Below are 57,671 nucleotides of genomic sequence, written 5' to 3'. Positions count from 1 at the left end.
CAATGCGTAGCGAACCGCCTTCGGTTTCATACACAATCATCGCATGTCCCTTCCACGTCCCGTCCAAGCGCCAAATTTCGACGAGTTGTGGATGCCCCGTGTTTCGAATGGAGAATGCGAAGCCGAGGTAATGCAGACTGTCTTCCGAGATCTTCTGTTTTCCTATCGCCTCGAAGTGGTTCGTCCGCCAATTGTAACGCTGTTGCCAGTGGAGCCCGGCCCACACGACGGATGCGAATTTGTAACCGTGTGGATTGTCCATCCACATGGAGTCCGCGTGTACTTCATCAAGCAGATCGTGCAGTGCATCCGCGCCGAAGCGAAGCTTCTTGTTCACGTAGTACCACATCGCGGTGAGGCTCTGGCCCGTGCAGTGTCCCCCAGGAGCAATGTATGATCCCCAGTTGATGAATTCCCAGTCGTCGACGCCCGGAGAGAATCCCGAGGATATTTTCCCGGTGAGATCCCCGGTGGCAATGCCCGCCACAATCACGTCGGCCCAGTTGCGCAGCAACGGACCGGAGCCGGCCTTGCCCATGCCGGCCAGATCGCCCGAGAGGTGCCGCGTGTACACGTACACGGCACTGTCCGTGAGTCCGGCGATGGGGAGCCCCTCGAGAACGCGCGTGTCGCGGTCGTAGTAGAAGGCCATGGCGAAAAATCCCGGCGGGAGTGTGATGGGAATTTTGATGAGCATCGCGGAGTCCGCGTATCCTCCGCCGTTTGTGATGGTGATGAGCGGGGAGAGCAATCGCACCGTATCGCCGAACCCGCTGTCGAGGATGCGGGAGTAAGCGACGCTGAACGTCCTGTCCGCTGTGTACGAGTTCGGCGGCACGTCAATGGTGAGTCCGGTGACAGGCGTGTTCGGAGCCGTCACCACAACGCGACCGCCGGACACGGCAACGACGGACCGCGCGACCTCGATCTGCGGTCCTGTCACGAGAGCGCGTGTGGGCAGCTTCTGAACGGTGAACGTGTACGTTCGTCCGGATTCCGCAGCGATGTTTTCAAGCGTGTCGGCATAACAGGTCCGCACGTAGCCGATGAAGGTGTAGGTGTCCGCCGCGGAGGGCGCAGCAGCGGGAGGGATATAGGGCGACACTCCCGCGTACATGATCCGCGCGCGTCCGGGTTCGCCCGCGCGGAGGCAGGCCACCGCTGCGGCGCGCATCTCGTTCCCGACGGTGGCGACCACGATGTAGCTGCCCGCCGCCAGGCCGCTGCTTCCAAGCTGGTACGCGTGACTGCCGACGGCGAGTTCGTCGGTCCGCGTCGCGACCTCCGCACCGTGCATGGAGTAGACTGCGAGGTGCACGCGTGCGGCAGCCGGCATAGTGAGTGTAAACGAGGCGGCGGCGTGCGGGAGCGAAGGTGCAACGGCGCGCAGCGTGAGGGCTCCCGGCGCGGCCGTCGGCTCCGTCGCGTTTGGACGGTCGAGACTGAGCGTGGTGACACCGACAAGCAGCGTGTCCCATCGCTGCGTCAAGTTGCGGACGCGGATGCTGTCGAGCGTAACGGCGGCCCCGGTTCCGGCGGCTGTCGCGGTGAACGAGATGATACGCGGCTGCGCGCGAAGCGCGCCTGGCACGACGAGCAGGAGAAACGACGCAACAACGGTGAACAGTCTGATGGAATCAACAGGACTGACGGTACAGGAACCGCGGCGCTGTGCAGCCATGGCAATCCTCACGGGAGGTTGGGGGGGGGAGGGAGGACAGCGTCCTGGTCGGACGCGCGGGGGAAGAAATTTTCCGGAACCTACACATCACTGCTGTGAAAGCAAACTCACACTTCACCTGGAATCATTCCCCCCGGTCGTACACATTTTCACCCCATGCACCTGATTCGCCATATTCACCCCATTCACTTCATTTACACCATTCACTCCATTCACCCCATTCACACGAGGAACACCCATGCGCCGTCGAATATCCAGCCGTTCACCGTGGGAACCGCTTGTCGGATTTTCCCGCGCTGTCGCCATTGGAAATGTTGTGTACGTGGCAGGCACCGCGCCGTATAATGAACAGGGTCAGCTTGTGGGTGTGGGTGATGTATACACGCAGGCGGTGCAATGTTTGCGGACCATCGAACGCGCACTTGTTGCGGCGGGGTCAAGCATGAACGATGTCGTACGCACACGGATATACATCACCGACCGCGGTTTCGCGGCCGACGTCGGCCGTGCACACGCCGAGTATTTTCGCGACATCCGTCCCGCCGCCACCATGGTTGTGGTCGCGGGACTCGTCGATCCCGCCATGCTCGTCGAAATTGAAGCGGATGCCGTGCGCGGTGAATGAAAAAGCGCACACCGACGGACACGGCCGGTTTTTTCCCCACCACCCTGTACCTGATATTATACCCGCGTCCTCTATGAGGTCACCGTCTGACGTTCCGTCGCGCTTCGACTCCGCTCAGCGTGACACGATTTAGTTGTTCCGCATTTCCCGGTCACCGTTCCGTCGCGCTTCGACTCCGCTCAGCGTGACACGATTTAGTTGTTCCGCATTCCCCGGTCACCGTTCCGTCGCGCTTCGACTCCGCTCAGCGTGACACGATTTAGTTGTTCTTCATTCCCCGGTCAGCGTTCCGTCGCGCTTCGACTCCGCTCAGCGTGACACGATTTAGTTGTTCCGCATTCCCCGGTCACCGTTCCATCGCGCTTCGACTCCGCTCAGCGTGACACGATTTAGTTGTTCCGCACTTCAATTTTCCCTTTTCCCTTTTCCCTTTTCCCGTTCCCCGTTCCCCGTTCACCGTTCCTAACTCCACCAACAAATGCTCAACTTCACCTTCCACAACCCCACAAAAATCGTCTTCGGCCGCGACACTATCGATCGCGCGGGCACGGAAACCGCCGTATTCGGAAAACGTGTCTTGCTGCTGTCCGGCATGGGCAGCGCAAAACGCAGCGGTGTGTACGACCGTGTGCTCGTCTCGCTCCGCGCGGCCGGCCTCGACTGTCTCGAGATCGACGGTGTGCAGCCCAATCCCCTGCTCTCGAAAGTGCACAGCACCATCGACGCGGCCAAGGCGTACGGTGCCGACGTGATCGTGGCCGTGGGCGGCGGGTCCGTGCTCGACAGCGCCAAGGCCATCGCCGCGGGCGCAGTGGTGGAGCATGACGTGTGGGACTTCTTCATCCGCCGCGCAACAGTGGCACGCGCCCTGCCGATCGTCGCCGTGCTGACGCTGGCAGCGACCGGATCCGAAATGAACGGCGGTTCGGTGATCACACACGACGAGACGCGCGAGAAATTCAACATGGGTTCGCCGCACACGTATCCGAAGGTGTCGATACTCGATCCGTCGGTCACGTTTTCGGTGGATGCCGCCAACAGCGCCTACGGCGCGGTGGATGCGGCCGTACACATGCTCGAGCCCTACTTCAACGGCGCAAATCCCGATGCGCCCCTGCAGGACGGCCTGGTGGAATCGCTGCTGCGCACCATACGGGGCGTCATTCCCACGATCCTCGAAAAACCGGACGACTATCAGGCGCGCGCGGTGATGATGTGGTGCGCCACGTATGCGCTCAACGGCATGACATCCGCCGGCATGGGCGGCGCGGCCTTCCCCGTGCACATGATCGGGCACGCGCTGTCGGCGCTGTACGACACGCCGCACGCCGCGAGTCTGGCCATCGTGCTTCCGGGCTGGCTGCGTGTTGTGCGCGACGAGAAGGCAAAAAAAATCGCGCAGCTCGGCCGCGCGGTCTTCGGTGTCACGGAGACCGACGACACCGCGGCGGTTGATGCCACCATCACCTCCATCGTCGCCTGGCTGCGCTCGATCAACACTCCCGCTTCTCTCGCCGAGGGCGGCATCCTCGCGCAGGACATTCCGCGTATCGCCGCCAACGCCCGCCGCCTCGCCGCGCTGTGGTCGATGGAGAAGTACGACGAGGACTACATCGCGCGCATACTCTCGCAGTGCATCTGATCGGTTTTATGTGGAAAGTAGCAAGGTGGAAAAGTAGCAAGGTAATCAGTCTATTCCATTCCCAGTTCCTAGATCCTAGTTCCTAGTTCCTAGTTCCCCGTTCACAGTTCACCGTTCCCCGTTCACCGTTCACCGTTCCCAGCCATGTCCATCGAACTTCCGGACGATACACGAAAACACCTCCTCGCCTCGCTGAAGCGCTATGCGGAAGAGCGGCTCGATATACAACTCGACGATCTTCCGGCCGCGCTGCTGCTGGATTATATACTGAAGGAAATCGGTCCCTCGATATACAACCGCGCCATCGCCGACGCGCAGGCCTATCTCGTGGCGCGGGCGGGAGACATGGAGGGGGTGTTGTTCGAGATGGAAGTTCCGTACTGGACGGCCGCAGGATCTTCCGGAGTGCGGCGCGGCAAGGGATAGCCGCTGCAGCGTTTCCTATTGCAGCACAACGGCGCGGCGCGATGTGGCGCCCGCGGCACTGAGGCGCAGTATATACAATCCGGGAGGAATTGATCCGCGCTGTATGGTTATGTGATGCTGTCCGGCCGCGAGTGCACCATTGAAAAATTCCGCCACCTCTCCGCCGAGTATGCTGTGCAGTGTCAGACGGACGCGCGAGAGCTGTGCGACGGTGACGGGAACGGTGGAGCCGTCCAGTATGGGATTCGGATAATTCTGTCCGATATATAGACCCTGCGGGGCGGCACCGTCGGTCACGCCGCCTGTGGCCGGCGAGAAGAGACTCCGGTACAGGAATCGCGCCGTGGTGCTGATGATGGAATCGATATAGCCCCACGGGCCGTGCCCCTCGCCCTGCAGGGGATGATACTCGTGTGGCAGACCAAGGGCGACGGCCCTGGCTTGGAGTTGCACGGCATTTATAAATGGGACGGTCTGGTCTTCTGTGCCGTGAAAAATAAGCAGCGGTGGATCGTCCGCGGATTCGATCGCGTTAACGTCCTGCAACGCGCCCCAGTAATCGAGACAGGCGTGGATGGTGGACGAGTACCCGGGATTCCCGCTGTTGCCCTCGACGCTCTGTGTGCCCGAGGCGGGATACACTTCCGCGACGCGATTGACATAGGCCACGCACAGCGACGTGTACGCGCCCGCGGATCCTCCGCCCATTGCGATACGGGTTGTGTCGAGCCGGTACTGCGACGTGTTCCGGCGGAAATACCGCACGGCCGCGCGTGCATCGTGCATGGCGTTCATGACGGCCCGTGAGACGGTGACGGTGTCGAGCCGGTAATTGATACTCGCGGTGACATACCCGCGCTTCGCAAAATCCGTGCACAGTTGCACGAATTGCGGCGTGCCCTTGTCTCCGCCCACAAAGCCCCCGCCGTGGACGAAGATCACCAGCGGCCGCGCCTGCGCGGTGTCGCCCTGCGGCTGATACAGGTCCAGCATCAGCGCTTCCTGCTGTCCTTTCACGTTCACGGCGGATCCGTACTGCACGTTCGCCGTCTTTGATGTGGAGGAAAACACCTGATTCAGATACCGCTGCGCCTGCACCGGCATGGCACAGACGAGCAGAACCAATATCACACGTGACACCATGAGCACACCTCTGAGTGTAATAAACGGAATTACTCTATGACAACACATACACAGTCAGGGTTTCATCCCGCCAGATCAACCCTTACGGCTACCGGGCATGTGTTGAATACGTTGATAGATCCCGATATCGGCACTCTTTCACCGAAACCTGTCTCACGCAGTCTGCATGGGAGAGTCCCCCTCAGCGACAATTGGTAGTCGTACGACGAATTCCGTCCACTCCTTCGGGACGGAATCCACCTCGATCGTACCGCCGTGTGCCGCCAGTATGTCGTGGCTCATGGAGAGGCCCAGACCTGCTCCCTTCCCTGCAGGTTTCGTCGTGAAAAACGGCTGGAAGATGCGTGATCGTACCTCCTCGGGTATTCCCACCCCGTTGTCACGAATGGACATTACTGCGACACCATCCTTCATCCCCGTACGAATACGAAGAATCGGATCGACAGGTGCTGGAACAGTGAAGGAATAGGGATCTTCGGCTTCGATCTGCATCGCATAGAGAGCATTCTGAACGAGATTGATGACGAGTCTCGATAAATCTTGCGGAACGCAGAAGACTGGTGCGAGTGTCGGATCCAGATACGCGATGACCTGCGGCAATCGCGATACCTCTTTCGCACGCAGCGCCGATAGGCACAGGTGGACAGCATCCACTGTAATCGCGTTCAAATCACAGGCCTGTGACGAGGCGCCTTCAGAGCGCGAGTGTTTCATCATATTGTTGACAATCGCGTCGGCGCGGCGTCCATAGTCAACGATGCGTTCAAGATTTTCTTCGAGATCTACCAGTAGGTCTTCTCGTCTCTCTGTGTCATTGTGTCGAATTTCTGCCACGAGATCGAGTGAGACCGTAGAAAAGTTCATGATGAAATTCAGTGGATTTCGAATTTCGTGCGCGATGCCCGCAGTGAGCTGTCCGAGGGATGCAAGTTTTTCCTGATGAATAAGTCGTGCTTGCGTCGACTGGAGTGCATCCAAGGTCGCCGAAATTTCGCGGTTCTTCTGTTCGAGAAAGCGCGATTGTTCTTCGATCTGCGCCTGCGCCTGTCTCATTTGAAAATTACGCTCACGCGCAGCGACAAGTAGTTCCCGACTCTTCGACGAGAGCTTACGCACGTACTCCGACAACTGCAGAAACACACCTGGGAAAAAACCTGCGGAAATAAGTATCACTGCCGATTCTGCGTAATCGGGTGTGCCGAACAACATGGTTCCGACAGAAAAACCAGCCGCGAAAAGTATCCACAATCCAAACAGTTGCAGTCGTGTGATACTGCCGCTGAATCCGACAATTCCTGCCATGAACCACAAGGTGGCAAGTATTCCATATCGTGCAGGATCAGCAGATACAACCCCGAACCATGCTGCGTGCAAGCCGAAAACACGAACGGTCACGCGCGTCCATTGTTCAAGTGTCGCATCACCGCGAACCATCAGATATCCGAAATAAAAATAGAGAGGCGTCCACAGCAGCGGAACGAGCAGAAACTCCTTCCCGACGACACGGATTCCCGCACCCTGCATGTCCAGCAATAGAAGCGAGACCGTTATGAGAAGCGCTCCGTAGGCAAGAAAGGAACTACGGAATCGAAGCACACGGGATAGTCGGACGGGATTACCCACGGTTTCCTCTACATATGTGTGTGAGCTGCTTGATGAACTCGACATGACGACGCGCTGCGCACTTCGGATACACAGCGCAGATCACCACGGGTTGCATGATGTGCGTAGGATAAGAAGGTGCAGGGAGAAGAGGACCATCCCAAGATAACGCTTTACAACATCGCGGCCCTACATCCAGTCTACGGTTCTATTAGCACCAGTCGACGACTCACACTTCTCGAAACGCCCTGAAGGCGCAGTTGGTACGATCCCGCGGGAAGGGTTCTTGTATCCACCACCGCTTGATGCGGTCCTTGGGCGCACATCCCCTGCTCGAGCCGCGCGACACGTTGACCGGTGAGTGTGTACAGTTCCAGTGTGACACGTGCTTCCCGCGGCAGCGTGTACTGCACAGTTACCACATCACGCGCGGGATTGGGATACAGACTCACAAGTCCGAAATCCGCGGGGGCTGTGTGTGTACGCCGGACGGCGGATGGCACAAGCAGGCCGGCATCGATCCACGCGCTGTACCACAGGTTCGCGAGCGCCTGCGCCGCGCGCTGCATCTGGTCCAGTGTCACACTTCGTGTAAAGGACCAAAGTGCCGCGTAATACGTGTCGGGTACACCGCCAGATCCGTTCCAGCCGGAGACCTGTTTTGCGCGGGTATCGGCACGGAGCAGCGTGTCGACGAGACCGAGACTGTGCAGCACGATGTCGAACATGTACGCGGTGGGATCCGCGATGTAGCGCACCGAATCGGGAGACACGGCAAGGGCGGACAGGTAATGCTGCGCGTTCAGCATGGTGGACTCGTACCGCGAATGTATGCCACCGTTGCCGGTGTTCTGCCCGTCGTAATTTTTGGTGGTGTGCAGGGGTTGAAACGCGTCGGCCACATAATGGCCCAGATCGGCCGCGGCTTGCAGCGCGGCATTCCAGTCGTTCCGCCGCAGGCGCGCGACAAGCGAGTCGTAGGTCCACACCGTCGCCCAGGGCAGCACGCCGTTTTCCTTCACACGAGTCCATCCGTACAATGCGACGGCCGCGCCATGATCGTGCGGAAAGGCGCGCATATCGGGATAGTCGTCGATATCGATGTAATGCCGCGTCGCCTCGGTGGTGAGCGAGGTGTCCTGCGCGTCGCGGCGCCAGTCGGCGTCGGGTCCATGCTGTGAGAGGAAGGTGCTGTCCGCAATGAGCCGCGCCATGGCGGGCGGGAGAAAACGCACGGCCGCGCGATTGATGAAGCGGTGGCCGTCCGCGCCCCAGCCGAAGGTTTCGATCAGCGCGAGAAACAGCAGGAAAACCATGGTGCCGATGGCCGCGACACCAGGACGCGGCCGTGCACCCCGCCTACTTGGCGTTCTTGGCACGTTTCTCTGCTTTCTTTTCCTTCAAGGATTTTTTTGCGGGCTTCTTGGTTTCCTTTTTTGCGTCCGTGCCTTTGGCCATGGGGACCTCCGTCGATGAGTGAATGTGTGCGCAAATATACGGCGGCACGACACGTGCACAATACCACGGTTGCTACCGTCCCATGCGCGCCACCGACTCCGACTCGTCGCGAAGTAGAGTAACTCATCCGCGGACGTGATCGGATCAGATCCCTGAAACGATGTTTCGATCCACAGCCGGCGCGGCCGTCCATCAGCAGGATTCCTGTGGCGGATGGTCCGCGGGTTGCATACATTTCGACAATACCCGCCCGCCTCCCCACCCGAGGACATCCGCCATGCGTCCGATGCTCGTACTCGCGCTGCTGCCGCTGCTCTGCTCCACACTGCACGCGCAGCCCCGCATTCTGTGGCGCTTCGATACCAGGGACGCCTCCTTCGGCCAAAGCGCCATGGGCGACATCGACGGCGACGGCAGTCTCGAAGTGGTCTTCGGCTGCTATCGCAACGACAGTTGCATCTATGCGTTAAACGCGGAGGACGGCACGCTGCTCTGGAAATTCAACGCCAGCTCACCCGGCTTCGAGGGCTGCAACGATGTGGCGCCGCTCATCGCTGATGTCGACGGTGATGGCGCCCTCGAAGTGATCGTTGCGAGTTCCTGCAATCCCAAAACCTACTGCTTCGACGGCCGCACCGGCGCAATTCTATGGGAGGCACGCACACGCGGCAGCGATTCGCCGCCCAGCATGGGTGACGTGGATGGCGACGGGAAGCCGGAAATACTTCACGGCGAATTCGGCGGATGGGTGCGCTGTCTCAATGCGGAGGACGGTTCACTCGCCTGGGATCTTGCGGTGGACACACATTCATGGATACAGACGGCGCCGACCCTGCTCGATGCCGATGGCGACGGCACTCTCGACTTTGTGGTTGCAACGTGGAACCGCACCGCGGGTGATACCAACACCGTGCGCGCCTACCGCTGCAGAGACAGGAAGGAACTCTGGCGTGTCCCGCTTGCGGATGTCGTCTATCACGGCACCGCCGTGGCCGATCTCGACATGGATGGAAAAGCTGAGCTGGTGATCGGTGATTACAGCGGCACCGTCACCGTGCTCAATGCCGAGGACGGGAGTATTCTTTATACGCTGAATCGTCCCGGATACTATCACGGCGCACCCGTTACGATAGGCGATCTCGACGGCAACGGCACCTGTGAACTCGTCACGATACGCTGGTACGAGGTGACGGCTTTCAACGCCAGCGGCAGCGCGCTGTGGACACACGACATACGCAATTTCGCCGGATCCTTCCGCGGCGCGGCCCTGAGTGATGTTGACGGCGACCGCCTGCCCGATGTGGTGTTCGGCACGTCCGACGGACGCCTCGTGGCGTTACGAGGCACCACCGGTGCGCCGGTATATGATGTGGATCTCGCCGCCGATTACGGCGACACACGATTTACGCTCGATCATGCACCCGTGATCGCCGATGTGGACGGCGACGGCGCGATGGACGCGATAATCGTGGGCGGTCATGCCGACTATCCCGACTTCTCGAAAAACTTCGGCCGCGCCTACGCCGTGCGCCTCGGAGAGGGTTTCGGTCCACCGTGGTTGATGTTCCAGCACGACGTGTCCCGCAGTTCGAGTATGAACGCGGGCGGGATTACCAGCATACACGCCGGCGATCCCTCCGCCGCGCCGGCGCTTCACATATTCCCCAATCCCACACGCGGAAAACTGAACATCATCACGGAAGGCATACGAGAAGGGAGCACCGCGTCTGTAACGATTCGTGACGCCGCCGGACGCGTAATCATCCGGCAACTCCTCTCAGGTGATCACAACACCGTCGATCTGCACGGCCGCCCGCCCGGCGTCTATCTCGCCACCCTGCATGCCGGCCGCGGTATACATCACACCCGCTTCATCCTCACACCCGCTTCAAACATCGGAGAACGTTGAACCTTTGTCGTCACACGTCACACACCATTCTTTCTACTTTCTACTTTCTACTTTCTACTTTCTACTGTCCCTCTTCCCACATGCGCGCATACACCCTCACCCTCACCATCACCATCACCATCGCCATTGCCACCGCGGTACATGCGCAGCCGATGCAGAACCGTCTCATGCTGGCAATATCGGATGATGGACTCCGATTTACGAAACTGCATCAGACCGTGTTCAACGAGGGCGACGTCCCCGATGCTGTTGTGACACCGGATGGAACCGTGTTCCTGTTTTTCCAGGGCAACCTCCCTCCGAATCACGACCAGATCGTTGTGGGCATCTCGGCGGATGGAAAAAACAACTGGAGTTTTCAACCCGTGTCCATCATGGGAATCGGCGGCTGGAAGGTGCGGCCCTGTGATCCGGATGTGATATATCGCGACGGGCTGTTCCGCCTGTACATGACCGGTGATCCAGTGAACGATAAAATTCCCGAGACATATTCCGCGACATCGACCGACGGCATTCACTTCACGCTCGAGCAGGATCCGCGCTTTTCGGGAGGCACACGCGCGGCGCTCGATCCCTCGCTGCTGTGGATCGGCGACACGCTGCACTACTTCGCGGGCGGAGGCGCCATCGACCGCAACTGGCACGCCGTGTCGACGGACGGCCTCACCTTCACGGCGGTGCCGGAATTCACGGTGAACGGCATGATGATGTCGAACGGTATCGCCGTGCCCGGAGGATACAGGTTCTACGGATTTACGAACCGTCCGCCGCGGGACATTCGTTCGATATTCAGCACCGACGGCGCCGCGTGGCAGCAGGATGCGGGTCCACGGCTCGAAGTTGAACGCAATGACACGCTCGAATCGGATTACGTAAAGGATCCGGCCATCGTGCTGCGCAACGGCAGCTACCTGATGTACTACGTGACACGGAAGCCCGAATTCACATCGGTGCAGAACGAGATGGATGCGGCCGTGGACGGCCTCCGGCTCGGCGCGATCTATCCGCATCCCGTCGCGGGATCGGCAACAGTGACCGTCGAGGCGCGCACCGCGGGTCCGATGCGTGTGGAAATGTTTGATGCGCTCGGACGACGCGCCGCGCTCCTGTTTGACGCCACCATCGCGCCTGGGGAGTATTCCTTCGTGTGGGACGGAGGCGGAGTGTCCGCCGGCGTGTATCGCTGCGTTCTCACGCGCGGAGCGCATGTGGTGTCGCGCCCGGTTATTGTGCGCTAAACGTCGCGGATCCGTCACGGGAATTTCGGCGGGAATAATCCTTTTTCTGAACCCTGTGTCTCACTTGGATCATCATACCTGAGCCGTTCTGTCCCGGCATGTTTCTCACCGCATCATCCCGCCAGCCCCCCACATGATCTCACCTCCGCTGCAACCGGTCCGCCGGCACATCGCGGCCGCGTGCGCCGGCCTCGTTCTCCTCCTTGTCCTTTTTATTCCCGCACACGCCCAGGAACGCGCAACCGATATACGCGGCATTGTGATCGACGCCGAGAGCGGTGAACGCCTCCCCTTTGCAAACGTGCGTGTCGCGGGCCGCGACCAGGGCACGAGCAGCAACAGCGAGGGACATTTTTTCCTGCCCGGCGTGACGGGTGATTCGTGTACCCTGGTTGCAACGTACGTCGGATACGGACCGCGCGACGTACGCGTCGACATGACCGACGCCGTGCCGCGGCTCGAAATTCCGCTGCTGCCCGTGTCGATCGCCCTGCGCGGTGTCACCGTCACGGCATCGCCGCTGATGCTCGAGACCGCGACCACACTCAGTCACGTGACCCTGTCTCCGCGCGCCCTGGGCGTGCTTCCCGCCATCGGCCAGACCGATGTGTTCCGCGCGCTGCAGCTTCTGCCGGGCATCAACGCGGGGAGCAGCGGATCTTCGGAATTACATGTGCGCGGCGGCACGCCGGATCAGAACCTCATCCTCTTCGACGGCATGACCATGTATCATGTCGATCACTTCTTCGGTTTCTTCAGCGCATTTAATCCCGACGCGATCAAGGACATTCAGGCCTTCACCGGAGGATACACCGCCGAATACGGGGGACGCCTGTCGAGTGTCATCTCGATGACCGGCAAAACGGGTAGTTCCGCCGCCACAAATCTGGGTGTCGGACTCAACCTGCTCAGCGCCAACGCCGTGCTCGAGGGACCGCTGCCCTTTCTTGGAGACGCGACCTATCTAGTGGCTGGACGCCGCTCGTTCACCGACTTCATCCGTAGCGGGCTCTACGAGGATCTCTACAATTTTGTGACGGGCGACGAGACCGGCGGCCGCGTCGGCAGCGGCGTCCGTCCTTCGGGTGGCGGAGGTCCGGGCAGCGGTCGTCCCGCAATGACAGGCAGTTTCATCCCCTCGTTTTACTTCTACGACATCAACGCAAAACTCACCGTGCGCCCCACATCGCGTGATGCGGTGAGCCTGAGTTTTTACAGCGGGAAGGACGATCTCGACAAGTCGCAGGTGTTCACCGGCTCGGTGTTTAATGTGCGCGAACTCGAGGGCCAGGCGAGTCTGTCGATCACCGATTACACACGCTGGGCAAACACCGGACTCAGCGGGATGTGGAACCGGCAGTGGTCGGAACGTGTGTCGAGTCTCATGAGCATCGCGGCCTCGGAGTTCACGAGCAACTACAATCGCGGCACAAACACGAACCTGCTCTTTGCGCCGTCCGACAGCACCGGCATGCGGCGCGGCCTGCTGCTCGCAACACAGGAGGACAATTCCGTGCGCGACTTCACCATGCGCGGCGACGTGAAGTGGCAGACGGAGGGTGATCACCGCCTCGACGGTGGCTTCACCAGCAGCCGCTTCGCGGCGGACTATGTGGCGAGCGCCTCCGACAGCGCCGATCTGCTGCGCCGCGGGGGATCATCCTGGATGTTTGCGCTGTATGTGCAGGACACATGGAAACTGGGCGCGCTTGAAAGCACCATCGGCCTGCGCGGCACCTGGTACGAGGGCACGGACCGCGTGTACATCGAGCCGCGACTGTCGCTGCAGTATGCGCTCGGCAGGGGTTTCTCCCTGCGCGGCGCGTGGGGTCTGTATCACCAGTTCGTCAACCGTGTCACCAACGAAAACGTGCTCGAGGGCAGCCGCGAATTCTGGCTCACCGCCGATGCCGACATACCGCCCGGCGCCGCCGAACACCGCATCCTCGGTGTGGCGTACACGGCCGACGAATACACGTTCAGCGTCGAGGCCTATGAAAAACACCTCGAGAATCTGACCGAGTACTCGCGCCGCTTCCGCGCGCAGGCCGACTTCGCCAATTTCTTTTTCTTCGGCACGGGTACGGCGCGCGGACTCGAAGTGCTCGCGCAGAAAACACGCGGCGCGCTGTCCGGATGGATCGGCTACACACTTGCGCGTGTCGAACACACGTTCCCCTCGCTGAACGGCGGCACTCCGTTCCCCGCCTCGCACGACCATCTTCACAACGTGAAGTCGGTGCTCACATGGAATGTGTCGGGGTGGACCTTCTCCGCCAGTTGGGTCTACAGTTCCGGCAATGCCGTCACCGTGCCCGAGAGCCAGTACTTTCTCGAGATGCTGAACGGCCAGCAGCTCGGCTACATTCATGTGAGTGGGAAAAACGCGTCGCGGCTTCCGGCCTATCATCAGTTGGACCTGAGCGTGACACGCTCGTTCGAACTGGCGCTGCTGCGCGCGGATTTCGGCGTGAGTGTGTTCAACGTGTACAACAGGAAAAACATCTCGTACCGCGAATACAATCTCACGACCACCCCCATCACGATCACCGATGTGGCGCTGCTCGGCTTCACGCCCTCGGTCAATCTTGCACTGCATTTCTGAGGACCGCCATGAACACGTCCCATCCTGTTTTGTTCCGGTCCGCCTCATACACTGTGAAGAGCACGCTGCGCCGCCTCCCCGTACTCGGCATGGTGCTGCTGCTTGCGGCCTTGTCGGCCTGCGATGAAGAGTCGCCGGTCGCCGCCGAATCGCCGAGTCTTGTCGTGCAGGCCTATCTGTACGCCGGCGAGAACGTGCGCGACATCCGACTTTCCACCACGCTGCCGCTTGGCAGCAGCGACAGCATCGCGCCGCCCGTCGACGACGCGCGTGTGACGCTGATAAAAAACGGACAATCCTATCCGCTGATTTCCACGGGCAACGGCATGTACGCGTCCGCAGGTGCGGATCCCGTGGTGGCTGCGGGCGACCATTTTGATCTCGACATCGTCTGGGGCACGCGGCACATCACGTCGAGCACGGTTGTGCCCGACGCGCCCGCGGGTGTGACGCTGGCTCCCGACACGCTATGGATACCCGCGTCGGCATCGATGACATATCTGCGTTCCGATTCCGCGCGCACACGTGTCACATGGACGCAGGCGGAGGGCGCGCTGTGGTACGTGACCGCGGCCAATATCGAGACCGATCCCGAGGCGATCGTGCTGGGCAGCGATCCGCTGCGCCAAGCCCGCGGCCGTTTCATCACTCCTCCCATCGGGGGATCGGCGTACACGCTCAGCATTTTGAATCTCAGCCATTACGGGCGACACACCGTCACGGTGTACCGCATCAACACCGAATACGCGGCCCTGTATCTTTCGCGCGAGCAGAATTCGCGTGATTTGAACGAACCCGCCACCAACATTGTGAACGGCCTTGGTGTGTTCACCGCCTTCAACGGCGTGCAGCGCCAACTGGTCGTGGCGAAGCGATAGACAGCCCGAATTCCCCCGCAGGGGCTGCTCCTGCGGCAGTAGGACGGCTCGTCGTGTATCCGCGCGCGTGCGTGATGTCCCGTATTTTTGCACGACATTTTTTTCGGAACACTCTTGCAGAAAGCATAAAACGGATATACTTTATCCGGGACTGTCGCTCGACTCCACATTTATACAGGAAACACGTCCGCCTGACACATGCGGTCGACGGTATGCCTGCCGGCGCGGAACAGCTCACGTGGCCGCGCGCGTTTCCTTCAGCCACGAACAGGTGAATCATGCACCAGATACAACGACCCGACCTCTTCACACACATCCACAAGGGACTGCGCCTCATGCTCTACGAGCTGGCGGCCGACATGCAGCGGACGGACTTCTCGCGCAGCGACGAAGAGACCGCCATCATCGCGCGTGTGCTATTGTGCCTCGACCTGCTCGACGAACACGGCGTGCATGAAGACACGTCCATTTTCCCCGCGGTGCAGGTGATGGAGCCGGGCACGTTGCGCATGCTGAGCATCGATCATGAACAGCTCGCCAGTGTGTCGTACTCAGTGAAGGACGCGATCGAGACGCTGCGCAACGCCGGCGCGGCGGATAAACACATTGCCGGCGCGGAACTGCTGCGCAGTTTCAACACGCTGGTCGCATCACAACTGCATCACATGAACCGCGAGGAAGACACGGCGCTTCCCGCCACCTGGAAATATCTCAGCGACGAACAGATCCTCGCCATCCGCAGCGGCATACAGGCCAAACAGACGCCCGAGCGCTACAAGATCTGGCTGCGCCTCATGCTGCGCGCGATGAACAGCAAGGAGATAGAGTTGCTGCACCGCAGCGTGCAGAAAGCCGCGCCCCCCGCGGTGGTCGCCCTGATCGATGCCGAGATCGCGGAACTCGGCGCAAGACGGTAGCGGCGGCGCTTCAGGGTTTGCGGTATTCGACACGCATCACGATCTCGGCCCGCCTCTGGCGGACGTTGTCGCGATTGCCGTCGCGTGTGCCATGCCCCTCCGGCACCCAGCGGATGCGTCCAGCACTTTTGAAACGCTGATACACCGCGGACGAGGCGAGCGCCTTTTCCAATTCGCGTGTGGTGTACACCGCGCGCAGACGCGAGAGCAGCAGATTGCCCGCCGCTCCGTCGATACGCGCCTTGTCGGGAATCGTGAACGCGCCGGTGCGTACCATCGGTCCGAGATAGCGTCCACCGCGCGGGAGACGCGGATCCGAAAAACCCGACACCGTGGTGAGCACCACCGACACCTCGCTGAAAAAGGGTGCAAGCACCATCAGCCGCGATTCGATCGCGCGCGCGAGGCCGGCCACGGCACGGTCCACATCGAGCGCGAGCGCCTCGTAATCCTCGTCGCCGGGATTGATGATACCCGCGGCGCGCAGGCCGCCTGAGGCATAGGCCGCGCGCAATTCGGCGAGATTCGCCGAGGTGTTGGGCTTCCAATATCCTGTGACAAAAAACGGTATCGATACGGTCAACGGTGGAAACGAGGGCGGTCGCGGATGCCAGCCCGTGGGTTTGAGCATGACAAAGCGGAAGCCGCTGCCGTCGATACATTTCAGCGCGAAGCCGATGTCGGGATAGTGAATGCCCTCCCCTTCCTCGTTGCGGATGAAGTCGCCCTCGTAGCCGAAGAACTGCGCGCGCGCGGTGGTGAGTTTCCAGCGCTGACCGTCGGCAAGCAGGCGGTTGGGCCGCGGCACATGTTCGTCGCCACAGATGCCCATCTCCTCGACCTCGTAGGACGAGGGATTGAGTCCGAAATACCAGCTCGGATTTTCCGGCGGCAGATACACACGCAACGGAAGTGAATGCGTGAAGAGATACGGCACGCGGTCGCGGTCGAGAATGAAGCGCGCGTCGTCCCACGCCATTCCGAGCCGCACGCCGAATATGGCGATGTCCATACTCGTCATGCCCCGCGAGATACGCGGCAGCGCCTGCGACGTGATGTCGATCTGCGCCTGCAGGGTGGAGCAGGCGAACAGCAGCACGGCGGCCGCCGCGGCGGTCCTGTGACGAAATGTCATGAGCCGGACCGTATCGGCCTTACTCGCGGCCGAAATCGCAGCGCTCCTGCAAACCCGCAAGCTCGCCGTGTATGGCTTCGAGTGTGCCGCGCCGCGCGTAGTCGCGCGGAGGTGCGCAGGTCGGACAGCCGCGTCCGCCCGTTGCGCAGGCGTGACGGTAGGACTGGTTGTTGCGCTCACGCAACGACACGAGGTATTTCGTCGACACGCAGTATGTGGCCTGCAGAGCGTCGATCATCGAGCAGTTCTTGGCGTAGAGGTGACCGGGCAGGCAATGCTCGTGCGAGCAGGTCTGGCACCACGACGCGCCGTATTTCGATTGCTTCACATGCGCGTGCCCGCTGCCGCAACTCTGGCCTCCCGCACAATCCATGCGACCGTCACACGTGTTCCTGCCAGAAGTGCATGCCCCATTATGTGTACACGACGCGCTGCCGCACGATGCGCCATTCCACGGATAGTCTCCATGACTCACGGGCGCGCTGGTGCAGGTTCCGTCCCACCCCGCTGCGATGCTGCCCGCGCTTGTATGCCGATGCTGCGCCGCCGCCGTAAACGACAGCAACGCTGTTGCGAAAACAATCACCGGAAAAAGGAGTTTGTGCTTCACTGTTCCTCCGTCTATAGAAATTGAATTTGCGTCTTCCACCTTCCACCTTCCACTTTCCACCTTCCACCTTCCACCTTCCACTTTCTACCTTCCACCTTCCACTTTCTACCTTCCACCTTCCACCTTCTACTTTCCACATTCCACCTTCCACCTTCCACCTTCACCATCAGCCGTCACGCCGCCTTCCGCACATTACTCACCATCGCCAACTGTCGCGGCTGCGCCGGATCAGCGACATCGTACAGATACAAGCCGTTCGGCGCAACAATCACGAGGAGATCGCCCGACCAGATAACATCGTAGCCGTTTGCGACGGGAATACTCGACACGGGGACGGGCGACTTCTCGTTGCGGACGTCGAGTATCTTGACGTCGTTGGCGTCACACACGATCACCATGCTGTTGCGCACGGAGAGTCCCTGTGGTCCGTCGAGTCCATGGCTCGCGAGGAGCATCGGACTCTTCACGTCTGCAATGTCCACGATGTGCAGTTCGTTTTCGGATTCACCGCAGCGGGTGCCGTTGCGCAGCGTCACATAGGCGCGCTCACTTTCCACAACGACGGGATCGCAGGCCCGGGCGTGGCGGAATTCCGACACCTTGATCGGAAGCCGCACATCGCGGGCGTCGAAAATGAACATGCCCGTCTGGCTGCCGATGAAGAGGTAGTTCTCGTAGGGGAACAACGTCTCGATGCCGAAGCCGATGGAGACCTTGCCCACAAGTTTCGGCGCGCGCGGCTGTATGATGTCGAACACCACGAGATTCGCCACGTCGATGCAGTAGAGGTAGTGATCCACGATCGCAAATCGCGACATCGATCCCGACTGTCCCGACGCTCCGCCGCTGCCGCCCGTGTTGCGTCCGCCGTCGGTCATATCGTACTGCGGCGGCGCGGTGCCGCATCCATCCGAACCCGAGCAGCCGCTGCTGCCGCCGTAGGTGTTCTCGTTGACACCGTACACGATCGGCTGCGGCTTTGTGTGGCCGGTGAACACCTTCTGCAGCGAATCGATTACCACGGGTGCGGCGGGATCCGTGCAGTCGAACACGAGCAGGTCCTCGTAATTGTCCGCATACATCACCGTGCCCGTGCCGACGACGTCGAGGTTGCCTTCCAGCGGCACATACCCCACGCTGCGTATCGCGGCCGGGTCGCGCACATCGTAAATGTTGATGCCCTGATACATCTCGCCGACATACAGGTGGGTGGGAGTCAGATAGATCTTGCCGAAATCCACACGCACGGCGGGAGCCGACATCGGTGCACGCCAGCCCACGGCAAGGAGGGCGAACGTGAAGGCGAAGAGCACGAAACGGCGCGATATCATGGCAGGTTCCTTCAGGACATACACATCCCGCGTCCGTGTTCTGCGGGATGGAAGAGTGGAGTACGCGTACGGTCGTTTTGCAATTGTACGGTAAAAAGAAGCAAAAGGAAAGGCAAAGTCTTTTACTCATCATACCATGAAACGGCATTGCGGGCGGACGTCGCGCTGCGTAGTTTGCGCGCAGCGCCGCAGCCCGGCCAACTCCCCTGTAGTCGAAGGAGTCTCCCATGAAACATCGTATTCTGTTTGTGATGGTATTGTGCGTCGCAGCGTCGGGTCTGCTCCGCGCGCAGAGCGCCGACACACTACGGCCCGGCGGGCCGGGCACCCTGTATTCCACCAGCCTGCCGTCCGACATGTTTTCGGAATGGCTGCTGACCTTGCGCAACGGGACCATCGTGTCGGCGGACGCGTCCTCCATCCGCTGGCGCGACGGGGAGATTCTGATCTCGGGCACATTGCGCGACATGCGGCTCGCCGCGAAGGATGTGGCCCTGATCCGCGAGATTCCCCATGGCAGCGCATTCCGCACGGCTTTTGCGGGCACGTTGTTCATGGTGTCGATGGTGGCGTTCTCGCCGAAGGGCACACCCGGCTACTACGTGGGCACGGCGACGAACTACGATAACCAGGCGGTGTTTCCGTCGCTCTCCCCCATCTCGGTGCTGCTGGCAGCGGGTGCGGCGGCGGCGGCCGGACTGCTCGCCCAGCGAGAACAGCAACCCGGACCGGCCATCGCGCTCGACGGTACGGAAAACGAACGCCTGTGGCGCCGCCTTCTCGACGCCTCGCGGCCGCGCTGGCACATCCGCAGCGCCGCCGCCTTTGTCTTCGGCGGCGCCAAGGACGACTGGCACAACGAGCACGCCAAATACGGCATCGCGCTCGACGCGCCGAAGCAGAATTATTATTACTCGGATGAAACGCTCGACATGACGTCGATCAATCTCGGACGCTCGCTGCGTGTCGGTTATTCGGTGAGCAACGATGTGGAAGTGGGAATCGGCTACGCGGGGGACGGGGTGCAGCGGTTCACCGAATCGCTCGCGTACACGCGACCGGGCAATCCCCCGCAGCCGGTGGTGCAGACACTCACGAACCAGTGCACGCTCGAACTCGTCATGCTGGCGGGACAGTACACCGTGTACCGCCCGAGTGATCGCATCTCCGTGCATGTGGGCGCGGGGGTCGGACTCGCCTCACTGCGCGTCGACGTGAACGGGTATGATCTGCGGACCGGCAAGGAGGAACTGCTGCAGAAGTCGCAGGCCGGAGGCACGGTGTTCTGCGGCATCGAATACGCGCTCGACCGCGGCACGTCACTGGGTCTGCATGTCGACATGCTTACGGCCGGATCCGTCCGCATTCCCGAACAAAAGGTGATGGACTACGAGCGCAGCATATACGCGGTCGTCGCGCCGTTCGATCTCGGACTGACCTCGTACAGTGTCGGACTCTCGCTCGGCATCAATCTCTGAAACACATCTCCAAACCATAACAGGCGGGCGGATCGGAAATTCGCCGATTTACCTTGATTTGGGATATTTATTCTCTATATTTCTCCCGTCCAGCCTGAAGCACATTACCTCCCTCGCCGGCAACCGCACGTGAAAGCGCGGAAGCGGTGGGAGAACCCCGAATCGGAGCGGGTGCTCCCATTTTCGGGGACGTGTTTCGTTTTGGATTGTTCTTTCGTTCGAAAGAGCTCGTTCGTTCAGAATCCGTCAGGAGTAACATCATGAGATCACCGTCACGTTTTCCGAATATTGGAGCGGCACTGTTGTTCGCCGTCCTTTTCCTCGCGTCTGTCGCAGGCGCACTGGCTTTCCCGTCCGGCCGAGGTGCCGCCGCGGCGAGCCGCGTACCGGGTGATCCGCCCAAACTCCTGGCTCCGACACTCTCGCTCACGAAGTCGTCGAGTGTCGACACCGTACAGTCGGGCGTGATGTTCACGTACACGATCAGCTACACCGTGTCGTCCACGAATCAGGACGCGCTGAACGCCGTGATCGTGGATTCGCTGCCGACCGGACTCGACTGGACCAGCGCGGCCGTCATAGGCAACGCGCAGGTGGCGAGCAGCAATGTGAACACCTCGACCGGCGTTGTCACGCTCACCATGATCAGTCCGCTCCCCGCGGGCTCATCCGGTTCCGTGCAGATCAACGTGATGTTCCCCTCGGGCACGACACCCAACAATCTGACCGTGTGCAACAAGGCCCGCATGACCGCATCCAACGCCACCGCCACGGTGAGCAATCTGGTGTGTGTTGTTGCACGGGCGGTGCACCGCTTCACGTTTGTGAAGGAACACTTTATCGGCAACGCGTTGAACGGCAGCGTGATCTACCGCCTGCGTGTCATTAATCCCGCCGGCAACAACATCGGCGGACTGAACCTGAACGCCGCCTCCATCAAGGATACGCTGATTCCGGGGGCGGTGTTTGTCAGCGCCACGGGCGGCGGCTCGCATCTCGCCGGTGTTGTCACATGGAGCATCCCCACCATCGCTGTGAGTCCATGGTATCAGCCCGCCTACTACGACTTCTATCTCACGGTGCAGTACCCCTCGCCGCCCTTCACGCAGAATCAAACCGTCTGCAACCGCGCGACGCTGCACGGCACTCCTGTCGGCGCGTCCCCGATATCGCTGCCCGACACGGCGTGTGTGACACTTGTCACCGCGGCTCCGGGTGTGCAGTTCCTCAAGGGTCCGTGGTGGTCGCCCATGCCGAATCGTATCCCCGGCTGTAACGGATATTACTACCTGTATCCGTCGAATACGGGCAACGCGCCGGTTGACAGCATGAAGGTCACCGACATATTGCCGACCGAAGTGAAGGTTACCAGCTTCACGACCGGCTCGTATAACAACTTCAGCGGCGGATCCGTCACTGTGCGCTACCGGACCAACGTCAACGCGGCCTGGACCACGGTCGGCACATACACCACAAACACGTCGATCAACGTGTACAGTGCGCCGATCAGTCTGCCACCCGTGCAGTTCATCACGCAGTTGCAGTGGGATTACGGCACAGTGCCGGTGGGCTTCTCGACAAACGCGCCGCCCACCATCAACTTCACGCTGCAGCCCAACGACCTCGTGACCAGCGCGCCGGTGCTTGTGGGCGACACCATCACCAACTGCGCGACACTTACCTCGCAGTTCGGCGGCAATCCGCTCACACCCATCACGAGCTGCAAGACGTTCACCGTCGCATCGGCCGCTCCGTCGCTCAGCACATACAAGAGCGTCATCAGCACCGGGCCGTACTTCCCCGGCGACACCGTGCGGTACATCATGTACCTGTACAATCAGGGCACCGCGCCGCTCAACAATCCCGTGGTTGTGGACAATCTGCCGCCCGGCTTCAGCTACGCGGGAGGTGTGACATACTCGAGTCTCAACGGCGCACCGAATCCGTCCACACTCGGACCCTCGATCTCGACCACACCCTCAACAGTGACGTGGAATTTCAGTTCGCCGATGCCCGCCAATTCGTGCACGGGACCGACGTACATCTATCTCATCGAATTCAACGCCGTGATCGCGCAGGGCACAGCCCCGGGTAATTACTGCAACACGTTCACATTCGGCGGATCGAATCATCCGACGCTGAACTCGAATCAGGCGTGTATCGTGGTCAACAGCGTGCCCACGCTCGAATCCAAGAAACTCGTGAAGGGCGCGCTCGACACGGCCTACGCGGCCACGGGCAACACCGTGTCAGGCGGCGCCGTCGATTATCAGCTCACCATCACCAACACGGGCAATGTCACGATGAAGGACATCCTCGTTGTGGACATCCTGCCGTACATCGGCGACGTGGGTGTGGTGAACTGGAGCACCGCGCGCAACAGCCAGTGGGCACCGAATCTCATCGGTCCCGTTGCCGCGCCCCCGGGTGTCACCGTGTATTACTCGCTGCAGACGAATCCCTGCCGCACCGATCTGACGCTGGCGGGTCCGGGCGGCTGCGTCGCGCCCGTGTGGTACACCTATGCCGGGCTCATCGGCGGCGGTTACAACGTCACGCAGGTGCGCTCGCTGAAGTTCGACTTCGGCATATTGACACTCGCGCCGCTGCAGACCTTCACGCTTACCTGGCCTATGACCGCGCCCATCGGCGCGCCTATCGGCACAGTGGCCTGCAACTCGTTCGGCTACGTCGCAAAACGCGCCGACAACAATGCGGTGATTGGACCGGCCGAACCGCAGCAGGTCTGCATCGAGATCAAACAGCCCAATCCCGCGATATACGGCGACTACGTCTGGAACGATCTGAATCAGAACGGCATCCAGGAAGCGGGTGAACCAGGCCTCAACGGCGTGATGGTGGAACTGTGGAACGTCGGACCCGACGTCACCGCGGGCACCTTCGACGATTATCTGGCCGTCAACAATTCCAACGTCACGATTCCCTTCGTGATGACCGCCAACAACATGAGCAGCCAACCCGGCTACTATCAGTTCACGAATCTGCAGCCGGGCACGTATTATGCGCGCTTCTTCCCGCCTCCCGGCTTTGTTGTCAGTCTGTTGAATCAGGGCGGCAATCCGCAGCTCGACAGCGACGCGAATCCGGTGTTTGGTCCGACCTACGGCTGGACCGTGCCTGTGACCCTCGCCGCAAACGCGATCGACACAACCTGGGACATGGGAGTGTACTTCCGTGAACAGACGCCGCAGAACTGCAAGGAATACCGCGCGCAGGCCCTGCCCATACAGGGACAGAAGGACTGCTGCTGGAACGTGCGCTTCACCCGCACCACCGCGGTGAGTTCGATACGCTTCACCATTCAGCCGGCGAACACGATTACCTCCACCGTGCCACCGGCCGGTTGGATCGCGACCCCGCAGGGCGGCGTGTATCCGACACCGTCCGTTACACTCGTGCCGCCTTCCGCGGGCAACGGCATCGACACCGCGATGTTCTGCTTCAACATGGTGACGCCGCCGGTGCAGCTCCTCTTTGTCGAATGGCTCGACGCACAGGGCGCGGTGATCTGCCGCGACACCGCGCGCATCGATTGCACGCCGAACACCAACACCGGCAACACGGGCGGTGTGAAGTTCGAGGACAAGAACGGCAACGGTGTGCAGGACGCGAGCGAACCCGGCCTCGCCGACTGGCCCATCACACTCATCCCCGTCGGCGGCGGACGTCCGCTGATCACACGCACCGACGCGCGCGGCCGCTACCGTTTCGACGGCATCGCGCCGGGCACCTATCACATCGTGGAGGAGCAGCGTGTCGGTTGGGCGCAGACCTCTCCTGCGAGCGGTGCACACACCATCGTCGTGCCGCCGGTCGACACATCCGACCACGACTTCGGCAACACCACCATACCGTGTACCACACCGACAGATACAATCAATCTCTCGCTCGGCACCACCGACAATTTTGTCGGACCCGAAGCATCCGTGATCGGACCCGCTCTCACCGCGTGGAACAGCACCAACTACAATCTCCCGACCATCGGCTTCGACCGCTGGAATCAGGAGCCCATGGGGTGGTTCTTCGGGCAGACCTTCACCGGCTACGCGCAGCAGGGCTGCTTCGTGATGGGCGCGCGCCTGCGCATCCGTCTCAAGGCCATCGGCACCGGCGCCGCGAACGACGGCATCGGCATTGTGGCCGGGCCGAATCTCGCCTGGTATCTCCCGATCACGGGCGTGTCGTCCAACGGCTTCTGGGCGCCGAATCAAACCGAGACCATCGTGCTTGATCTCGGCAATCTGCCCATGGGTACCAACGGTGCAACAAGCGTGCTTGCGGCGATCGCGTCGGGCACCTTCAACATCTTCGTGCAGAACAACACCGCCGTCGACTTCGTGGAGTTGCAGATCTACATCTGCTGCCCCGACGAGCTCGGCACCGCCACGCTGCAGGGTGTCAAGTTCCACGACGTGAACTGCGACGGCAAGTGGGATCCGGCAACGGAACCGACACTGCCGAACTGGACGATCAACCTCAGCAACGGCCAGACCGCAACGACCAACAATGCGGGCCAGTGGACGCTCACCGTCCCCGCGCCCGGCAGTTACACCGTGTCGGAAGCCACCGTCTATCCGTGGTATCAGAGCTTCCCCACGTCTCCCGGCACATACACCGTGTCGGTGGTGCCCGGGCAGACCGTCTCGAATCTCAACTTCGGCAACTGCCTGAAAGACACCATCATCGTGGTGCCTGTCGAGCACTGCGATTCGCTCATCGGCGCCTCGCTCGACACGGCGTGCTGCCAGTACAATTTCACCATCGCCAACAACGTCGCCTCGCCGATCACCAGCATCAGTTGGTCGCTTGTCGGCGCGACACTCAACTCGATGACCACCACGCCCTGCACACCCGTCGCGGCCCCCGCGCCGGGCAGCACCTCGGGCGTGCTGCTCTTCTCGCCCGCGTGTGTCGGCAATCTCGGCTTCAACATTTCCGTGACGCCGCTGCTGCCGTCAGGACTCGTCGGCCTGCAGCTTGTTGTTCATCACGGAGATAAGGACTCGTGTGTCCTAATTACACGCTTCGAATGCGACCGTACGCCGCTGACGCGCTGCGACTCCGTCACGGTGAAGCCCTTCGTATTTGTCGGGCTCGACCTCTCGGGCCGCACGTTCACGGTGTACAACGTCAAGGTACCCGTCTCGCCGATCGTGTGGATCGACATCAAGCCGACACCACCGCCCGCGTTCCTGCAGGGCGGCGGCCTCGTGATCGACGGCATCGGCACACCGTGGTCCGTGCCCTACACACGCATCCCGCTCGCGGGCCTCATCAGCGCCAACACGACGGTGAAGTTTAATCTCGGCGTTGATTACACGCTTGGCTGGACCGGTGCAATCACACTGGTGATACACCATGCGGACGGCGACAGTTGTACGTATACGTACGGGCCATGGTCCGCCACACCTCCCACCGGCGGCGGCACCGTTGTCGCGTTGCCGATACAGAAGCGCGTATACGCGAACCGTCTGCGTCTGCAGAACACCGGCCAGAACACCGCGGTGAAATGGGTGTCGGTGCAGGTGGTGGACCGCGACGACCGCATCGTGGGTGCATCGGGCAAGTATTGGGACGGCACAACACTCGAAAGCGGCTACGCGCGTCTTTCCGAATACGAGCAGGGGCAGACCGAAGCCCTGTTCGAATTCGCCGAGCGTATCGCACCGGGAGCCGTTTCGCCCTTCTTCAACCTCGTAGTTGCGCGTGACTCCGCCAAGAGTGGCGCACCGACCATCCGTTGGACCACCTACGACGGTCAGGGCAACGCGCTGGCAACCGACACCGTGCGCATCACCACACAGGTGCTGTCGATACGCGGCGAGCAGGGGTCGCTGCCGGAAGGCTTCGATCTTCTGAGCAGCTTCCCGAATCCCGCCACCGGCATCACCACGGTGAACTACATGCTGGGCACCGCGGGCGATGTGATTCTCGAACTCTATAATCACCTCGGTGAGCAGCGGGCCATCCTCGATCAGGGGTTGCGCCAGCGCGGCCTGCAGTCGGTGCAGTTCAACACCAGCGGACTCCCCGCCGGCACGTACTATCTGCGTCTCAGCGCCGGCGACGCCGCCGTCGTCCGACCGATGGTTGTTGTCAAGTAAAGAATAGAGGAGCTAGGAGCTAGGATCTAGTAGATAGTAGTTGGTAGATCAGTAGATGGTAGGTGCGCGATCTGCTCTACGAGAGTGAGGAGACAGGAGACAGACCTTGGCTTGATGGCCTCCTGCATCCTGTCTCCTCACACGGACAGAGTAGACTGATCTACTATCTACTATCTACTATCTACCATCTACTAGATCCTAGCTCCTATCTCCTATCTCCTATCTCCCTACGAGATACCGCTTAATTTTCTGCGTGGTCGTCTTCTCGAATTCCGTATCCTGAATTGTGACGCGGCGGATCTGTTTATAGACCGGCAGCCGCTTGTTAAGGGCGCGGATTTCGTTGTTGATCGTTTCCTCGATGATGGCGCGCGTGACTTCGCCCCCTGTTTTATGCGCGAGTTCGATGAAGTGTTCCGCGTTGGGCACAATACGCACGGCGATGTGTTCGTCGCCTTTCGAGGTGTCGGCATACACAAACGATTCGAGCACGGAGGGCATGCGGTTCACCTGTTCCTCGAGTTCTTCGGGAAACACGTTCTTGCCGTTCTTGGCGATGATGACATTCTTCTTGCGACCGTTGATGTGCAGGAAGCCGTCGGCATCGATCGAACCGAAGTCACCCGTGCGGAACCAGCCCTCGCTGTCGATGGCGGCGCGTGTGGCCTCGTCGTTTTTGTAGTAGCCCATCATGACCGAGGGTCCGCGCACAAGGATTTCCCCGCGGCCGTCGTCGTCGGGCGCTTCAATGCGCACTTCCAGATTCGGAAGCGGCAGGCCCGCTGCATCGTCGCGGGTATTGCCGAGACGGTTTAGCGCCACGATGGGCGAGGTTTCTGTGAGACCGTATCCCTGCACGAAAGTGAAACCGAAGGAACGGAATCCGGCCGCCACGGCGGGATCGGGAGCGGCGCCGCCCACGATGAACATGCGTATGGCGCCGCCGAAACGCTCGTGGATCTCGTGGAAAATCTTTTTACGCAGCGGGCCCGCGCCGAGCGATTCGAGCATGCCCGCAACAGCGCTGAGTGGACGCACTAACAGCGCCGCGAGTTTTTTCTCGGCTATGCCCTGCACGATGCGCCGGTACATCTTTTCATACAGCAGGGGTACTCCCAGCAGCACCGTCGGGCGGACGGTCCGAATATCGTCGGCCACGGTCTTGAGCGAGCGCGCAAAGGTGGTGGAAGCGCCCGAGGAGATCGGACACAGGAAACCGCAGGTGCACTCGTACGTGTGGTGTATCGGCAGCACGGAGAGAAAGCGGTCGGAAGGCGGAATCTCGATCATGCTGCGCATTGCCACAAGATTCGCACAGATGTTGGCCTGCGAGAGCATCACACCCTTGGCGCTGCCCATCGATCCGGACGTATAGACGAGCACGGCAAGCGCGTCGGGACGAGCGGGAGGAAACACCGCGCCCGCATCCGTTGTATGCGCCGCGAGCAGCGCGGGCATCGATTCCACCGCGCCGCGTTTTGCGGGCAGATCCATGTCCACCAGCAGCGACAGTTCCGGCAGTGTGGTGCGGAAGCCCTCGAACATGTCGCGGTAGGCCTCCGAAAACACTGCTGCGCTCGAGCCGGACGCGTGCAGGATGGATACAACCTCGTTCTCCCGGAGATTGCGGTCGATCGGCACCACCACACAATTCATGGTGATAGCCGACAGATACGCGACACACCATTGCACACGGTTCTCCGACAGCACGGCGATGTGTTCACCCTCCCTCACATCGAGCGCGCGCAGCGCGGCGCTGAAGGCCAGGACTGCGCTGCGCAGCTCCGCATGCGTGAGCTTCGGCACAGGGGTCGGCGTCAGATCGGCAAGCGCGGGCAAATGCGGATACGCCGCCGCGTTGCGGTCCAACATCTCCGCAAAACTCGTGAACGTGGTCACCGCGTACAGCGCATCCGTTTTACGATATCTCGGCATGACGGACCTCGATTATAGTCTGTATCTGACAATGTTATCGTTATTCCATGCGATATCAAAGCGGACGCGCCTCCGGCGCGGCCTGCGCAAACACGCCACGATGCCCCCCCCCCCATAGGGACGCGCGGGACGCGCGTCCCTATGGGGCGGGCCCGCGTCCCGGCATCGTTGCCCTTCGTCGCACGGATTCCTATATTCACGACGATTCACCCATTCACTTTATACGACAACACCGGAGGTTTCGCATGGCGGGAATTTTTGCCCGGGTCACGGACATCTTCAAGGCCAACATCAACGATTTGCTCGACAAGGCCGAAGATCCGGAGAAGATGATCAAGCAGATGGTCATCGAGATGGAGGAAGCGGTAAACAAGGCGACCACCGCCGTCGGATCCGCTATCGCAAACGAGAAGCAGATCGAACGCCAGTATGCGGATAAAAAGAAGCAGGCCGACGAGTGGCAGGAACGCGCCTTGAAGGCCGTCAACGCGGGTCGCGACGATCTTGCGCGTCAGGCCCTCGAGAAAAAGAACATGTTCGCAAAGGCGGCGGGCGACCTCGAGCCCGTGCTTGCGGAATCGAAAAAAACCTCGCTCGCCCTGCGCGGCCAGCTCGAGCAGCTCAAGAGCAAACTCGACGAGGCGCGCGTCCGTCAGGGCACGCTCATCGCGCGGCATCAGGCGGCCAAGGCGAAGAAGACCATCGCGCAGAGTCTATCGGGCATCGGCGACGGCGCCTTCGCAAACTTCGAGAAATACGAGCAGAAAGTCCTGAAAGAGGAATCCGAGGCCGAGGCATTCTCGGAACTCGCGGGCGAGTCGACCTCGCTCGACGACGAATTCAAGAAACTTGAGGCGTCCAGCACGGTCGACGACGAGCTGGCTCAGCTCAAGGCCTCCATGCAACAGGATCCCCAATAACGATCATTCCTCAGGAGCGACTCTCATGTCCGATATTCTCACCATCACTCACCAGAAAGTTGGATCCCTGCTCAAGGCCATCTACGGTGCCTCATACGCGAATGAGGTCCTCGAAGTGGACGACGCGTACATCATCAAGCGCGGCTCAGCCGCTGTCACGGTCACCATCAAGCCGCTGTTCAAAACGGACTGCATCGTGCATGCGATAGCGTACGTCGTGAAGGGCGCGCGCATCGAACATGACCTGCTGTACTATCTCATGCGCATGAATTCCGTGAATCCCATCGGCGCCTTTGGCGTGAGCTTCGACGATACCATCACCTTCAGCCACGGCATCGCGGGCGCCAACCTCGACATGAACGAGCTGAAGCGCACGATTCAGGCGGTGGCTTTTGTTGCCGACGAAACCGACGACCTCATCCGCGCCGGGTACGGCGGCATGCGCGTGGTGGACGCCGACGCGCAGATGCTCGAAGACGCCATTGTGATCCCTGCAAAAAAGACGGGAAAGGCAAAGGCTAAGAAAACCGCGGCAAAGGCCAAGAGCGCGGGCAAAGCAGCCAAGAAAGCCGCGCCGAAAAAGGCCGCGCCGAAAAAGGCCGCGGCGAAAAAGGCCGCCCCGAAAAAAGCGGCTGCCAAGAAGGCCGCCCCGAAAAAGGCGGCTGCCAAGAAAGCCGCGCCGAAGAAGGCAGCCGCAAAGAAGGCGGCGCCGAAAAAGGCCGCGACAAAAAAGGCCGCCCCGAAAAAGGCGGCGCCGAAAAAACAGCCCGTCAAAAAAGCCGCGGCAAAAAAGGGCGCGGCGAAGAAGAAGTCCGGGAAATAATCAGCCGCATGTACATCGGGAAGGCGTCGGTTCCAACCGGCGCCTTCTCGCGTGTGCGGCCCGTCGGTCCGTAGGGAAAGGAGCAACACGGTATGGACGACACACATATCCGTCTCGGCACCTCGGGTTGGAGTTATAAGGACTGGATCGGATCGGTGTATCCCGATGGATGCACCGCGGCAAAATTCCTGCGTGTGTACGCGGAGCGTTTTCCGACAGTGGAGATCGATTCCACCTTCTACGGCATACCGCGCGAAAGCACCGTCGAGAAATGGCGCGCCGAGACGCCTGACGATTTTGTCTTCGCCGCAAAATTCCCGCAGTCAATTACGCACGAGACGCGGCTGCAGGATCATGTCGACGAGGCGCGCGCCTTTATCGAACGCCTGCGCTTGCTCGGGCCCAAACTCGGTCCCCTGCTGCTGCAATTCCCCTACGGCTTCCGCGTCGATGCGCACGACGAACTCGATGCCTTCCTCGCGCGGCTTCCAGACGATTGCCGCATTGCGGTCGAAGTCCGGCACAAGAGCTGGCTCGGCGACCGCTTCACCGAAATGTTGCGCGCGCGCGGCGTCGCACTCGCCCTGATCGATCATCCGTGGATGCCGGTGATGGACAAGGCCACGGCCGACTTCACCTACATCCGCTGGCTCGGCGACAGGAAAAAAATCGAGGACGATTTTTCGCACATCCGCTTCGAGAGGACCGAGGCGCTGCTGCGTTGGAAAAACATCGTCGACCGCCTCAGCACCGAGGGGCTGTTCATCTACGGGTACTTCAACAATCACTACGAGGGGCACTCGCCCGCCACGCTCGCGCGTTTCCGCGCCTTGCTCGGACTCGGATAACTCCGCGCTCAGTCGAGCGACATAATAGTGTCGTCGGCAAGGCCCTGCTGCGGCGGACCCTCGCGCAGCGGCGAGGCGAATTCGCCCTTGCGGGCGCGCAGATCGTAATACATCACCACCAGATAGTTCGAGGCGAACATCTGTGACACGATCGAGGCGAGCGTGATGAAGGCGATGTACGCGATGCCGATCGTGCGGATCACCGAGACGATGGCCTCGGGCGACGGTGTGTCGCTCATGTTTGATGAAACGAAGACGTCCGCAAAACTCGCGGAGAAGGCGAACATGCCGACAAGCCCGAGCGGCATCATGATGATCTGCACGGCGATGCCCGCAACGATCGCAAAACCGATGGTGATGCCGAATGTGCGCCACCACCACTCGCGCACCAGATACGCGCTGCGCTGAAACGAGCGCAGGACCGTGTCCTCCTCCACCGCGATGACGATCTGCGCGAACTGCCAGCGTATGCTGAGCCAGATAATCACGGGTATGGCGCCCACAATGCCGAAGACGCCCACAAGCACCAGGGTGTCGATGCCGAGGAACAGCAAAATGTATGGCCCGATCAGTATCCCCACGATCAGGCAGGCCAGAAGGAGCGACTGACCGAGGCCGCGCAGCAGCACCACGCCGGCCACGGCGCCGAGCGCTTCCGACCACTCGACATGTATGCCCTCGAGTGTCGAGGCCGAGACGCGCGCCATGGCGAGCGACGCAAGCAGCGAGCCGATCGAATACAGGATCACAGCCACGAAGAGCAGGATGAGTGTGCCGAACAGGGGCGTCAGCATGGACCAGAACATCGAAAGGACTTCGTCGTCGGACGGCGTCGCGGAAGGATCGAGATCTCTGATCAAATCCGACAGTGCCCCGGCAAAACTCGAGAGTGTAAACACGAGCAGTAGCGCGCCGGGCAGCAGCACCAGGAACCCTATCAGGGAGTTGCGCGTGAACGTTCTCCCGAGCAGGCGGAACACACGCTCGAACATTTCTCCGAACGTCCAGGGCTGAATGGGCTGCTCCATTGTATCCTCGTGATTAGTGGCCGGAAGCGGATCGGGCGAATATACGTCTTTTCCGGACACTCCGCTCCCCTATTACGGCGTCCGACGGTCCGATTTCCCTGCTTTGAGATGATGGCGGAATCCCTGATATTGGGTTGTATTGATATCACAGTTCCTGATCAACCCACACCACTACGTATGGCACCTCCCGTGAAGACCTTTCCGCCCGAGAGCATCGAGGCGAAAGCATATGCGGCCGCGGCACTCGTTCCGGCGGTCGAAATGAACGATACCAACCGTCTCGGCTATCACGTGTACCTCTACCTGACCAAACAGTACGAGTCGATCGCCGAGGCGATCCACGTCGCACAGGCCCGGTTGCTGGTCCCGGATGCGGAAGCGGAGAAGCGCATCGCGGAGGCCTTGCGCGCGGAAGGGCTGTAACGTTTTTGTCGGCAGGCGCTCACGAACCCACTCGCGCGCTCGAAGAGCAACTGCGCTCGGAACAGAGGCAGTGCCCGCAATGCGCCTACCTCGTGGTCAATCCCTTGACGGACCGGTGTCCGCGCTGCTTCTCCCTCGTCCCGCGCGTCGAGGTCGCCTGCGGTTCGTGCACGCATCAGGGCAGTTGTGATTTTCACCGCGCCTACCAATCGCATTCCATCACACAGAACTCTCAATCAGACAAGGATACACAGAAATGAGCCTCAAGGAATTGGTGGAGGGAGACGTTGTCGTGCTGACGCTGCGCGGCAACATGCTCGGTGACTCTGAAACGGAGGCCTTTCGCGACCGCATCAAGACGCTCGCCGCGGAAGGATTTTTGAAAGTGGTTCTCGACTTGTCGTCCGCCGCATGGGTAAACAGCGCGGGCCTCGGCGCCATGATCTCGGCGATGACGACGCTGAATCGCCAGGGTGGAGACCTCCGCATCGCGAACATCACCGACAAGATCCAGAGTCTCTTCCTCGTCACGCAGCTTGTCAAGGTGTTCAAGACCTACGAGTCCACCGAACGCGCCGTCTCGAGCTACCACATCGATCCCATCAGCGGCATTCAGATGCCGATCTGATCGCGGTTGTATCTCCGCTTTTCACGCGCCCCCAACAGGGCGCGTTTTTTTTGACACGATGGGCGGAGCTATTTCACACCGATGTGTCTTTTTTTGCTTCCGTGAACGATTGGCGATTACGCGCGCGCGGAGGTGTAAACACACACGGTCGTGTGACCCCGCGGTTGCCGCTGTCAGTTCGTCGAGGCGTCGGTTACGGAGGAACCCGCGTCGCCAAGAGTCATGGCCTGGCTGTTGCGCGCGCGCCACTCGTAGGCGGCCCTGTATCCCGGCTCGAAGCGCAGGGCGGTATCAAAGAACCCCGCCGCTTCGCGGTAGCGCGCCTGCTGATACAGCCAGATGCCGCGGTTCGTCAGCATCAGCGGATACATCTCCCACAGTGATGTCGAGAGCCGCTCCGTCCTTTCGAACGGACGCGCCTGCACGTCGGTGAGCGAGAAGCGCGGCGCTGATTGCACAGGTACACCGGCGGGATAGAGACGGAAGGCCAGGCCCTCGGGCACACGTGTGAAGCCCGGCGCAAAATGCTGTTCCATCTCGACGGTCATGTACACGGGTCTGTCGTTGATGTTCCGTGTGACAAAGCTGTTGATCATCGCGTTGAATCGATCTTCGATCCGCCCGGGATCGTAGGGCAGCTCGTGCTCGAACAAGGTGAGATCCTCGAGGAAGGCGTCGATCTCCTTCTGCGAGCGCGCGGCGAATTCCGGATGATTGCGGCGCAACTGCGCGAGGTACCAGGACCGGCGCAGCAGTTCCTTGTCGATGACGATCACATCGGGTCGTTGACCTTCGACGAACTGATAGTAATACGAAGCCGACACCCAGTAGTCCCATTGATACGACAGCACCAGCGCGCGCGGCTCGAACGACGCCAGCATATTCTTCGTGTAGTCCTCGACCAGGTAATTCCCGCGTTCGGATACGCGTGAATACTGCGCGCCAGCCGCGAGTCCCACCAGCAGCACTGCCGCGAGCAACGCGGTGCGTGTGTTGCCGGCCTTGAACCACCGCAAAGCGGCGTGCAGACCATATGCCGCCCAGATGCCGGTGACGATGTAGGCCAGGAGGAAATACGATTCGATGTCGTGGATGTCGTAGTTGATCGCGTAGCCCACGCACCCCGCGAAGAGCAGGGCGAGGAAGAGCCCCACACGCCTGTTCGCGCGGAAGGCCGCGATACATCCGACGACCGCAAGTGCGAGACCGGCGTAGGCGAACTCCGCGGGAAGTGTGTCGATGAACAGCGAGAACTGACGGCGCGCCGCCTCCATGCTGGTGAAAATCCACACGCGGTACTGCTTGCCCGACACGTGCCAGAGCAGGCGGTCAAGATCCGCGGGATTGCCCCAGTTCAGCGCGGGTTGTGCCGCCGCGCGTATCGGGAGGTAGAGATACGGGAGCAGTCCGGCCGCAAACATGGGCAGCAGGCGCGCGAGGCGTTTCCACGTGCGCGCACCGAATCCCTCGCTGCGGAAATGTATCACGAGAAACGCGGGCAGCAGCAGGATGGTGGTCATGTGATTTGTGAACGAGAGGCCAAGCGTAAATGCGGCCGCGAGGAAGCGGCGCTCGCGGCTGCGCTCGTCGAGGGTCTCGTCGAAATGCGCGGTTACAAACGTCAGCAGCGCGAGGGCAAGCAGCGGCAGATGCAGCGAGTACACCTCGATCGCGAGCGCCGTCTTCCAATACGTTTCCGACAGGCCGATGATCAACGCGCCAAAGACGGATAGGAGTAGTCGGAGGTCGTCGCCCAAAAGCGGGGCGCTCTGCTGCGCGCTCTTCCCCTTCACGGTGGACTTCGCTGCCGGCTTGCGCTTCACCGCCGCGCCGAGCAGATGCCAGATCACGTGCACAAAAATTCCCGCGCCGATCGCGGCCAGCAGTGCGGCGAGTGTGTTGAGCCGCAGTATCACCTCACCGGCGGGAATGTGCGACCACAATCCCGCAATGAGTGTGAACAGCGGATATCCCGTCGGATGCGCAACACCGAAGGTGTACGCGACTGCCGACAATTCGCCCGCGTCGATAAACGACACCGATGGCGCGAGGGAGACGAGATACAGGAGAAAGAGCACAAGGGCCGTCGCGAACGAGGCCGGGCGCGGATGGGATCGGGTTATGGTCATGGATACTGTCTGTCAGAAGCGGGTGGAGAGCAGCGGACCAAACATCGCCCATTGTTTCCACCGGTCGCTCGGATGGAATTGTGCGTATTGTGTCGCGCGCGAGAAGAGGATGTTGGCGCGCGCGGTGTCGCCCTGGCGCCAATGCCATGTGCCGCGTGCGGCATACGCGCGGAAATAGCGGTCCTCGATTGACGAATGGAAGTCGTTGGGCCGCGACGGTCGTGTGAAGGTGAAGACGCGCGGATCGGTGTCGATGGGCAGCCGCGTGGATGCAATGGCGCGGCCGGGCGCAAACAGCCGCACGACGAGTCCTTCGGGAACCGCGTCGAGCGGTGCGCCGAGTTTGCCCGCGAGTGCATGCGTGGCATATACCGGCCGCCGGACCGCGTTGCCCGCGGCGAGATGCCGGGCGAGGGCGGAACGCAACTCCTCGAGCCGCGCAGGATCGTGTGAGCCGTCCGTCTCGTACTTCGTATACTCGGCGCGCAGCGCGTCGGCGGCGGCCTCGCTGCCGGTGAACAGGGACGGATACCGCTCCTGCAACTGCTCCACATACCAGCCACGCTTGAGCAGGCGTGTGTCGATCAGTGTCACGTCCTGCCGCAATCCCTCCACCTGCTGCAGATACAGCGCGGGTGAGGAGCACTGCCCCCACTCGTCGGTGAGCAGCACTGCGCCGCGGTCCACCGACGCCAGGATGTCGCGCGTGTACGACTCCACCGCGCGATCGTCATGCGTGTCGTTGCGCAGCCAGCTCCAGCCGCCGTGGAACGCGAGTACGGCGACAGCCGGCACGGCAAGCGATACACGCAGCCAAACGCGGCGGATGCGCAGGATGGAAAACAATACCGCAGCCGCAAACACACCACCTATGGCGAACACCGGCACAAGCTGCGGCGTAAGTGTAAACACCGCGTTGTTCATCGCGAGCAGTGCGACACAGATTCCCATGCCGAGTAACCATGGCAATGCGCGGACGCGGGAGAAGGCTGCCGCTACGAACAACGCGCTCCACAGGGGGGGAGGCATCTCGATGGCGTTCGTGCTTTGCTCGTGGAACACGTCCCAACCCAGAAAGTAGTACGCCCTGAGCGGCCGGCTTGTCACCACGTCGACGAAACGCCCCCACGACGACGGGTCTCCCCAGTTCCAGGCCGGATCAGCGGAGGCACGCAACGGCAGCAGCAACACCGGAGCGAGACCGAGCGCAAAGGCGGGCAGGCAACGCAGCAAACCGCGCAGTGACTCCTTGCGCCGCTGCTTCTCGACGATGTACCAGATCGTGAACACGGGGAGCAGGGCAAGCGCGCCGAGTCCGTGTGTCAAGGCAACACCGAGCAGGAAGGCGAAATAGGCGGCGCGGCGTCCGCGCTGTGGCACGGCGGAGACATCACCGGTCTGACTCGTAACAAAGGCCCAGAGCAACGCCGGGAATAGCAGGAGTTGAAAACTGTCGGCACCCGCGGCCAGTGCGGTGCTCCACCACGCGGGAGTAAGTCCGGTTGCCGCAGCCCCGAACAGCGCCGCGAGCAGTATCGGAGTATCGGATCCGCTGATCTGATATTCGTCGGCCTCTCCCTCTTTTTTCCAATCCCAGAGTGACGATGCTTTTATAATGTCGGGAAGCATGTGCCGCACGGCGTGGAAAAGGAACACGACTCCCGCGGCGCCAAACAAAGCGGCGAGTGTATTCAGCCGCAGTATCACGGTGCCGAACGGCAGCACATGCGCCCAGAGAAACGCGAGAAGTGTGTAGAGCGGCGCGCCGGGCGGATGCGGGATGCCCCACGTCCACGCCGCGGCGGCGTATTCGCCCGAGTCGCCGTAGACGACTCCCGGCGCGAGTGTCGCGAGATAGAGAAGAAAAAAGGCGAGGCCGAGTACAAGCCCCAGCATGCGAGGGGACAGGCGCGTGGCGGTCATTTTTTCCGGTCGGGTTGTGTCGACATGTTTTCGGTGATCGACAGGAAGTAATCTTCAAGCGAACGGCGCGGCGCAAATGACGCCACGCGTATGCCTGCCTCGTGCAGGGCCGCGTTCGCGTCGGCAAGCGCGTCGTTCGGAATCGTGCAGACGATTTCGTCGCCGCGGATTTCCGCGCCGGAGACGGCCGGCATCGCGGCGAGCACGTCGAGGGCGCGCTCCGCGGGCTCGGCGCTGATGCGCACCGATATGCTCTCGCGGCTCAACAGCTCCGCCACCGCGCCCTGTACGACCAGGTCGCCTTGATGCAGGATGCACATGCGCGTCGCAACCTGTTCGATCTCGTTGAGCAGATGCGACGACAGGAAAATGGTCATACCCTGCTCGCGGTTCAGGCGCAGAATCAGTTCGCGTACTTCTTTCATTCCCTGCGGATCGAGTCCGTTCGTGGGCTCGTCGAGTATGAGCAGATCGGGATTCGGCAGCAGGGCCTGCGCGATGCCGAGCCGCTGTTTCATGCCGTGCGAGTAGGCCTTCACGCGGTCGCCGCCGCGGTCTGCGAGTCCGACGATCTCGAGCACTTCATCGATGCGGCGTGTATCCACATGCCCGTAGAGGGCCGAGACGATCTCGAGATTTTTCCGGCCGGTGAGGTACAGATAGAAGTCCGGCTTCTCGACGAGTCCGCCCACGTGCGCGAGCACCGACCGGTCTTCGGCCACATCCTTGCCGAACAGACGCACAGTCCCTGCGCTGGGACGTATCAGCGAGAGCACCATGCGTATCGTGGTGCTCTTGCCCGCGCCGTTGGGCCCGAGGAAGCCGTATATATCGCCGCGGTGCACGTCGAGGTCCAATCCGTTCACCGCCACGCGTGTGCCGAATCGTTTGGTCAGGCCGTTGGTCTTCAGCACGCTGATCTCTGGCGCTGCAACTGCTCCGGATGTGTCAGGCATGTGCGTACCTCTTGTCCATCACAACAATTCCGTTCTTGACAACCGTGGCCAGATGGTTCACGCCGTAGTGGTAGAGAATGGACTCCCACCGCGGCACATCGAATACCAGCAGATCGGCGCGTTTGCCTGTTTCGATGCTGCCTATTTCGGACGAGAGTCCGAGCGCGGCGGCCGCGTTCAACGTGACGGCGGTCACCGCCTCCTCCATGCTCATGCGCATTTGCATACATGCAAGACTCGCCATGAGCTGCAGGTTCTCGCTCATGCAGCTTCCCGGATTCATGTCGGTTGCAACCGCGACGGGCAGTCCGGCATCGATAAATTTCCGCGCGTCGGGCATGGGTTCGCCGAGGAACAGCGACACGCCGGGCAGCAGCGTCGCAACGGTGCCGGCTTCGCGCAGCCGCGCGAGTCCTTCGTCCGATATGTGGTCGAGATGATCTGCCGAGAGCGCGCTGTACGAAGCCGCGAGTTCGGCGCCGCCTCCCGCGGAGATCTGATCCGCGTGGACACGCACGCGCAGTCCGAGCGCGCGTGCGGCGTCGAGGATGGCGCGCGCTTCGTCGATCGTGAAGGCGCCACGCTCCACAAACACGTCGCAGGATGCCGCGAGACCGCGTTCAGCCACGGCGGGCAGCATGTTGTGGATCACCAGCGCAACGTACTCGTCGCGCCGCTCCTTGTAGTCGAACGGAATGGTGTGCGCGCCGAGAAAGGTCGGCACGATGTCGACCACGTGCAGGTCCTTGAGTTCGTTGACCACTTCGAGGATCTTGATCTCGCTCTCGACGTCGAGGCCGTAGCCGGATTTGATCTCGACGGTGGTGGTGCCGAAGGAGAGGCAACTGTCGAGGCGGTGCAGGGCCGATTCGATGAGGTCGATATGCCGCGCCTCGCGTGTGGCGCGCACGGTGGTATTGATGCCGCCGCCCGACGCTGCGATTTGCGCGTAGGTCTCGCCCGCCACGCGCCGCGCGAATTCCCTTTCGCGCGCGCCCGCAAACACGAGGTGTGTGTGCGCGTCCACAAAGCCGGGCAGCACCACGCGGCCCATCGCGTTGACGGCCTGCGCCGCGCGTTCGATCTCGATGTCGTCGGTGTGGCCCACGAAGGTGATCACGCCGTCGTTGATGCCCACCGCCCCGTCCTCGATCACACCGATGTCGCGCATGGCCCCGCCTGTCTTGACTCGCGCGCCGCCCGCGGCCACGGTCACGAGCTGGCTGGCGTTGTAGAGCAGCAGGTCGAAACTCATGAGGGACGGATCTGAATGTGTAATTCGCGCAGTTGCTGTTCCGAGACGTGCGACGGCGAATTGTCCATGAGCGACAACGCGCTGTTTGTTTTCGGGAAGGCGATCACATCACGTATCGACGGGATGCCGAGCAGGATGGTGATGATGCGGTCGAGGCCCAGGGCGATGCCGCCGTGCGGCGGCGCGCCGTATTTGAAGGCGTTGATCAGGAAGCCGAATTTCTCCTGTATCTCCTCTTCCGGCAGCCCCAGCGTGCGGAACACCTTCGACTGCAGTTCGCTGTTGTGGATGCGGATGCTGCCGCTGCCCACCTCGTTGCCGTTCCACACGAGGTCGTAACAGTCGGCCCGCACCGCGGCGGGATCGGTGTCGAGCAGATGTTCGTCCGACGGATGTGGTCCGGTGAAGGGATGATGTTCGGCCACCCAGCGCTGCGCCTCGTCGTCGTATTGGAACAGCGGGAAATCCACGATCCATGCAAGCGCATGGGTTGCCGGATCCACCAGACCGAGTTCGCGCCCAAGTTCGAGGCGCAGTGTACCCAGCGCCGTCAACGCCGTGCGTCGGCGTGCATCGGCGGCGAAGAGCAGCAGATCACCGTCCTCGGCGCCGAGTTCCGCGCGGATGGAGTCGAGTACGTCGGGTGTGAGGAATTTTGTGATCGGACCCTGCAGCGCGCCTTCTGCGGCCTTGAGCCAGGCGAGTCCGCCGAGCCCGAGCGCCTTTGCGCGTTCGGTCAGTTCGTCGCGTTTCTTGCGGCTGAAGTCGGACTTGCCCTTCACGTTGATGCCCGTCACCACACCGCCCGCGGCGATGGCCGCCGAGAACACGGCAAATTCCGATCCGGCCACGATGTCGTTGAGCGTGTGCAGTTCCATGCCGAAGCGCAGATCGGGCTTGTCCGATCCGTACTTCGTCAGGGCTTCGTAATAATCGATGCGCGGCAGCGGCAGCGCGAGCGTAACACCCGCGGCCTCGTTCAGTATGCGCGCAATGAGCCCTTCGATCACGAGGAAAATGTCGTCGCGTTGCACGAACGACATCTCGAGATCGATCTGTGTGAATTCGGGCTGCCGGTCGGCGCGTAAATCCTCGTCACGGAAACACTTCACGATCTGCACGTAGCGATCGAAGCCCGCAACCATCAGGAGCTGTTTGTAGGTCTGCGGTGATTGAGGCAGCGCATAGAAACGTCCCTCGTGCACGCGGCTGGGCACGAGATAGTCGCGAGCGCCCTCGGGTGTGCTTTTCATAAGGACGGGGGTTTCGATCTCGACAAACTGCTGCTCGTCGAAGTAGCGGTGCACGGTCTGTGTCACGCGGCTGCGCAACAGGAGATTTTTCTGCAATATCGGACGTCGAAGATCGAGATATCGGTATTTCAGGCGCAGATCCTCGTTGGCGTCCACGTCGTCGAGAATCTCGAAGGGTGTCACCTCCGAGGTGTTCAGCACCTGGAAACGTTCGGCCACTATTTCCACTTCCCCTGTCGGCATGGCGGCGTTCACCGTGCCCGCCGGACGCGGCTGCACGCGGCCTGTCACCGACAGCACGTACTCCGACCGCAATTCGTGGGCGCGCGCGTGTACGTCGGCGTTTTCCTGGGGTGTGAACACAATCTGCGTGATGCCGTAACGGTCGCGCAGGTCGATAAAGATCATGCCGCCCAAATCGCGGCGCACGTTCACCCATCCGTTTACTGTCACCGTCTTCCCGGCGTCTCCGCCGCGCAATTGCCCGCAGGTATGAGTCCGTCTGTCGAAAATCATTATGTGTTCCGTTGAATGAAAAAAGGAAAATATACCGAAACGGCCGCAGACGGAGAAGCACCGCCCCCTTCCCGCGGTCCGATGGTGAGGTGTGGCGCGAAAATAAATCACACAGGAGGAACGGAGGTTTTTTCTTGCGGCCTTCGGCCGCTCTCCCGCTGTCCCGCTGTCCCGCTCTCCCGCTGTCCCGTCGCGCTTCGACTCCGCTCAGCGAGACACTATTTCGTTGTTCCGCTCCCGCTCTCCCGCTGTCCGATGGTGAGGTGTAGCGCGAAAAAAATCACACAGGAGGAACGGAGGAAAGGAGGTTTTTTTCTTGCGGCCTTCGGCCGCTCTCCCGCTGTCCCGCTCTCCCGCTCTCCCGCTCTCCCGCCTAGCTGCTCCGCGTCTCCGCTATTCCATACCGCATCGCGGAGACGAGTACATCGATGTTGATATCCGCGAGTTTCTTGAAGGTGATACAGTATCCTGTCACACGCGCTTTGCCGATGGCGTTGGCGTAGGTGTTGACGAGGTGTTTTTTATCCCTGAGTCCGAGGATGTAGACGGAGATTCCCGTGGAGATGGCGCTGAGGCCGATTTGATAGAAGTCCTTCGTTTTGCCGTTGGCGTACACCAGCGACTGAAGTCCGTAGCCGATGCTTGGATTACATACGACTTTCCCCTGTGCATCCGTGCCGTCGTCATACCACAATCTGCCTTCGGGCAGAAGGGCGAGAATCGTGTCGTGCAGGCGCTGCATGTCGCCGCGCTTCTGTTCGGGCTGTATCGAGATGTATTCCTCGATGTGTTCTCCTATGTGTTGCTCTATGGTCATATCGTGTCCTTTCGTTCGTCCACGCGGGCGGTAACGCCTGCAGCGTGGTGATGGTGTGTGTAGTACTGTGTGTTGCCCCGGATCATGGAATACGGAAGGGTCGGCTGCTGCACGCTCTATGGCCGTACTGCGTGTGGGGGAATATAACATGTGAGCCGCTCCAGGGGTACATGGAGCGGCTCACTATACACCGCGGCGCGGACAGCAGCCGCGCGCGGAAAACACTTACTGCACCGTGATCCGTCGCTGTATGGTGCTGACGCGGGTCGAAAGTCCGAGGAAATATAATCCGGGTGAGGCATTGTGCAGGCGGACCGGAATCGTGTTGCGGCCCGGCGCCACCTCGGCGGTTGTTGTCATCAGCACACGTCCCAACACGTCAGTCACCACGATGTGTACAGGTTCCGCACCATCGACATCCAGCAGTATCGTGAATTCGCCTCTGCTCGGATCGGGATATACGTCCATGTCCGCGACTGTCGGCGCGGCGTCGATTCCCAACACTGTCACATCGTAGGGAGCGGAAGTGGAGGAACACCCGTTTGAATCGCGCACAGTGACGGTGTACTGTCCCGTCTGTATTGCCGTGTACTCGTGTGTGCTGGCAGCGGGGAGTGTTTGTGTATTTCGCGCCCACTCGTACTGATATGGTCCAACTGTGGTCGACAGCCGGTCGCCGCTTCGTGTGATGACCGGTATCGGCGGATTGGGAAAGACGGTAATCGTCATGGTGTCGGAGGTCCCGCTGCAGCGGCCGTCGTTCACAGTCACGTAGTGGTTGCCCTGCTGCCGCACCGTGCAGTAACGCGACGTGGAAGCGTCGGACCACAGGTAGCTCGTGTATCCGGCTCCGGCATCCAGCACAACGGAATCGCCCTGACAAAATGCGGGTGCACCGGACGCCTGTATGCGCGGCGACGGCCCCTGGAGGATGGCCACGTGCAGTGTGTCGTGAACCGCGCAGCCGGTGTTTGTGTCGGTGACGGAGACGAGAAGTCTGCCCGTCGTGTTGGGCTCCCATCGTACATCCACCGAGTCGGTCCCCTGCCCGCGTTTGATCTGGCCGCCGGTCACATTCCACACCCGATGTGTTCCGGTGAAACGGTTGATTGTGTATGTGTACGCCGACAACGCACAGACCGTATCGGGTCCTGACAGCGTCACCACCGGTCCGGATCCGGTCTGCGGTATGACTTCGACGAAGGCGGAACTTCCCGTACATCCGTTGCCATCCTCCACATGCACCGAGTACGTCCCGCCTTTCGAAACCGTGATGGAACGCGTCTTCTCGCCAGTGGACCAATCGTACTTTGTGTACGGGGTCGATGTTGTGAGGCGTACCGTCGCACCGTTGCACAGTATCACCGGACCCGAGGGTTGCACTTCCGGCTGCACGGGCGGACGCACGAAGACGCGCACGGTGTCGGATTGCTCAACACTGCCGTACGCATCCGTCGCCTGATACCAATAGTATCCGGGTGTTTTCACCATAATCGAAAGCGCCTGTTCCCCGGTCGACCAGCGGTAGTTCGTATAGCCGCGCACCGCCTGAAGCAACAGGCTGTCGCCCGCACAGAACACCGCGGGAGCGGCATGCCGCACGAGGGGAATGGATTTTGGAATCCAGAGTTTGCGGCAGCAGCGCACGTTTCCATAGTTGCTGAATGACGCGGTGAAACAGATGGTAACGGAGTCCGACGTCAAGCGCGGACGCGGCACAACATCCCATTGTGCGCGCGACACACTGGATGGAGGAATATCCCGGGGCGTCGCATCCTGTGTCACGGTCGTCGGATTTTCGAGCGCCATGTCCCTGCTGTCGAATTCGAACGTGAAACGTGTATTCAAAACATCCCTGTCACCCACGTTTTCAATCGCGCCCACAAGGGTGATCGGCTTCGGCAGGTACTGCTCCGTTTTTGTGTCCCACTGGAAGGCGGGCAGTGGCTCCGTAGCACAGACGGGCCGGGGTTCGCGTGGCGCGATGGTCATGGAACCATGTCTGAGCACCGGTCTGTAACACCCGGCCTCAAACGTCCACCGTGTAAGTTGGAGCTGACAATGGAGAGAATCCATCGTGGGCGGATCTGCGGCCTTGAATGTGATTTCCGCCAGTTTTGCCGACGCTGGTATCCCGGACAGAATCTTTGAATCCATCGTCTGCAACGTCACACCACCGGGCGCGGGGGTTATTGTAATCGGGATTCCCTCCAACAGACAACCCGGGGGTGTTTTGATGTCGAAGAATTCCGCACAGGTATCGAATGTGATCGTCCAGGTGGCCGGGTATAACACGGTGGGTGATGGAATGGCAGTCTCGACTCGCAAAGGCACAACCACATTGCGGGTGCCGAAGGTGGCGACACTGTCGAGGGCGATATTCAGCGGGGTGAAGGTGGATGTATCCTTTGGTGCCTTGTACGATTTTGTTTTGGTATCCGTCCCGCCGCAGATATCCACCACCTGTAGATCCACCTTGCGCATGGCACCATCCATACACTGTGCCTGATAGGTGATTTTGCACTCCTGCAGGTTCTGCCGCAATATCGTGAAGATCTCCTTGTAGATCGCCGCGAGTTGTGTGCCGCTCGGAGTTTCGTAATACCGTCCGCCCGTCAAGTCTGCAATGTTTTGAAGTATTGCGGTTTGAATACCGCTCCCCAGCCCAATGGTAAAGATCCGTACGCCATTCCTGTTTGCGAGGGAAATTGCCTCACTGGGACCCCGGGAACTGGAGTTGTCCCCACCGTCAGTCATTGCGATAACGACTTTGACAGGGTTCGTCCCGTAGGTTATCACATGCTGTACACCGGCATAGATTCCATCCCACACCGCAGTTGCGCCGCTTGCCGGGAGGCTTTCCATCGCCGTGTGTAACGCTGTCGTACTGATCGTCATCGGGAGGGCGGTTGTCACCACACTGTTAAACCATAGGATGGCCGCCTGGTCTGTGACGCCATCCAGAGAGTCGATAAACGCGTGGCCCGCGTCTATTGCTCCGAGATTCCCGGAACCCATCATTGATCCACTTGCATCGAAGACAAGCGACACCGAGATACGTGACGGCACATTCAGATCCGGGCAAGTCTGGACGATGGAGTTGACCAGCGCCCCGTTCTCGTACACACGAAATTTCGAAGTGTCCTGCAAGTACACAGGATTGCCATTGCACGACACCGCATAATACAGCTCGATCGTAGGCCAGTTGTTCACCACCCGTTTGAAGTTCAGCACCGGCTGCGCAGCCGAAAACGGTCCGAGCAACACGGCAACGAGAACGATCCACAGAATCGATGATGTCGAGCGCATGGCGCCCCCCTGGAAGTGCTGGTATTGTGGTCTCCTAAAGACAACTTCGCTCTTGCATCCGTTACATCCTAGACCTCCACGCACGCCGTCCCGGCCATCCAAGCTGCACAGCGCGAAGCCCATTGCCCATCTATGGACGGCCGTCTCGGCCGTCAGTGAAGCGAGGACGGAAGCGGGGATTCAGCGTGACACTCCCCCGCTGGCCATCACTGTGGCATTTCTATCCGATGGTCTGGAATACCCACACCCCGCAGCCTTGCTCGTGCCTCCTTCAGGGAAACCAACGTGGAAAAGACAAACAAGAACGGGGCATGTGACACGTAGTAGAAGCAGTGTAACCCCTTGCCGCGCAGGCAGAGCATTTTTGTCTTGCGCTGATCTGCCGGCGAAAAACCCGGCTCACGGTGATGGCTTTGGTCGAAGGTGATCACACAACGGACCGCGCGATCATCAAGTTGTTTCACGATTGTCGCGAGGCCGACGTGTGTTACACCTTCGCGCTGGTTCGCCCGATCCGGTGAACGAATTCCTGTGTCGGGGTCGTTGAATATCGAGTAGCGTGGAGGGTGATTCTGGTCCAGCATCGGAATGCGCGTGATGACAGTGAATGCATCCCGTATGTCTTCCGGCATAAACCGTGGTTCTGCATACAGCGGCGCCCATTCCGCGAACGCCTCCTGCCAGAGACGTTTTACAGCGTCGTAAGAATCGCCGAGGTATTGTCGTTTCATGAGGGGTTGTTTGATGACGGCCAACGGTTAACGTGTAACCCGCGAGCGGAGCGAGTTAGATCTACGCACGTGTTAGGCATCACAAATCTTCGGGCATAAGGCCCGTATGTTTGGCAATACGAGCCAACATTCGTGGACCGATCTCATCTCCATGGTGTTGCCGCACATTCACCATTCTCGATTTGATCCGCCATCACTCTCAATGCGAGGGCCTCTGCTTGGCTGATCGCTTCTTCCCGGGTTTCACCATACTTCATGACTCCGGGTATTTCGACGATCTCGGCGATCCACCTCCCATTATTTTCCTGCTCAGTCTCTATCGTGTACTTCATAGTACTTCCTGAATGTAACGATACGAACATTTCTCTATGGCGCCTAACGCCATATTCACCGGCGTGGCCCGCCGTTTAGCCAAGTCCGGTGTAGCTATTTGTTAGCTCTTCCCATGATAACGCGGTGAGTCGAGTTCAGGAAAGTCCTCTGATAATCCGCCGAGAATTTCGTCCGCAAGTTTGAAATCGACTTTGCCGAGAATTGTCTTTGCTCTCGCGATCAATTCCCTCAGGTGCTCTAGCGTCCTTGCATTGTGCTCCGCATCTGAATACTCAAGGAACTGCTCCTTTGTAGAGCACTTGGCTACACAATCTCGCAAACGACTCAGCTCGCGGTGTGCATACGGCACAAGAAGTTCCGCGGGAATCGTTTTGAATATGATTTGGAGGGCCATATACGCGAGGAGAAGGGTCGCAACAAGTAGGATCCAAGGAATTAGCTGTACACCTTACGCTAAGATGTCCCATGTTGCTTCATTTCGCCAACTAAATGAGGGTGGTCGGTTTGATCAATTTCCGTTGTTTTAATGAAAGGTTGTCTCAAGAATTACGCGCAACAGAACGGTGGAATTGATATAGATCATAGCATGACTGTTGATCTCCGAATGGCAGCTCAATGGTAGGAACCCTCTCCCACGATATCCCGAAGAAGGGGTTTCTTTTCGAGTTTGCCACCCGAATGCTTGGAACCAGCCAATGACTCACTCCGCTCTAGCGCTCGTAATACCGAATATCGCTCCTGTTTCACGCAATTACGCCGTATCTCCCGGCTGATACTACTCGGATGACGTCCCAGCTCGTTGGCGATTTCCATTGGGTCTTTGCCCTCAGCCAGACCAGCCCCAATATGTTCGCGTTCAGTTTTTGTCAATCGTGTGTACGTCATAGGCTCTAGGATACGGAATTTCTTCGTTGCCCCGTTGCACAAGATTCTTGAACTCAGGGAGTGTTACGAGGCATACCGGTAATCCGTGTGCCCAGACGAAAACCTGAGTATTGACCCTGTTGACTACGGGAAAAGCTCGGCAAGTTCTCGTACCCGATCATTCACAATGTCTCCCGGGCTGTGACCGGCTGCTTTAGCTAGGAGCATTTTCTTCAAATGCGAATCGCACAAGACTGCAATCATCTTCCCGTCGCTCATTGGTTTCCGCAGCCGCTGATAGTCGCGCTCCTCCATGTTTCGGGTGAAAACAAGCACGAATTGCCCTCTGTGCACTGAGCACCTTCCACCAGCCTGAGATACGTCTTCGTTCTTGAGCTTCGCCTTATTCTTTAGCTCCACGGGAATGAGAGTGTTGCCATATTTGGTTGCGACGTGACGCCAGAAACCACTCTCGGCACGGATGCCCATCGTCACGTCGATTATCTCGGTTCCGTCGAAATTCCGAACCTGCCGCTTCAACGTAGTCAAGTCAGGCTCAAAGATAAGCTGGAGCGTTTCCTCCATATATTCTTCGTACGCTTTTGCGCACTTCGTCCCCATTGGGATACGGCTGAGGCGCTCGACCATCTCGTCCGGGTCAAACGAACAATCGTAGCGCCCGCCTGGACTGACGATGGTGCTTGGAGAAAGGGTCGGAGCATGCAATCCGCGGGTTCGCCGTTCGTCCTCCATCGCTAGGTACCCCTGACGAACCTGCTCCCCGTGTCGTTTGCACAACTCGTGTAAAGCAATTGTTGTGTCGGATCCGTGCGGATCTGTCGTTCCCGGCAAGTGCCCAACGAGATCCACGATATCGTTCACGTGCGCGCGGAAGAACTCGGCCGGCGACGCTTCTCGAAACTGATCTGCCTGCCATAAAAAGTCCACCAGCGATTTTATCTGTCTGTTCTCCTCAAGCCCCTCTGTTACGAAATCGTAGACGTAATCGGTGCCTCCGTCGTAGTCACCTATTCCTGCCGCGTAAGCCGCAAACCGGCGGTCCACACATTGGTTACAAATGCCGCAATGTTTACGCGCACCCTGCGCCCCTCGTGTCACGCCGCACGAGACTGTACTCGGGTATAGCTCGGCCAGCCTGTGATCTCTGAGACGTCTGACCACATCGGTTTTTGTGAGACGCAGTAGAGGATTCAGAATATTAATGTCCCTCTCTGCAACAAGGGAGAATAGATCTTCCAAGAGGGAAATAGTCTTAGGGTGCGTGGTCCTGCTCGCCCTGGCGTTGATAAGATACTGGCGTCTAGGGAAGTTGATCCCCGTAATACCGTTCTCGAAGAGGTGGATATGCCCTGATCCCGCAACATAGGAGACCGCGAACGCGATAGAGCAAAAAAGGAGCGAACGGGACCGTTGCGTCTCGTCTCGTGCCTTGATACCGCGTAGGCGAGACTCGAAGAGGTATTGGTAAACCCGCGAAGGGAATTCATTTTGCAGCCGTTTAATGAGCCCACGCTGCGTCTTCTTGGCTCCTGGATTTGACGCGTGGCTCACAAGATACACGCCGTGCCCTTCAGCAAAGCTAAGTAGATCGAGTGTACCAACGAGCGAATCTAGACCGCCCGAAAAGAGTGCGACGCGAACTTCGTTGTCCGCTGGTGGTAAAGCCTTCTCTCGGTCGAAGAGGTCCGCAGCAGGCGTCTTATGACCTGGCTCGAACTCAAATTGATACTCGGCGTCTCCGGTCATGAATGTCAACGCCACCGCCAGCGCCGTTCCTACTGCAGGCTGCGACCAAAAGTCGAAGTCACGTACCTTCACGCGATAGAGGAACCGGCGGGCCCACGCGTGAAACACGACAGCATCTTGCCTCCCCCGGTGTACAAGTCGGTCACCAGCGTGAACGAATGACACGATCTCGAGGAGATCCAATAGACGATCCGGGAGGTGCCATACAGACCGCACAAGGCTTGGAAGCCCGAGGCTGAGATTCCGATTCGGGCCATCGCGATATTCGAGCACCTGCGCATCGCCGCCTGTAGAACTGAGCGATGCGCCATTGCAAAGGAATATACGGAGGGGAGCCACGTCCATCATACTGCGTCCCGCTCCCTTAGAAGCTCTTCCCGGATCTTCCTGAAAGCAACTCCGAGAAAGTCTTGAATCTCCTTCAGTGTGGGTAGCCCCTCCTTGGTTCGCCCGTTAAACCAGCCTGCCGCGAATGACTGCGTGATCTTCGCTGTCTCCGCCGAGTGCAAAGCGACACCGTTATTGAACCGCTCGCGCTCCCCAATAGTCGGGATGACCGCGGATGCCTCCCGGTCCAGGAAATAGTCAAGATAACGTCTCGTGAATGCTGCGAAATAGGCATGCGCTAACTCGCTGAAGCCTCTTCCATCTCGCACCCCGCGCCATGGTTGGTAGGGTTCGGGAGTGTTGACAAAGAGATCGTGCTGCGAAGATGGATTTCTCTCATACCAATCTACGAGTGCATCCGTAGCCGCCTGTGTCGCCAACTCAGAGTACTCCCCTTGGCCTCCCTGCGCTTGAATCCACCGTCGGAGTTCTAGACTAAGTTCGAGCGGAGTGCCTCCCTTAGGGAGCCAAATCTCCCACGCGTGGACATCAGAAGGCTCATCCGAGCGAGCCGCGACTGCAAGTGCGACAAGGAATGCAAACGATGCTTGTACCCCTCTGTCTCTAGGAAGGTCTGGGATTCGAAGCTGTACGTTCTCCACTACGGCCTTGGCTATAGACTCAACACTTCCATCAGAGGTGAAAGATCCCATACGGGCAACCACGTCCCGCCAAGGACGCGAGCGAGGAAGTGCACCTAGTCGTTCGTGACCCATGCCGCGGAGAATTGTAAAGGGTGATTGCTCAAGATCAATCGTGAAGGGAAATAATGCTGCCCAAGCGCGCCGCGCAGAGGTAGTGCAGTGCGAACCTCCGACATCGCGAGTCCAACTCGACGCTTGTTAAGCCGCATTTTCGATAATCCTTTTGGCCTGTTGGCAGAAAAACTCGAAAGCCCCGGGCCACAGTAACACTGAATTTGTCGGACTCGGAACTGGCGGAGTCCACTTTCCATTAAGCCGACCATCCTTCACAGTTCCTCGCAAGTACATCATAGAGAAAATGGGAGTGTCTACTTCCGCGGACCAGCGAACGAAGTTATTCTTGTCAAAGCGTATGGGGTCTTCGTCAATGAATAGACCGCCATGATGAAACAGAATAGGTGTCCACCCTGAGCCTGAGTAACCCCATACGTCCAATACCTCATAAAGTGAGAGATTTGGCAATTTGCTGTTTGGTTTTAAGTCAATGACAAGTGTCTGATTGTCTTGCCCTACAGCTTTTAGAGAATTTTCAATGTTCACATGCCACGACAGCGGCTCGGACAATTCGGCTGTAAGTTGATTTGCAAGCAACCACGGAATATATCCTTTGTTACATCCAAAAAGAGATATACCCTCTTGAAAGCGATACTGAATTGATCCATTTTCACCAGTCTTGTTATAAAGTGCGTACATAGGCCAGTTCCAGGTGGGATTTACCAACAAGTGGCTGAATCATGATAAGCCTCGGGTTTCTACGATGTTGCCCAACATATTGGTTTCGCGAATCGCGACTCCAAACGCGACACATCCGGATTACCCATAGCCTCCACTCCGATCTCGTCTCGTACCACGGCGTATAATATGGGGAAGGATAAACAGACACACGTAAATCGTCCATGTGGCAGCGCACTCCATGGCCACTCTTGTTCAACACGAGCGTGAAGACTGGTCCTTATCGTAGGCAAAGGATAATTATTGTGCTCACGCCCGTGTGGTCGAGTAATGCCTGAATCGTACCATTGTCCCCGTCGGCGGCTGGGCAGACACTCCCTGATTCCAGAAGAGGCGTGGTATAGAAATGCCTTAAGTGGAACCATCCACTGCCAAAACGGCTCCACAGACACAAAGGGGTATGTCCTTTGCATTCCTGTACTGTACATCCCAGTAGTCGAGTTCCACACTACAACAGCGTGCATCACTCCTCTATTGTCTGTCCCGAAGCTCCGCCGTGGAGATTCATCGCGATAGTACCACGTATGGAGTTCAAAGTCAAGGAAGGGTGCGGCGCGTGGTGTATTCTCGGTCTCACGTTCGAGTGCGCGCGCGTTGGGATGAGCTGCGTCGATGCAGACACGCATCAGTTTCGGAAGATCGTTGCGACGTCGCCCCTCGACAAGCTCGGGGTGACACCACGTTGTTGTCACACAATCTCGCAGTCGCGTCGTCCCTCGACAAACTCGGGATGACACAAACTCGGGGTGACACAAGCTCGGGGTGACACGGGCTCGGCCCAACGCACGGCTGTCATGACGGGCTGCTGCACACGCCCGCAGAGCCACCGCAGCGGTGGTAGAAAATCGGGATAACTGCGTTTCCGGGCGATTTTCGAGGATTCGTCCAAAAACATAGTATGGTGACACGAATTTCAACTACTGTGACTGATCTCGCAGACTATGGTGACGAACTTGCAGGGTACTGTGACCGCACTTGCAACGATGGTGACTGAACTTGCAACGATGGTGACTGAACTCGCAGAGTGCGCGCACATGTTGAGAGCGTCGACACGAACTCGCAGGACACTGTGACCGAACTTGCAACGATGGTGACTGAACTCGCAACGATGGTGACTGAACTTGCAATGATGGTGACTGAACTCGCAGAGTGCTGTGACCGAACTTGCAGCGATAGTGACTGAACTCGCAAAGTGCCGTGACCGGTTTACCGTGACTGTGACCGAACTCAGAGCTATGGCGACGAACTCGCGGAGCACTGTGATCGAACTTGCAACGAGGGTGACGGCACTTGCAATGAGTGACACCGATCTCGCGACGACAGGCAACGAACTCGCAAAGACATGCGCTGAACTCGCGGAGTACTTTTTGTCCGTCGCGAAACACTTTTTCACCGGTTGGAAGCACCGTTTGTCGGCTGCGATCAACGTTTCGTCCGCCTCAGAACGCTGTTCCGCAGAGTTGCATGACCGGTTGTACGCGTTGAACAACGTTTTGTCCGCAGCGGTACGCTGTTCCGCAGTGTTGCAGTACCGATTGTCCACGTTGAACGACGTTTTGTCTGCCGCAGTACACTGTTCCGCAGAGTTACAGTTCCGATTGTCCGCGTTGAACTACGTTTTGTCCACTGCAGTACGCTGTTCCGCAGAGTTGGGTGACCCATTGTCCGCGTTGAACAACGTTTTGTCCGCCGCAGTACGCTGTTCCGCAGAGTTGAATTACCGATTGTCCGGGTGGAACAACGTTTTGTCCGGGGCAGTACGATGTTTCGCAGAGTTACAGTACCGATTGTCCGCGTTGAACGACGCTTTGTCCGCCGCAGAACTCTGAGCCTAAGTGTTGCGTGACCGATTGTCCGGGTTGAAGGGCGTGATGTGCGGACTCCGCCTCCAGATGTCACCACGTGAACCCCAGACGCCCCGTCATGCACTCATGGAGTCACTACGCGACCCTGTGGTGTGCAGTGGCGTTGCTTATATGCCGCGCAGGCATGTACCATCAGCGGTTGCAGGATATACGCGAAGGGCTGACACGTGGAGCGTGCACACTCGCAGGTTAGTGGGAAGAGTCCACCGTGATCACCTTCGCGTGACTTCCTAGAGCTGTACTCAAAACGCATCGATACGTCCCGCATGGTATTTGACCCAGATTGACAACCTGTTCGTGTATCCCTGGTCCGTATTCCCTGTCTGCGACGATTTCGATACTCTGGCCAAGCATATTCTGCACGCTGATGCGCACACGCTGTGTTGAGGATGTCCTGAACGGAATTCGAATACATCCGCTGGCTGGATTCGGATACGGATCAAACAGCGTTGCGCTTTCGTTACCCCCGAGCCGCCATATTTCCACAACGGGCGAGTATGTCCGGAGCCCATCATAATCCAATTGCACCAGTCGATATTGAAAATACGTCGCAGGCACTTCGCGCACATCGTCGATGTAGCTGTACGTATCTCCAAATCCCCCATCAGATTTTCCACGCACAAATCCGATATCCGTCCAGGGTCGCCCGGTTGCACCTGTCCAGTCCTCTCCATCGCCTGCGCGGCGCTGGACGACGAATCCAGCATTATCATTCGAAGATGATACCATCCAGCGAAGCAGAATCTGATCGCGCACAAGCTCCCCAGTGAAAGTGATGAACTCGACCGGGTAGTGTAATCCCGCGCCATCGATACGTGTGGCATAAAGATCGCAGTTGTAGTACCCCTGTCGCTCGTCCTCCCAAATGATGTATGCGCCGCCCTCGCCGTCAGAGATCATCAGCGGAAACATTTGATTTGAATCAGCGGTACACACGGGTCGGCCAAGTTGAGGCCATGTGATCCGACCGGACGCATCCAGACGCTGGACCCACAGATCTCTATTGTCGTTCACCGATCGGGTGCGAATGAAGAGAACGAGTGCACCACCAGATCCATCAGATACTACCTGCGGCTGCCCCCGATAGATAGATGAAAAGGGATTTACCGCAGCAATAACCCCGTTCCCACCCCACAGTGTATCACCTGATCCACTGATCCGTTGCGCACGAATTTCTGTCACCTGGAAGTTTGACCAGACAAGGTAGATTCCGCCATGGCCATCAGACGTAATAACATGCTTATCTATTGAGAGGGAATCAGAAATCCGAATATTCGCGCCCCATTTTGTAGTACCCGCTGAATCGATTCGTTGTGCATACAATCTGGACCGCTTCTGCCAGACAAGGTGAATGTCATTTGTTCCATCATCAGCGCGAATCATTCGTGGCTGCGATGCTAATGAGTCGATCTGAATGCCGGATGTAGTAAATAATATGGCACCTGTTTCACGTATTCGCTGAAACATTAGCTTCGACGGATGACCAGTGGTAATCCACGTCACGTATACACCATTGTTCCCATCCGTGGCCATTTCTACTTGATACGTATAATATGCGGAATCTGCTACAACAACGCCATTGTTCATCCATATCGCCCGCCCGGAAGAGTCATAATGCTGAATCATAATATGCTTTTGGTTCACCCCGTAAAACGCCGTCCACAAGACGAAAGCTCCACCGTGCGTGTCTGATAGCACACGATACAACGACTGTGCACGCTCAGTGCCCGCGATGATACCCGAGGGTCCCCATCGTGGATTGCCTGCCGAGTCAATCCGCTGCAAGTGCAGCATCGCGGAATCCCGATTCCCCGATATGGGCGAACCGTGCCACAGGACAAACATCCCGTTTCTGTTGTCGGTTGTGGTAGACAGGTCCACAGGCCAATTCCACAGGGTGTCCGATACTGCAATACCGTTTGTGCTCCATAGGGCATTTCCGCTCCGGCTCATCGCTTGTGCATAGATCCCAATACCAGGAACAACACCTGAAGGATCATGCGACAACCAGGATACATAGAATCCATCGCCTCTTTCACGCGGTATCAACGTGTTTGTAAAAAACACATTTCCACCTTGCCTCTGTATCCACTGTGCATGGCTTGCTGTTGATACTGCCGTATTTAACCGCGAATCGCTATTCCACTGACACAGCAGCGCATTGGTCGGCAGAATTCCACCAAGAATACAAATAGCATAATGAAGAAAGTGGATGTACTTCATGGGTGATGACCTCAAATTATTCTTGCAGCCGCCAACGTGTAGGTACGTCACTCCCAGCGCAGTGCAATTCTTCTCCCAGACGTAAAACGTCGCCTTCGCGATCCCCGACTTCCAGCGGACCTCCTCCATCCTACCCCGGCCCTCGGGCACGTGTAGTGCAAGGACGACCTGTTCCCCGGTGAACTTCGATTTTTCATCGGCACTTCCTTCCTCTGTCCGTGACGGGAATATGCCAAATAACTCTACCACTCGCCAGACCAGGGCGCCGGTGTCAGGGCACGGTGATGCCGAGACGTTCCGCACGCTGCACTATCAATCCCGTGTACTGCTCGCTCACGCGATCGGGGAGGAAGCTTGCGCGGATCCGGTCCACCCACTTCGGTAGCGCTTTTTCGAAACGGCGGAGCATAGCTGCAACAACTTTCTCGTCCATACCCGCGCGGTCGAAGGCGTTGGTGAAATTCTTCTTCGTAAGGTTTTTTTTCCTACCGTCGAGCGTGAGGGCGAGTTCTTCCCTATCCTCCGGAATGACCAGCTTCGTGGCTACCATGTCGTAGGCCGGTGCGAGCGTCCACCCGATGGATGGACGGTTGATGAGGGAAAAGTTCTTCAAGTGCATGTCGGCATTGCCGGTGAGAAACGAGAACACTACCTGCTCATAAAAAAGGCCGACGTCCAGGAGCGGGTGAGCGCTGAATTGCAGTATCGCCGTCGCGATCTGTTCGTGTGAGCCATGGTACTTGTGTTCGGTGAGTCGCCCGGTGAGCTGGCACATATCCTCCATGTGCAGCATGTCCTTTCCCATGCGGTCGATTCGCCGGGTGATGTACGCACACTGGCCCGTGTGAAGGCGTATCAAGGAATGCGGGACGGTGCGGATGCCCGCGAGTTCCGCAAGATGCATCGTGCAGTCCTCCACTTCCGGGAGATGCGGGTAGTGCTGCGAGGGTGGCTTGAGGATGTACCGTCCCCACATGCCGACGATCGTGAACCGTCGGACTCCCGCACTCTTCACTGGCTTTTCCAACTCGAGCGACAATTTCTCCTGCACGCCGGGGACCGCAATCTGCGAGCGCACAACCTGTACGGCGAGGTCGAACATATCCGCCTCCGAATACGGGAGTTCAGGCGGCTGCGGCGTGCCGAACATCTTCCGGCTGCATGCGGCATGAAAATCACGCGAACCGTCATCCAGCGCTCGATAGCAGAACAGGCACCGCTGCGGTTGTGTCATTGCAGTTCTCCGGCAGTCCCGCGGATGCTTGCGGCGCCGATGCAATCGCGGCAGCAGGCGAGGAGTAGACCCATTCTGTCGCGCGGATCAAGTTTCCAATTCTCTCGCGCGATGTCGAGGAGCCATCCCTCAGGGATAAGTCCATCAAAAAACGGAAAGAGGACGGTGTTCCGAAACGCCTCCTTCTGCAGAGGCAACGTGAGACTGACTGCTTGTGATGATGCCGACGCGAGATACGCAGTGTCATAGCGAAACGTGTATCCCGTTTCGTCCTCGACGAGGCGGCCCGCATAGGTATTGTACATGTATACGTCAGCGGCGCGCATCGTCGTCGTCCTTTGACCGGGCATTCACCATCGCGGCATGGCTGTCGCGATCCATCGGCGACGCCGCAAGTTCATGACCGAACAGGCGCAGTACCTGGTTCACTTTGTCCATGCGAAGCGTGGTCTTTCCTTGTTCTAGCTCGCGGATAAACCGTAAGCCAACTCCTGCACGTTCGGCAAGTTCAGGCTGTGTCATGCCCATACTTTTCCGTTTCTGTTTGATGAAGCGTTCCAGCTTTATCATGTCACCATCCATTGTACCTGATCGGGTGTATTGCAAAGCGTCGTGCTGTCATTATACCCGATATGGTATAACGACGAGGATGACATATAAACATATACCCGTTCAGGTATAAATCCAATTACAGATGGGGATGATTGTGGGTGAACACGCAAAGAAAGATCACACAGGAGGAACGGAGGAAAGGAGGTTTTTTTCTTGCGGCCTTCGGCCGCCTCCTGCTATCCCTCGGTCCGATGATGGGGAGTCGTGCGAGGAAAAATCACACAGGAGGAACGGAGGAAAGGAGGTTTTTTTCTTGCGGCCTTCGGCCGCTCTCCCGCTGTCCCGCTCTCCCGCTGTCCCGCTCTCCCGCTGTCCCGCTGTCGCGAGTATCTGCAGGTCGTGGTATTGCGAAGGGTTGCCGGAGACCTTCATGCGCTCCGCGCGCGCGTGCTCGAAGGTGTCCGGTACGCGCGTGCAGACGACCAGACGGAAGTCCAGTGGCCGCAGGCGGTCCTGGAGATGGACAATTTGTATCAACCGCACTGATCGCGCGGCCGCCGACCTACCGCGTAAAATACATCTCGTATTCGAACGGGTGCGGCATGGTGGCGATGGCGTGTACTTCCTCGCGCTTCACTTTGAGCCACTGGCGGATGAGGGACTCGGGGAACACACCGCCGCGCTGTAGGAATTCGTTGTCGAGTTCCAGCGCG

General features: G+C 59.5%; 42 protein-coding genes (1 of these 42 running past the window's edge). 15 read left to right on the top strand and 27 right to left on the bottom strand.

The genetic code is table 11. The features are described 5' to 3' along the window. Positions 1-1,681, bottom strand: partial view of a hypothetical protein gene (locus tag HY962_06920; GenBank protein ID MBI5646648.1) — the 5' portion only. Its footprint begins 1,052 nt before the window's first position; the window shows 1,681 of its 2,733 coding nt (coding positions 1-1,681); the start codon lies at positions 1,679-1,681; its stop codon lies beyond the left edge, outside the window. A 238-nt stretch (positions 1,682-1,919) separates the two neighbouring features. Between HY962_06920 and HY962_06915 the strand changes: the two genes are divergently transcribed. From HY962_06915 to HY962_06905, 3 genes are all read left to right on the top strand, one after another. After that, positions 1,920-2,306, top strand: coding sequence for a RidA family protein (locus HY962_06915; GenBank protein ID MBI5646647.1), 387 nt, complete (start codon positions 1,920-1,922; stop codon positions 2,304-2,306). Between the two features lie 478 nt (positions 2,307-2,784). Then, complete coding sequence (locus tag HY962_06910; protein MBI5646646.1) at positions 2,785-3,948, top strand: iron-containing alcohol dehydrogenase; 1,164 nt, start codon at positions 2,785-2,787, stop codon at positions 3,946-3,948. Positions 3,949-4,092: 144 nt separating this feature from the next. After that, the gene (locus HY962_06905; protein ID MBI5646645.1) at positions 4,093-4,374 is read left to right on the top strand and encodes a DUF2164 family protein; all 282 of its coding nucleotides are present in this window, start codon (positions 4,093-4,095) and stop codon (positions 4,372-4,374) included. Positions 4,375-4,389: 15 nt separating this feature from the next. Here the strand turns inward: HY962_06905 and HY962_06900 are convergent, their stop codons facing one another. The 3 genes from HY962_06900 to HY962_06890 all read right to left on the bottom strand — a co-directional run bounded on the left by HY962_06900 (position 4,390) and on the right by HY962_06890 (position 8,498). After that, on the bottom strand, positions 4,390-5,517 hold the full coding sequence (locus HY962_06900) for an alpha/beta hydrolase fold domain-containing protein (protein ID MBI5646644.1): 1,128 nt from the start codon (positions 5,515-5,517) through the stop codon (positions 4,390-4,392). A 153-nt stretch (positions 5,518-5,670) separates the two neighbouring features. After that, positions 5,671-7,050 (bottom strand): HAMP domain-containing histidine kinase, encoded by a 1,380-nt coding sequence (locus HY962_06895; GenBank protein MBI5646643.1) that lies wholly within the window; start codon positions 7,048-7,050, stop codon positions 5,671-5,673. 269 nt (positions 7,051-7,319) lie between these two features. Next, on the bottom strand, positions 7,320-8,498 hold the full coding sequence (locus HY962_06890) for a T9SS type A sorting domain-containing protein (protein MBI5646642.1): 1,179 nt from the start codon (positions 8,496-8,498) through the stop codon (positions 7,320-7,322). 356 nt (positions 8,499-8,854) lie between these two features. Between HY962_06890 and HY962_06885 the strand changes: the two genes are divergently transcribed. From HY962_06885 to HY962_06865, 5 genes are all read left to right on the top strand, one after another. Then, positions 8,855-10,486, top strand: a complete 1,632-nt coding sequence (locus HY962_06885) for a VCBS repeat-containing protein (GenBank protein MBI5646641.1) — start codon at positions 8,855-8,857, stop codon at positions 10,484-10,486. 80 nt (positions 10,487-10,566) lie between these two features. Further along, complete coding sequence (locus tag HY962_06880) at positions 10,567-11,724, top strand: hypothetical protein (GenBank protein ID MBI5646640.1); 1,158 nt, start codon at positions 10,567-10,569, stop codon at positions 11,722-11,724. Positions 11,725-11,857: 133 nt separating this feature from the next. Beyond that, positions 11,858-14,329: a TonB-dependent receptor gene (locus tag HY962_06875; GenBank protein ID MBI5646639.1), complete on the top strand. Its 2,472-nt coding sequence runs from the start codon at positions 11,858-11,860 to the stop codon at positions 14,327-14,329. An 8-nt stretch (positions 14,330-14,337) separates the two neighbouring features. Beyond that, entirely contained in the window at positions 14,338-15,207 is an 870-nt protein-coding gene (locus tag HY962_06870; GenBank protein MBI5646638.1) for a DUF4249 family protein, read from the top strand. Between the two features lie 278 nt (positions 15,208-15,485). Next, entirely contained in the window at positions 15,486-16,124 is a 639-nt protein-coding gene (locus HY962_06865) for a hemerythrin domain-containing protein (protein ID MBI5646637.1), read from the top strand. 10 nt (positions 16,125-16,134) lie between these two features. Here HY962_06865 and HY962_06860 read toward each other — a convergent pair whose 3' ends face one another. The 3 genes from HY962_06860 to HY962_06850 all read right to left on the bottom strand — a co-directional run bounded on the left by HY962_06860 (position 16,135) and on the right by HY962_06850 (position 19,200). Further along, positions 16,135-17,259 carry a hypothetical protein gene (locus tag HY962_06860; protein MBI5646636.1) on the bottom strand — a complete coding sequence of 375 codons (1,125 nt, stop codon included), beginning with the start codon at positions 17,257-17,259 and terminating at the stop codon, positions 16,135-16,137. Positions 17,260-17,278: 19 nt separating this feature from the next. Beyond that, positions 17,279-17,869, bottom strand: a complete 591-nt coding sequence (locus HY962_06855) for a hypothetical protein (protein ID MBI5646635.1) — start codon at positions 17,867-17,869, stop codon at positions 17,279-17,281. Between the two features lie 173 nt (positions 17,870-18,042). Further along, on the bottom strand, positions 18,043-19,200 hold the full coding sequence (locus HY962_06850) for a hypothetical protein (GenBank protein MBI5646634.1): 1,158 nt from the start codon (positions 19,198-19,200) through the stop codon (positions 18,043-18,045). A gap of 227 nt (positions 19,201-19,427) precedes the next feature. Here HY962_06850 and HY962_06845 point away from each other — a divergent pair, with 227 nt between their 5' ends. Both HY962_06845 and HY962_06840 read left to right on the top strand, forming a co-directional pair. Next, positions 19,428-20,678 carry a hypothetical protein gene (locus HY962_06845; protein MBI5646633.1) on the top strand — a complete coding sequence of 417 codons (1,251 nt, stop codon included), beginning with the start codon at positions 19,428-19,430 and terminating at the stop codon, positions 20,676-20,678. A 260-nt stretch (positions 20,679-20,938) separates the two neighbouring features. Next, positions 20,939-26,803 (top strand): T9SS type A sorting domain-containing protein, encoded by a 5,865-nt coding sequence (locus HY962_06840; protein MBI5646632.1) that lies wholly within the window; start codon positions 20,939-20,941, stop codon positions 26,801-26,803. 219 nt (positions 26,804-27,022) lie between these two features. Here HY962_06840 and HY962_06835 read toward each other — a convergent pair whose 3' ends face one another. After that, positions 27,023-28,738: an AMP-binding protein gene (locus HY962_06835; protein ID MBI5646631.1), complete on the bottom strand. Its 1,716-nt coding sequence runs from the start codon at positions 28,736-28,738 to the stop codon at positions 27,023-27,025. Between the two features lie 245 nt (positions 28,739-28,983). Between HY962_06835 and HY962_06830 the strand changes: the two genes are divergently transcribed. From HY962_06830 to HY962_06820, 3 genes are all read left to right on the top strand, one after another. Then, positions 28,984-29,658 (top strand): PspA/IM30 family protein, encoded by a 675-nt coding sequence (locus HY962_06830; protein ID MBI5646630.1) that lies wholly within the window; start codon positions 28,984-28,986, stop codon positions 29,656-29,658. A 25-nt stretch (positions 29,659-29,683) separates the two neighbouring features. Then, positions 29,684-30,481 carry a hypothetical protein gene (locus tag HY962_06825; protein ID MBI5646629.1) on the top strand — a complete coding sequence of 266 codons (798 nt, stop codon included), beginning with the start codon at positions 29,684-29,686 and terminating at the stop codon, positions 30,479-30,481. 92 nt (positions 30,482-30,573) lie between these two features. Then, positions 30,574-31,329: a DUF72 domain-containing protein gene (locus tag HY962_06820; protein ID MBI5646628.1), complete on the top strand. Its 756-nt coding sequence runs from the start codon at positions 30,574-30,576 to the stop codon at positions 31,327-31,329. Between the two features lie 8 nt (positions 31,330-31,337). On the opposite strand, the gene HY962_06815 is transcribed toward HY962_06820, so the two are convergent. Continuing rightward, on the bottom strand, positions 31,338-32,357 hold the full coding sequence (locus tag HY962_06815; GenBank protein MBI5646627.1) for a hypothetical protein: 1,020 nt from the start codon (positions 32,355-32,357) through the stop codon (positions 31,338-31,340). 177 nt (positions 32,358-32,534) lie between these two features. Here HY962_06815 and HY962_06810 point away from each other — a divergent pair, with 177 nt between their 5' ends. Then, complete coding sequence (locus HY962_06810; GenBank protein ID MBI5646626.1) at positions 32,535-32,780, top strand: hypothetical protein; 246 nt, start codon at positions 32,535-32,537, stop codon at positions 32,778-32,780. Positions 32,781-33,036: 256 nt separating this feature from the next. Then, positions 33,037-33,408 carry an STAS domain-containing protein gene (locus HY962_06805; GenBank protein ID MBI5646625.1) on the top strand — a complete coding sequence of 124 codons (372 nt, stop codon included), beginning with the start codon at positions 33,037-33,039 and terminating at the stop codon, positions 33,406-33,408. A 173-nt stretch (positions 33,409-33,581) separates the two neighbouring features. Here the strand turns inward: HY962_06805 and HY962_06800 are convergent, their stop codons facing one another. The 18 genes from HY962_06800 to HY962_06715 form a co-directional block, all read right to left on the bottom strand. Beyond that, complete coding sequence (locus HY962_06800; protein ID MBI5646624.1) at positions 33,582-35,537, bottom strand: DUF2723 domain-containing protein; 1,956 nt, start codon at positions 35,535-35,537, stop codon at positions 33,582-33,584. 12 nt (positions 35,538-35,549) lie between these two features. Then, positions 35,550-37,460, bottom strand: coding sequence for a DUF2723 domain-containing protein (locus tag HY962_06795; GenBank protein ID MBI5646623.1), 1,911 nt, complete (start codon positions 37,458-37,460; stop codon positions 35,550-35,552). After that, positions 37,457-38,416 carry an ABC transporter ATP-binding protein gene (locus HY962_06790; protein ID MBI5646622.1) on the bottom strand — a complete coding sequence of 320 codons (960 nt, stop codon included), beginning with the start codon at positions 38,414-38,416 and terminating at the stop codon, positions 37,457-37,459. Before HY962_06790 ends, HY962_06795 begins: the two co-directional genes overlap by 4 nt. Beyond that, the gene (locus HY962_06785) at positions 38,409-39,671 is read right to left on the bottom strand and encodes an imidazolonepropionase (GenBank protein MBI5646621.1); all 1,263 of its coding nucleotides are present in this window, start codon (positions 39,669-39,671) and stop codon (positions 38,409-38,411) included. Before HY962_06785 ends, HY962_06790 begins: the two co-directional genes overlap by 8 nt. Beyond that, a complete protein-coding gene (aspS, locus tag HY962_06780) occupies positions 39,668-41,440 on the bottom strand; it encodes an aspartate--tRNA ligase (GenBank protein ID MBI5646620.1) in 1,773 nt (590 codons plus the stop codon). Before aspS ends, HY962_06785 begins: the two co-directional genes overlap by 4 nt. Positions 41,441-41,813: 373 nt before the next feature. Beyond that, complete coding sequence (locus HY962_06775) at positions 41,814-42,257, bottom strand: DUF1801 domain-containing protein (GenBank protein MBI5646619.1); 444 nt, start codon at positions 42,255-42,257, stop codon at positions 41,814-41,816. A gap of 225 nt (positions 42,258-42,482) precedes the next feature. Continuing rightward, complete coding sequence (locus HY962_06770) at positions 42,483-45,566, bottom strand: VWA domain-containing protein (GenBank protein ID MBI5646618.1); 3,084 nt, start codon at positions 45,564-45,566, stop codon at positions 42,483-42,485. 206 nt (positions 45,567-45,772) lie between these two features. After that, on the bottom strand, positions 45,773-46,297 hold the full coding sequence (locus tag HY962_06765) for a hypothetical protein (protein MBI5646617.1): 525 nt from the start codon (positions 46,295-46,297) through the stop codon (positions 45,773-45,775). Positions 46,298-46,440: 143 nt separating this feature from the next. Next, a complete protein-coding gene (locus HY962_06760) occupies positions 46,441-46,629 on the bottom strand; it encodes a type II toxin-antitoxin system HicB family antitoxin (protein MBI5646616.1) in 189 nt (62 codons plus the stop codon). Positions 46,630-47,242: 613 nt separating this feature from the next. Continuing rightward, a complete protein-coding gene (locus HY962_06755; protein MBI5646615.1) occupies positions 47,243-47,515 on the bottom strand; it encodes a helix-turn-helix domain-containing protein in 273 nt (90 codons plus the stop codon). A 123-nt stretch (positions 47,516-47,638) separates the two neighbouring features. Beyond that, a complete protein-coding gene (locus tag HY962_06750) occupies positions 47,639-49,333 on the bottom strand; it encodes a 7-cyano-7-deazaguanine synthase (GenBank protein MBI5646614.1) in 1,695 nt (564 codons plus the stop codon). Between the two features lie 272 nt (positions 49,334-49,605). Then, positions 49,606-50,301 carry a hypothetical protein gene (locus HY962_06745; GenBank protein MBI5646613.1) on the bottom strand — a complete coding sequence of 232 codons (696 nt, stop codon included), beginning with the start codon at positions 50,299-50,301 and terminating at the stop codon, positions 49,606-49,608. A 189-nt stretch (positions 50,302-50,490) separates the two neighbouring features. Continuing rightward, the gene (locus tag HY962_06740; GenBank protein ID MBI5646612.1) at positions 50,491-51,045 is read right to left on the bottom strand and encodes a hypothetical protein; all 555 of its coding nucleotides are present in this window, start codon (positions 51,043-51,045) and stop codon (positions 50,491-50,493) included. Between the two features lie 2,093 nt (positions 51,046-53,138). Next, positions 53,139-55,172, bottom strand: a complete 2,034-nt coding sequence (locus tag HY962_06735) for a hypothetical protein (GenBank protein MBI5646611.1) — start codon at positions 55,170-55,172, stop codon at positions 53,139-53,141. A 271-nt stretch (positions 55,173-55,443) separates the two neighbouring features. Beyond that, positions 55,444-56,406 (bottom strand): HipA domain-containing protein, encoded by a 963-nt coding sequence (locus HY962_06730; protein ID MBI5646610.1) that lies wholly within the window; start codon positions 56,404-56,406, stop codon positions 55,444-55,446. Then, on the bottom strand, positions 56,403-56,732 hold the full coding sequence (locus HY962_06725; GenBank protein MBI5646609.1) for a HipA N-terminal domain-containing protein: 330 nt from the start codon (positions 56,730-56,732) through the stop codon (positions 56,403-56,405). Before HY962_06725 ends, HY962_06730 begins: the two co-directional genes overlap by 4 nt. Next, on the bottom strand, positions 56,719-56,976 hold the full coding sequence (locus HY962_06720) for a helix-turn-helix transcriptional regulator (GenBank protein ID MBI5646608.1): 258 nt from the start codon (positions 56,974-56,976) through the stop codon (positions 56,719-56,721). Before HY962_06720 ends, HY962_06725 begins: the two co-directional genes overlap by 14 nt. A gap of 544 nt (positions 56,977-57,520) precedes the next feature. Beyond that, on the bottom strand, positions 57,521-57,671 hold a 151-nt coding region (locus tag HY962_06715), incomplete at its 5' end, for a type I glutamate--ammonia ligase (protein ID MBI5646607.1).

This window comes from Ignavibacteriota bacterium (assembly GCA_016218045.1).
Taxonomy (GTDB): Bacteria; Bacteroidota; Ignavibacteria; order SZUA-365; family SZUA-365; genus JACRFB01.
The sequence above is the reverse complement of the archived record's forward strand: the minus strand, read 5'-3'. Positions and strand labels throughout refer to the sequence as shown.

Excerpts from the sequence above, each read along its gene's own strand:
- HY962_06915 (MBI5646647.1), top strand. The coding sequence starts at position 1,920 with ATGCGCCGTCGAATATCCAGCCGTTCACCGTGGGAACCGCTTGTCGGA.
- HY962_06910 (MBI5646646.1), top strand. The coding sequence starts at position 2,785 with ATGCTCAACTTCACCTTCCACAACCCCACAAAAATCGTCTTCGGCCGC.
- HY962_06905 (MBI5646645.1), top strand. The coding sequence starts at position 4,093 with ATGTCCATCGAACTTCCGGACGATACACGAAAACACCTCCTCGCCTCG.
- HY962_06900 (MBI5646644.1), bottom strand. The coding sequence starts at position 5,517 with ATGGTGTCACGTGTGATATTGGTTCTGCTCGTCTGTGCCATGCCGGTG.
- HY962_06885 (MBI5646641.1), top strand. The coding sequence starts at position 8,855 with ATGCGTCCGATGCTCGTACTCGCGCTGCTGCCGCTGCTCTGCTCCACA.
- HY962_06880 (MBI5646640.1), top strand. The coding sequence starts at position 10,567 with ATGCGCGCATACACCCTCACCCTCACCATCACCATCACCATCGCCATT.
- HY962_06875 (MBI5646639.1), top strand. The coding sequence starts at position 11,858 with ATGATCTCACCTCCGCTGCAACCGGTCCGCCGGCACATCGCGGCCGCG.
- HY962_06870 (MBI5646638.1), top strand. The coding sequence starts at position 14,338 with ATGAACACGTCCCATCCTGTTTTGTTCCGGTCCGCCTCATACACTGTG.
- HY962_06865 (MBI5646637.1), top strand. The coding sequence starts at position 15,486 with ATGCACCAGATACAACGACCCGACCTCTTCACACACATCCACAAGGGA.
- HY962_06860 (MBI5646636.1), bottom strand. The coding sequence starts at position 17,259 with ATGACATTTCGTCACAGGACCGCCGCGGCGGCCGCCGTGCTGCTGTTC.
- HY962_06850 (MBI5646634.1), bottom strand. The coding sequence starts at position 19,200 with ATGATATCGCGCCGTTTCGTGCTCTTCGCCTTCACGTTCGCCCTCCTT.
- HY962_06845 (MBI5646633.1), top strand. The coding sequence starts at position 19,428 with ATGAAACATCGTATTCTGTTTGTGATGGTATTGTGCGTCGCAGCGTCG.
- HY962_06840 (MBI5646632.1), top strand. The coding sequence starts at position 20,939 with ATGAGATCACCGTCACGTTTTCCGAATATTGGAGCGGCACTGTTGTTC.
- HY962_06835 (MBI5646631.1), bottom strand. The coding sequence starts at position 28,738 with ATGCCGAGATATCGTAAAACGGATGCGCTGTACGCGGTGACCACGTTC.
- HY962_06830 (MBI5646630.1), top strand. The coding sequence starts at position 28,984 with ATGGCGGGAATTTTTGCCCGGGTCACGGACATCTTCAAGGCCAACATC.
- HY962_06825 (MBI5646629.1), top strand. The coding sequence starts at position 29,684 with ATGTCCGATATTCTCACCATCACTCACCAGAAAGTTGGATCCCTGCTC.
- HY962_06820 (MBI5646628.1), top strand. The coding sequence starts at position 30,574 with ATGGACGACACACATATCCGTCTCGGCACCTCGGGTTGGAGTTATAAG.
- HY962_06815 (MBI5646627.1), bottom strand. The coding sequence starts at position 32,357 with ATGGAGCAGCCCATTCAGCCCTGGACGTTCGGAGAAATGTTCGAGCGT.
- HY962_06810 (MBI5646626.1), top strand. The coding sequence starts at position 32,535 with ATGGCACCTCCCGTGAAGACCTTTCCGCCCGAGAGCATCGAGGCGAAA.
- HY962_06805 (MBI5646625.1), top strand. The coding sequence starts at position 33,037 with ATGAGCCTCAAGGAATTGGTGGAGGGAGACGTTGTCGTGCTGACGCTG.
- HY962_06800 (MBI5646624.1), bottom strand. The coding sequence starts at position 35,537 with ATGACCATAACCCGATCCCATCCGCGCCCGGCCTCGTTCGCGACGGCC.
- HY962_06795 (MBI5646623.1), bottom strand. The coding sequence starts at position 37,460 with ATGACCGCCACGCGCCTGTCCCCTCGCATGCTGGGGCTTGTACTCGGC.
- HY962_06790 (MBI5646622.1), bottom strand. The coding sequence starts at position 38,416 with ATGCCTGACACATCCGGAGCAGTTGCAGCGCCAGAGATCAGCGTGCTG.
- HY962_06785 (MBI5646621.1), bottom strand. The coding sequence starts at position 39,671 with ATGAGTTTCGACCTGCTGCTCTACAACGCCAGCCAGCTCGTGACCGTG.
- aspS (MBI5646620.1), bottom strand. The coding sequence starts at position 41,440 with ATGATTTTCGACAGACGGACTCATACCTGCGGGCAATTGCGCGGCGGA.
- HY962_06775 (MBI5646619.1), bottom strand. The coding sequence starts at position 42,257 with ATGACCATAGAGCAACACATAGGAGAACACATCGAGGAATACATCTCG.
- HY962_06770 (MBI5646618.1), bottom strand. The coding sequence starts at position 45,566 with ATGCGCTCGACATCATCGATTCTGTGGATCGTTCTCGTTGCCGTGTTG.
- HY962_06765 (MBI5646617.1), bottom strand. The coding sequence starts at position 46,297 with ATGAAACGACAATACCTCGGCGATTCTTACGACGCTGTAAAACGTCTC.
- HY962_06760 (MBI5646616.1), bottom strand. The coding sequence starts at position 46,629 with ATGAAGTACACGATAGAGACTGAGCAGGAAAATAATGGGAGGTGGATC.
- HY962_06755 (MBI5646615.1), bottom strand. The coding sequence starts at position 47,515 with ATGACGTACACACGATTGACAAAAACTGAACGCGAACATATTGGGGCT.
- HY962_06745 (MBI5646613.1), bottom strand. The coding sequence starts at position 50,301 with ATGGGATCTTTCACCTCTGATGGAAGTGTTGAGTCTATAGCCAAGGCC.
- HY962_06740 (MBI5646612.1), bottom strand. The coding sequence starts at position 51,045 with ATGTACGCACTTTATAACAAGACTGGTGAAAATGGATCAATTCAGTAT.
- HY962_06735 (MBI5646611.1), bottom strand. The coding sequence starts at position 55,172 with ATGAAGTACATCCACTTTCTTCATTATGCTATTTGTATTCTTGGTGGA.
- HY962_06730 (MBI5646610.1), bottom strand. The coding sequence starts at position 56,406 with ATGACACAACCGCAGCGGTGCCTGTTCTGCTATCGAGCGCTGGATGAC.
- HY962_06725 (MBI5646609.1), bottom strand. The coding sequence starts at position 56,732 with ATGCGCGCCGCTGACGTATACATGTACAATACCTATGCGGGCCGCCTC.
- HY962_06720 (MBI5646608.1), bottom strand. The coding sequence starts at position 56,976 with ATGATAAAGCTGGAACGCTTCATCAAACAGAAACGGAAAAGTATGGGC.